General features: G+C 43.1%; 48 protein-coding genes and 5 tRNA genes (2 of these 53 only partly in view). 37 read left to right on the top strand and 16 right to left on the bottom strand.

Features of this window, described 5'->3' with window-relative positions; translation table 11 throughout:
* The 11 genes from MJO53_RS02050 to MJO53_RS02000 all read right to left on the bottom strand — a co-directional run.
* A protein-coding gene (locus MJO53_RS02050) for a M20/M25/M40 family metallo-hydrolase (RefSeq protein ID WP_252080284.1) crosses the window boundary here: on the bottom strand, positions 1 to 35 show its beginning. Its footprint begins 1462 nt before the window's first position; the window shows 35 of its 1497 coding nt (coding positions 1-35); its start codon is at positions 33 to 35; its stop codon lies beyond the left edge, outside the window.
* 32 nt (positions 36 to 67) lie between these two features.
* Positions 68 to 829, bottom strand: a complete 762-nt coding sequence (trpA, locus tag MJO53_RS02045; RefSeq protein WP_252080283.1) for a tryptophan synthase subunit alpha — start codon at positions 827 to 829, stop codon at positions 68 to 70.
* Positions 830 to 895: 66 nt separating this feature from the next.
* Entirely contained in the window at positions 896 to 2080 is a 1185-nt protein-coding gene (gene trpB, locus MJO53_RS02040) for a tryptophan synthase subunit beta (protein ID WP_252080282.1), read from the bottom strand.
* Between the two features lie 11 nt (positions 2081 to 2091).
* Complete coding sequence (locus MJO53_RS02035; RefSeq protein WP_252080281.1) at positions 2092 to 2742, bottom strand: phosphoribosylanthranilate isomerase; 651 nt, start codon at positions 2740 to 2742, stop codon at positions 2092 to 2094.
* Positions 2739 to 3524 carry an indole-3-glycerol phosphate synthase TrpC gene (gene trpC, locus MJO53_RS02030; RefSeq protein WP_252080280.1) on the bottom strand — a complete coding sequence of 262 codons (786 nt, stop codon included), beginning with the start codon at positions 3522 to 3524 and terminating at the stop codon, positions 2739 to 2741. The genes MJO53_RS02035 and trpC overlap by 4 nt, the downstream gene beginning before the upstream one ends.
* Before the next feature lie 96 nt (positions 3525 to 3620).
* Positions 3621 to 4616 (bottom strand): anthranilate phosphoribosyltransferase, encoded by a 996-nt coding sequence (trpD, locus tag MJO53_RS02025; RefSeq protein ID WP_252080278.1) that lies wholly within the window; start codon positions 4614 to 4616, stop codon positions 3621 to 3623.
* A gap of 130 nt (positions 4617 to 4746) precedes the next feature.
* On the bottom strand, positions 4747 to 5316 hold the full coding sequence (locus tag MJO53_RS02020) for an anthranilate synthase component II (RefSeq protein WP_252080277.1): 570 nt from the start codon (positions 5314 to 5316) through the stop codon (positions 4747 to 4749).
* Positions 5317 to 5318: 2 nt separating this feature from the next.
* Complete coding sequence (locus MJO53_RS02015; protein ID WP_252080276.1) at positions 5319 to 6716, bottom strand: anthranilate synthase component I family protein; 1398 nt, start codon at positions 6714 to 6716, stop codon at positions 5319 to 5321.
* Between the two features lie 242 nt (positions 6717 to 6958).
* Positions 6959 to 7531: a YceI family protein gene (locus MJO53_RS02010; RefSeq protein WP_224837675.1), complete on the bottom strand. Its 573-nt coding sequence runs from the start codon at positions 7529 to 7531 to the stop codon at positions 6959 to 6961.
* A 34-nt stretch (positions 7532 to 7565) separates the two neighbouring features.
* Positions 7566 to 8198, bottom strand: coding sequence for an NAD(P)H-dependent oxidoreductase (locus tag MJO53_RS02005; RefSeq protein ID WP_252080275.1), 633 nt, complete (start codon positions 8196 to 8198; stop codon positions 7566 to 7568).
* Positions 8199 to 8203: 5 nt separating this feature from the next.
* Positions 8204 to 8650, bottom strand: coding sequence for a MarR family winged helix-turn-helix transcriptional regulator (locus MJO53_RS02000; protein WP_224837677.1), 447 nt, complete (start codon positions 8648 to 8650; stop codon positions 8204 to 8206).
* 134 nt (positions 8651 to 8784) lie between these two features.
* On the opposite strand from MJO53_RS02000, the gene MJO53_RS01995 reads away from it, so the two are divergent.
* From MJO53_RS01995 to MJO53_RS01865, 27 genes are all read left to right on the top strand, one after another.
* The gene (locus MJO53_RS01995; protein ID WP_252080274.1) at positions 8785 to 9339 is read left to right on the top strand and encodes a TlpA family protein disulfide reductase; all 555 of its coding nucleotides are present in this window, start codon (positions 8785 to 8787) and stop codon (positions 9337 to 9339) included.
* A gap of 6 nt (positions 9340 to 9345) precedes the next feature.
* Entirely contained in the window at positions 9346 to 9978 is a 633-nt protein-coding gene (locus MJO53_RS01990; protein WP_252080273.1) for a thioredoxin family protein, read from the top strand.
* A 78-nt stretch (positions 9979 to 10056) separates the two neighbouring features.
* Positions 10057 to 10368, top strand: a complete 312-nt coding sequence (locus MJO53_RS01985) for a rhodanese-like domain-containing protein (protein ID WP_224837680.1) — start codon at positions 10057 to 10059, stop codon at positions 10366 to 10368.
* Positions 10369 to 10389: 21 nt separating this feature from the next.
* On the top strand, positions 10390 to 11670 hold the full coding sequence (locus MJO53_RS01980) for a DUF2851 family protein (protein ID WP_252080272.1): 1281 nt from the start codon (positions 10390 to 10392) through the stop codon (positions 11668 to 11670).
* A gap of 8 nt (positions 11671 to 11678) precedes the next feature.
* The gene (locus MJO53_RS01975) at positions 11679 to 11906 is read left to right on the top strand and encodes a PspC domain-containing protein (RefSeq protein ID WP_014033469.1); all 228 of its coding nucleotides are present in this window, start codon (positions 11679 to 11681) and stop codon (positions 11904 to 11906) included.
* Positions 11907 to 11908: 2 nt separating this feature from the next.
* Positions 11909 to 12916 carry a potassium channel family protein gene (locus tag MJO53_RS01970; RefSeq protein WP_224837682.1) on the top strand — a complete coding sequence of 336 codons (1008 nt, stop codon included), beginning with the start codon at positions 11909 to 11911 and terminating at the stop codon, positions 12914 to 12916.
* 85 nt (positions 12917 to 13001) lie between these two features.
* The gene (locus tag MJO53_RS01965) at positions 13002 to 15068 is read left to right on the top strand and encodes an amino acid carrier protein (RefSeq protein ID WP_252080271.1); all 2067 of its coding nucleotides are present in this window, start codon (positions 13002 to 13004) and stop codon (positions 15066 to 15068) included.
* Positions 15069 to 15081: 13 nt separating this feature from the next.
* Positions 15082 to 15939, top strand: a complete 858-nt coding sequence (locus MJO53_RS01960; protein ID WP_252080269.1) for a ComEA family DNA-binding protein — start codon at positions 15082 to 15084, stop codon at positions 15937 to 15939.
* A 10-nt stretch (positions 15940 to 15949) separates the two neighbouring features.
* Entirely contained in the window at positions 15950 to 17119 is a 1170-nt protein-coding gene (locus MJO53_RS01955) for an acyl-CoA dehydrogenase family protein (protein ID WP_252080267.1), read from the top strand.
* A gap of 92 nt (positions 17120 to 17211) precedes the next feature.
* Positions 17212 to 17406 (top strand): 30S ribosomal protein S21, encoded by a 195-nt coding sequence (gene rpsU, locus MJO53_RS01950; RefSeq protein WP_224837686.1) that lies wholly within the window; start codon positions 17212 to 17214, stop codon positions 17404 to 17406.
* Between the two features lie 97 nt (positions 17407 to 17503).
* Positions 17504 to 18394 carry a tyrosine-type recombinase/integrase gene (locus MJO53_RS01945; protein WP_252080266.1) on the top strand — a complete coding sequence of 297 codons (891 nt, stop codon included), beginning with the start codon at positions 17504 to 17506 and terminating at the stop codon, positions 18392 to 18394.
* Positions 18395 to 18449: 55 nt separating this feature from the next.
* A complete protein-coding gene (gene hpf / locus MJO53_RS01940) occupies positions 18450 to 18752 on the top strand; it encodes a ribosome hibernation-promoting factor, HPF/YfiA family (RefSeq protein ID WP_224837688.1) in 303 nt (100 codons plus the stop codon).
* A 101-nt stretch (positions 18753 to 18853) separates the two neighbouring features.
* Positions 18854 to 18927, top strand: a tRNA-Thr gene (locus MJO53_RS01935).
* Positions 18928 to 18950: 23 nt separating this feature from the next.
* A tRNA-Tyr gene (locus tag MJO53_RS01930) sits at positions 18951 to 19033 on the top strand.
* Between the two features lie 80 nt (positions 19034 to 19113).
* A tRNA-Gly gene (locus MJO53_RS01925) sits at positions 19114 to 19186 on the top strand.
* 90 nt (positions 19187 to 19276) lie between these two features.
* Positions 19277 to 19348 (top strand) — tRNA-Thr (locus tag MJO53_RS01920).
* A 48-nt stretch (positions 19349 to 19396) separates the two neighbouring features.
* A complete protein-coding gene (gene tuf / locus MJO53_RS01915) occupies positions 19397 to 20584 on the top strand; it encodes an elongation factor Tu (protein ID WP_224837689.1) in 1188 nt (395 codons plus the stop codon).
* 68 nt (positions 20585 to 20652) lie between these two features.
* Positions 20653 to 20725 (top strand) — tRNA-Trp (locus MJO53_RS01910).
* A 21-nt stretch (positions 20726 to 20746) separates the two neighbouring features.
* A complete protein-coding gene (gene secE / locus MJO53_RS01905; RefSeq protein WP_224837690.1) occupies positions 20747 to 20935 on the top strand; it encodes a preprotein translocase subunit SecE in 189 nt (62 codons plus the stop codon).
* A gap of 12 nt (positions 20936 to 20947) precedes the next feature.
* On the top strand, positions 20948 to 21502 hold the full coding sequence (gene nusG / locus MJO53_RS01900; RefSeq protein ID WP_224837691.1) for a transcription termination/antitermination protein NusG: 555 nt from the start codon (positions 20948 to 20950) through the stop codon (positions 21500 to 21502).
* Positions 21503 to 21649: 147 nt separating this feature from the next.
* Positions 21650 to 22087, top strand: a complete 438-nt coding sequence (rplK, locus tag MJO53_RS01895) for a 50S ribosomal protein L11 (RefSeq protein WP_224837692.1) — start codon at positions 21650 to 21652, stop codon at positions 22085 to 22087.
* 20 nt (positions 22088 to 22107) lie between these two features.
* On the top strand, positions 22108 to 22800 hold the full coding sequence (rplA, locus tag MJO53_RS01890; RefSeq protein WP_224837693.1) for a 50S ribosomal protein L1: 693 nt from the start codon (positions 22108 to 22110) through the stop codon (positions 22798 to 22800).
* A gap of 23 nt (positions 22801 to 22823) precedes the next feature.
* Positions 22824 to 23342 carry a 50S ribosomal protein L10 gene (gene rplJ / locus MJO53_RS01885; RefSeq protein WP_252080265.1) on the top strand — a complete coding sequence of 173 codons (519 nt, stop codon included), beginning with the start codon at positions 22824 to 22826 and terminating at the stop codon, positions 23340 to 23342.
* Between the two features lie 55 nt (positions 23343 to 23397).
* A complete protein-coding gene (gene rplL, locus MJO53_RS01880) occupies positions 23398 to 23778 on the top strand; it encodes a 50S ribosomal protein L7/L12 (RefSeq protein WP_119606415.1) in 381 nt (126 codons plus the stop codon).
* Between the two features lie 127 nt (positions 23779 to 23905).
* A complete protein-coding gene (rpoB, locus tag MJO53_RS01875; RefSeq protein WP_252080264.1) occupies positions 23906 to 27715 on the top strand; it encodes a DNA-directed RNA polymerase subunit beta in 3810 nt (1269 codons plus the stop codon).
* A gap of 39 nt (positions 27716 to 27754) precedes the next feature.
* Positions 27755 to 32053 carry a DNA-directed RNA polymerase subunit beta' gene (rpoC, locus tag MJO53_RS01870; RefSeq protein ID WP_252080262.1) on the top strand — a complete coding sequence of 1433 codons (4299 nt, stop codon included), beginning with the start codon at positions 27755 to 27757 and terminating at the stop codon, positions 32051 to 32053.
* 56 nt (positions 32054 to 32109) lie between these two features.
* Complete coding sequence (locus MJO53_RS01865; protein ID WP_224837697.1) at positions 32110 to 32421, top strand: DUF3467 domain-containing protein; 312 nt, start codon at positions 32110 to 32112, stop codon at positions 32419 to 32421.
* Between the two features lie 38 nt (positions 32422 to 32459).
* Here MJO53_RS01865 and MJO53_RS01860 read toward each other — a convergent pair whose 3' ends face one another.
* Both MJO53_RS01860 and MJO53_RS01855 read right to left on the bottom strand, forming a co-directional pair.
* Positions 32460 to 32891 carry a hypothetical protein gene (locus MJO53_RS01860; RefSeq protein ID WP_252080261.1) on the bottom strand — a complete coding sequence of 144 codons (432 nt, stop codon included), beginning with the start codon at positions 32889 to 32891 and terminating at the stop codon, positions 32460 to 32462.
* Positions 32892 to 32997: 106 nt separating this feature from the next.
* Entirely contained in the window at positions 32998 to 34587 is a 1590-nt protein-coding gene (locus MJO53_RS01855) for a peptide chain release factor 3 (protein ID WP_224837699.1), read from the bottom strand.
* Between the two features lie 395 nt (positions 34588 to 34982).
* Here MJO53_RS01855 and MJO53_RS01850 point away from each other — a divergent pair, with 395 nt between their 5' ends.
* The 10 genes from MJO53_RS01850 (at position 34983) to MJO53_RS01805 (ending at position 53776) form a co-directional block, all read left to right on the top strand.
* A complete protein-coding gene (locus MJO53_RS01850) occupies positions 34983 to 38615 on the top strand; it encodes a gliding motility-associated C-terminal domain-containing protein (RefSeq protein WP_252080260.1) in 3633 nt (1210 codons plus the stop codon).
* Between the two features lie 13 nt (positions 38616 to 38628).
* A complete protein-coding gene (locus tag MJO53_RS01845; RefSeq protein WP_224837701.1) occupies positions 38629 to 39576 on the top strand; it encodes a type IX secretion system membrane protein PorP/SprF in 948 nt (315 codons plus the stop codon).
* 11 nt (positions 39577 to 39587) lie between these two features.
* Positions 39588 to 41537 carry an OmpA family protein gene (locus MJO53_RS01840; RefSeq protein ID WP_252080258.1) on the top strand — a complete coding sequence of 650 codons (1950 nt, stop codon included), beginning with the start codon at positions 39588 to 39590 and terminating at the stop codon, positions 41535 to 41537.
* A 406-nt stretch (positions 41538 to 41943) separates the two neighbouring features.
* Positions 41944 to 48504 carry a hypothetical protein gene (locus tag MJO53_RS01835; protein ID WP_252080256.1) on the top strand — a complete coding sequence of 2187 codons (6561 nt, stop codon included), beginning with the start codon at positions 41944 to 41946 and terminating at the stop codon, positions 48502 to 48504.
* 83 nt (positions 48505 to 48587) lie between these two features.
* Entirely contained in the window at positions 48588 to 50555 is a 1968-nt protein-coding gene (locus MJO53_RS01830; RefSeq protein WP_420485536.1) for a gliding motility-associated C-terminal domain-containing protein, read from the top strand.
* A gap of 1 nt (position 50556) precedes the next feature.
* Entirely contained in the window at positions 50557 to 51510 is a 954-nt protein-coding gene (locus MJO53_RS01825; protein ID WP_224837803.1) for a type IX secretion system membrane protein PorP/SprF, read from the top strand.
* Positions 51511 to 51567: 57 nt separating this feature from the next.
* Entirely contained in the window at positions 51568 to 52101 is a 534-nt protein-coding gene (gene idi / locus MJO53_RS01820) for an isopentenyl-diphosphate Delta-isomerase (protein WP_252080253.1), read from the top strand.
* On the top strand, positions 52098 to 52505 hold the full coding sequence (locus tag MJO53_RS01815) for a 6-pyruvoyl trahydropterin synthase family protein (protein WP_252080252.1): 408 nt from the start codon (positions 52098 to 52100) through the stop codon (positions 52503 to 52505). Before idi ends, MJO53_RS01815 begins: the two co-directional genes overlap by 4 nt.
* A gap of 2 nt (positions 52506 to 52507) precedes the next feature.
* A complete protein-coding gene (locus MJO53_RS01810; protein ID WP_252080250.1) occupies positions 52508 to 53476 on the top strand; it encodes a type I phosphomannose isomerase catalytic subunit in 969 nt (322 codons plus the stop codon).
* A 27-nt stretch (positions 53477 to 53503) separates the two neighbouring features.
* Entirely contained in the window at positions 53504 to 53776 is a 273-nt protein-coding gene (locus MJO53_RS01805; RefSeq protein WP_252080249.1) for a hypothetical protein, read from the top strand.
* Here MJO53_RS01805 and MJO53_RS01800 read toward each other — a convergent pair.
* The 3 genes from MJO53_RS01800 to MJO53_RS01790 form a co-directional block, all read right to left on the bottom strand.
* A complete protein-coding gene (locus tag MJO53_RS01800) occupies positions 53773 to 54471 on the bottom strand; it encodes a DUF4369 domain-containing protein (protein ID WP_252080247.1) in 699 nt (232 codons plus the stop codon). The genes MJO53_RS01805 and MJO53_RS01800 overlap by 4 nt on opposite strands.
* Positions 54472 to 54513: 42 nt before the next feature.
* Complete coding sequence (locus MJO53_RS01795; protein ID WP_224837797.1) at positions 54514 to 55776, bottom strand: DUF819 domain-containing protein; 1263 nt, start codon at positions 55774 to 55776, stop codon at positions 54514 to 54516.
* Between the two features lie 111 nt (positions 55777 to 55887).
* Positions 55888 to 57671, bottom strand: the 3' portion of a protein-coding gene (locus MJO53_RS01790) for a S9 family peptidase (RefSeq protein ID WP_252080246.1). It continues 247 nt past the right edge of the window; the window shows 1784 of its 2031 coding nt (coding positions 248-2031); the start codon falls outside the window, past its right edge; the stop codon is at positions 55888 to 55890.

Raw genomic sequence — 57671 nt, 5'->3', positions numbered from 1 at the left:
AGGCATAAGGTTACTATGGGCAGTATTTTTTTCATGACAAATCAATGTTGATCTTTAAAGTGGAAAATTAACGAATTTGCTTTACAAAGTGATCAATCTTGTCCACTCCATTTTTTGTTAGGTGTTTTATAAAGGCCGAACCAATGATCGCACCTTTTGCGTGTTGGGTAGCTTGCCCAAATGTCTCGGCATTGCTGATACCAAAGCCAACGATCTGCGGATTTTTAAGGTCCATTTGTGCTATGCGATTAAAATAGTTGGTCTGATCGGGACCAAAACCTTGCTTTGTTCCTGTGGTACTTGCCGAGCTCACCATATAAATAAAACCTTCGGATGCATCGTCGATCGCTTTTATGCGCTCGTTGCTGGTTTGTGGTGTAATAAGAAAAACGTTGATCAATCCATGTTTTTTAAAGATGATTTCATATTCTTCTTTGTACACATCCAACGGTAGATCGGGAAGAATAAGCCCATCGACCCCAATTTCCTCACATTTTGCACAAAACGCTTCCACTCCATATTGGAGGACTGGATTAAAATATCCCATTAAAATCAACGGTATGGACACCGATTTGCGGATGTCTTTCAATTGCTCAAAAAGCAGGTCAGTGTTCATTCCATTTTTTAGGGCAGCCGTGGAACTTTCTTGTATGGTAGGTCCATCGGCCAAAGGGTCGCTAAAGGGAAGCCCGATTTCAATGAGGTCGACACCGTTCTTTTCCAAATCTTGGATAATCTTTACGGTATCGTTCAAATTGGGGTAACCAGCTGAAAAATATATGGAAAGGATTTTTTTGTCCTCCTGTAGTTTTTGTTTGATTCTGTTCATAGTATTTAGGTGTTAGATGTCAGACATAAGATGCACGAAATATTTCTAATTTCTTATTTCTGATCTCTAGAGTCTGAAATAATCAATATAATTCTGTAAATCCTTATCTCCTCGCCCGGATAGGTTGACCACCACCACGTCATCTGGATTGAATTTCCTTTCTTCGAAAATGGCCAAGGCATGTGAAGTTTCTATGGCTGGGATTATACCTTCCAGTTTACAAAGTTCCAATCCGGCCTTCATGGCATCATCATCGGTAATGGAAATGAACTCTCCACGGCCCGATGCGTACAAATGGGCGTGCATAGGGCCTACACCAGGGTAATCCAATCCTGCGGAAATGGAGTAGGGTTCGGTAATCTGTCCATCTTGCGTTTGCATCAATAAGGTTTTACTGCCGTGTATAATGCCCACTTTTCCCAAAGCGGAAGTAGCGGCACTCTCACCGGAATCAATTCCCTTACCAGCGGCCTCAACTGTAATAATGCCCACCTCTGGGGTGTCCAAGTAATGATAAAAAGCACCGGCTGCATTACTTCCCCCACCGACACAGGCCACAACGTAGTCAGGATTTTCCCGACTTTCTTTTTCTTGTAACTGTTTTTTAATCTCTTCCGAAATTACCGATTGGAAACGCGCCACCATGTCGGGGTAGGGATGGGGACCTACGACCGATCCAATAATGTAATGGGTGTCCACGGGGTTGTTTATCCAATCGCGAATGGCTTCGTTGGTGGCGTCCTTTAATGTTTTACTGCCCGATGTGGCAGGTCTTACCTCGGCTCCCAACATTTTCATTCTAGCTACATTGGGTGCTTGGCGGGCAATATCGATTTCCCCCATATACACCACACATTTGATCCCCATTAATGCACAAACCGTAGCTGTGGCCACTCCATGTTGACCCGCACCTGTTTCTGCAATGATCCGGTTTTTGCCCAATTTTTTTGCCATTAATATCTGGCCAATGGTATTGTTTACCTTATGGGCACCGGTATGGCAAAGGTCTTCGCGTTTTAGATAGATTTTGGTATTGTATTTTTGGGATAGACGTTTGGCAAAATACAGTGGTGTGGGCCGACCCACATAATCCCGTAACAATTGTTGGAACTCTTCTTTAAAAGAAGGCTCCTCCATTATGCGGAGGTAGTTTTGCCGAAGCTCCTCACAGTTGGGGTATAGCATTTCGGGAATAAATGCTCCCCCAAACTCACCGTAGTATCCCTTTTCATCTGCATGATAACTTTTCATAGACATTTTTTTTAGTTCATATCACTTTCCAGTGATGCTCTGAAAGTTTTTAGTTCTTCAATATTTTTTTGTCCCGGGGCTAACTCAAATTTACTGTTCACATCGATGGCATAACACATGGTAGATGCAGGACTTTTTAAAAATCCTTTTAATTTATCTAAAGAATCCAGACCTATGCCACCGCTTAAAAAATAAGGTTTTTGAGATGGGTATTTTTCCAAGACCGACCAATCGAAGGTGTAACCGTTGCCCCCGGGCAATTTTCCTTTAGTGTCAAAAAGGAAATAGTCACAGACGTCTTCGTAATCTTTAAGGATGCCAAAATCAAAATCATCTTTAATGGAAAATACTTTGATGACTTCTAAATTTCTCGACTGCGCTCGAATTGACAGAATTCTTTCTTTTAGTTCCTGGCAGTAATCTGGGGCTTCCTTTCCGTGCAGTTGTACCGCATCCAATTGATATTTTTCTACTTTTTCCAGAATTTCCTCCAATGGCGCATCAACAAATACCCCTGTTCTTTTGATGGAATGTGGCAAGTCTGGCATTTCTCCCGAAAAATAACGGGAGGAGGGTTCCCAGAAAATAAATCCCAGATAGTCGGGTTGCAAAGTCGCTACCGCTTCGGGATTATGGTTCATGCCGCAGACCTTTAGTTTCACGCTTCTAATTTTTTAATGAATCCGGAAGCACTTACTCCCGGATTGTCCGTTTTCATAAAATTTTCGCCGATCAAAAAGCCTTGAAAATCAAATTCTTTTAATTCTCTGATGGCCTCCACGGAACTGATTCCACTTTCCGATACCTTTACAAAGTCATCCGGAATATTGGCGGATAGTGTCTTACTGGTTTCCAAGCTCACCTCGAAAGTTTTTAGATTTCGGTTGTTCACTCCCAGCATATCCAAACTGGGCATTAGGGATTTTTCCAGCTCTACTTCATTATGGACCTCCAATAGTACATCCAATCCAAGTTTTTTGGCCAATTCCGATAAGGTTTTTATCTCTTCCCTGGACAAAATGGCGGCAATTAATAATATTATATCGGCACCATAGGCTTTGGCTTCCACAATCTGGTATTCATCTATGATGAATTCTTTTCGTAAAATTGGAATGTTCGTAGCTGCTCGAGCAAGGATCAAGTCATCCAAGGAGCCGCCAAAATATTTGCCATCGGTGAGCACAGACATACCGCAGGCACCAGCATCGGCATAGCCCTTGGCGACATCCTGTATACTTAGTCCTTGGTTAATGACCGATTTTGAAGGGGAACGACGTTTATGTTCCGCAATAATGCCGGAATTGCTTTGGCGTAATGCTTCAGCCAACGAAATAGAGGTTCGTTCCATCAATATCGAAGTTTCCAATTGGGATATGGTAATCAATGATTTTTTTAAATCGACTTCTTTACGCTTGTCGGCTACTATTTTGTCTAGTATGTTCATCCTATATTTTTGTCAATCCGCAAATGGGACGGTATTTTTTTTAAAATTGGTTTTGTTTGGATTCTTGCTTTCGCAGGAATGACTAGTAATCTATATTTAGTTTTTACTCAATTCTTGTAATTTTTTTAAGGCAACCAATCCATGGCCGCTCAATAAGGATTCTTTGGCTTCTTCAAAACCTTCTTTTGGTGCAATGCCCTTTACGGTGGCTATGGCGACGCCGGCATTGGCACAAACAACATTGTTCTGAGCATCTGTGCCCTTGCCTTGTAAAATATCCATGAATATTTGGGCGGAATCCGCAACGTCTTCACCGCCAACTATTTCTTTTTGAGAAACTTTGTTAACCCCAAAATCTGCAGGACTCAGCATACCCTCGGAATGGTTGGAAATGGTTTTTGTGTCTCCGGTCAACGATATTTCATCATAACCGTCCAAGGCATTCAAGACCGTAAATTTTTTATCGGTGTTCTGATATAGATACCCATACATCCTGGCCAATTCCAAATTAAATACTCCTACCATCTGATTTTTTGGGAATGCAGGATTCACCATGGGCCCCAACATATTGAAAAAGGTCTTCACGGCAAGTTCCCTGCGGATTGGGGCTACATTTTTCATGGCTGGGTGAAACAAGGGGGCGTGCAGTACACAAATTCCTGCCTCTTCGATAGTTCTCTTTAGAAAATCGGCATCATTGCTAAATTTGATTCCCAAAAATTCCATTACGTTACTACTCCCACATTTAGAGGAAACGCCATAATTACCATGTTTAGTTACATGGATTCCCGCTCCAGCGGTAACAAATGAAGCCAAGGTGGAAATGTTAAAGGTGTCCTTGCCATCGCCTCCCGTTCCACATAGGTCGATGGGGTTGTATTCCGATAGATCTACGGCCAAACATAGCTCTAAAAGTGCATCACGGAATCCTTCGAGTTCTTCTATGGTGATGCTCCTCATCATGTAAACGGTTAAGAAGGCCGCAATTTGGGAGGTGTTGTAATCGCCTTTGGCAATATTTACCAATATCTGTTTGGCTTCCTCTTTGGGCAGTATTTCGTGATTGATAAGTTTATTTAAGGTCTCTTTCATTTTCTTTATTTGTGATTCCGAACGGATGCTGAGCGGAGTCGAAGCATGATGCGGAAAATTTATTCAATTGGGTTTATTTGGATTCCTGCTTTCCCTTCGACTTCGCTCAGGGTACTTCAGGAATTGCATATTATTTGCTTTCCAGCCAATTTTTCAACATTTTTTTGCCTTGGGGTGTCAGCACCGATTCGGGATGAAACTGTACCGCGGTCACGTCATATTTTTTATGCCGTAGGGACATTATCTGCCCATTTTCGTCCACTGCGGTGATTTCCAGATCATCTGGTACATTTGGGTCCACCACCCAAGAATGGTATCGGCCTACCTGAAGCGTTTTCGGCATATTATTGTATATGGGGTCGTCCTTGGTCACAGTTATGGTAGTGTCCACTCCGTGATATACCTGGTCTAAATTGATCAAGTGGCCCCCGAACACTTCACCAATGGCCTGTAGCCCCAGACACACTCCAAAAATGTGCTTGGTGGGTGCGTACGTTTTGATGATTTCTTTTAAGAGTCCCGCCTCCTCCGGTATTCCTGGTCCAGGGGAGAGAACAATATGGTCAAATGGCTCCACTTCCTCCAAAGTGAGTTGGTCGTTCCGTTTTACGGTGACCTCACAATCCAAATCTTCCAGATAGTGTACCAAGTTGTAGGTGAAACTATCGTAGTTGTCTATCATTAAAATATTTCTTCCCATGCTTAGATTGTTTCGGCGATTTCCAGTGCTTTGGTCAATGCACCCAATTTATTATAGGTCTCTTGGAGTTCGTCATCAGGATTGGAGGCTGCTACCAGACCTGCTCCCGCTTGGTAATACAATTCGTGGTTTTTGCTCAAAAATGTGCGGATCATAATGGCGTGGTTAAAGTTGCCTTCAAAATCCATAAAACCTATGGCACCTCCATAATAGGAACGGCTTGTTTTTTCATATTTCTCGATAAGTTGCATGGCCATGTGTTTGGGAGCACCGCTCAACGTTCCTGCCGGGAAAGTATCGGCCACCACTTTCATGGTTGTACTGTCTTTTTTCTTAAGGCCAGTTACTTTGGATACCAAATGAATGACATGGGAGAAGTACTGTACTTCTCGATAGGTTTCCACGTTTACGGTATTTCCGTTACGGCTCAAATCGTTTCGGGCAAGATCTACCAGCATTACGTGTTCGCTGTTTTCTTTTTCGTCCTGGGCCAATTTTTTTGCCAGTTCGGCATCTTTTTCATCGTTTCCGGTACGTTTATAGGTTCCGGCAATGGGATGAATCTCTGCCTTGCCATCTTTTACGATCAATTGGGCCTCTGGCGAGCTTCCGAATATTTTAAAGTTGCCATAATCAAAATAAAAAAGGTAGGGGGAGGGGTTAATAGATCTTAGTGCTCTATATACATTGAACTCATCTCCCTTAAATTTTTGTTGGAACCTTCGGGAGAGCACCAGTTGGAACACATCGCCACGTTGACAATGTTTTTTTGCCAATTCGACCTGCTCTTTATAATCTTCATCCTTTAGATTGGATTTTGGGTCGCCTTCCTTGTTAAAATTATACGATGAAAAAGTACGTACGTTAAAGAGTTGTTCTATTTCTTCAACATTGCTTTCGGTCTGATAGCAGTGGGCAAAAAGGTAGGCTTCGTTTTTAAAATGATTGATAGCGATTATGTTCTGGTACACGGCATAATAGATATCGGGGATATTTACCGAGCCATCTTTTTTATTCAATTGGATATCCTCAAAGTAACGAACGGCATCGTAGGCCATATAACCGAAGAGGCCATTGTAGATAAATTTAAACCCGTTCTGCGTGGTATTAAATTGCTTGCTAAAGTTGTGGATTACTTTAGTGATGTCGGTGTCGGAGGCAATTTTGGTTACCTCCTTTTTGCCATCGGGAAAGCTTTGTACAATGGTTTCGTCCTCTACCTTGATGAATGCTATCGGGTTACAGCAGATGTACGAAAAACTGTTGTCGTTGGCATGGTAGTCACTACTTTCCAAAAGTATGCTGTTGGGGAATTTGTCCCTGATCTTTAGGTAAACGCTCACGGGGGTAATGGTGTCCGCGAGGATTTTTTTGTAATGGGTTTTAAGCGTGTAACTCATTGGGTACTTATATAAATTAAAAAAGGCTTGTCGTGATGACAAGCCTCTTGTATGGTTATAATGGGGACTTAGCTCACGACGTTTGACGTAAGTTTATCCACCACCAGTTATTTGCTATTCTGTTAATCATTGAGTCAAAGATAGGAAGGAATTTTTTATGGTACAACAAAGTTATGTTTAAATTAAAAAATCCCGCTCAAGGAATTCTTGAACGGGATTTTCACACACTAAACTGTAGTTGCTTACATCTGTAGGTCAACTACCAAATCAAATTCGTCGTAGATCAATTTGTCCTTGGCAGTGCCAATAATGCCAGAACCGTATTTTACGTCGTATTTTGTCCTGTCAACTTTCAATGTAGCAGTAGCTTTATCGCCATACACAGAGACTACAAAAGATACAGGTTCTGTATTGCCTTTTATGGTAAGGTCTCCGGTTACATCATAAGAGTTTTTTCCAGTAGATTTTACTTTGGTGAAAACCAATTTGGCCGTTGGGTGATTGGCAGTTCCAAAAAAGTCGTCGGACTTTAAGTGACCGTCCAATTTGTTTTTATAATCACCTTCTAGGTCAGTGGCGTTTATGGTGCCCATGTCCACTACAAATTCTCCACCTACCAATTTTTCTCCGTCAAATTCCAATACCCCGGATTTTAGATCGATGGTTCCTGTGTGCGATCCACCTACTTTGTAGCCTTTCCAAACTACGCTACTTTCGGAAGTATTTACTTTTTTGGTTTCTTTTTTAATGGGGTTGGCGATGGCCGAAGCTCCAAAAAGGGTAATCAATGCTAAACTTAAAATTGTCTTTTTCATGATTGTTTAATTTCTGTTGTTAATTGTTAAGGTGTTATATATGTGTAAATAATTCTTTGTTCGATTTTCTAACTTTGGCCAAGTGCTGGGTTTCGTCTTTTTCTGAACGGTAGCCCACTGCTAGAACAACGGCTGCATTCAAGTTTTTTTCCGAAAGGCCGAGGATTTCATTGTACTTGTCGGATTCAAAACCTTCGATGGGGCAAGTGTCTATTTTTAATTCGGCCGCGGCCTGCATCAAATTGCCAAAAGCGATATAAGCTTGTCTGGCGGTCCAATGGTTTTTTATTTCTTTCGGTAAACCGATCAGTTTCGATTTCATAAAATCGGAATACCCCTTTAAGCCTTCGGCAGGAATATCTCTTGTTTTGCTAACGTTTTCCAAATAGTCGTCCACCAACTCATCGCCAAAATCCGTAGCATTCGCAAAGACGAATATGTGCGAGGCATCGGTAATCTGTGTTTGGCCCCAGGAAACAGGTTTTAGTTGTTCTTTTAGTTTGGAATCGGTGATCACAAAAATGTGATAGGGTTGCAAACCGTAGGAGGAAGCGCTCAAACGAGTCGCTTCCAAAAGGGTTTCCAAATCCTTGTCCGATACTTTTTTTGCAGCATCAAATTTTTTAGTGGCGTAGCGCCATGTTCTATGTTCAATAACGGTGTTCATTAATTCTAAAATTTATCCAATAGATCGTTTAAATGTTCCAGGTCTTTTTTGGTAAAGTTTTCAAAGATTGTTTTGTGTGCTTTTCCGAGGGAGATATCGATTTTTTCCAAAGTATCAAGTCCGGAATCCGTAATTAATATCTCTATCTTTCGCCGGTTGGACGGACATACGCTCCTATGTACAAACCCTTTGGCTAAAAGTTTGTCCACCAAACGTGTGGTATTGCTCATTTTGGTTACCATGCGTTCGTTCAAAGTAGATAGGTTGGCCGGCTTGCCTTTCTGACCTCTTAAAATGCGCAATACATTAAATTGTTGAAGGGAGACCTCAAATGGTTTTAAAGCGGCGTTCATAGATTCATTGATTTTGTTGTGTACCAATTGCAAATGAATCAACGTCCTTGGTTCCAAAGGAATTTTTTTTGATGTTTTTATGGTTTCCTCAACATTCATGTACAAACAATATTTGTATATACAAATGTATGTTGATCATGTAGGTTAATCCAAATATTGGATAGATAAATTTTTGTTAAACCTTATGTTTTGGACTGTACCTTACGTATTTTTAATGGTATAAAAATCAGATAATGAAGAGGTTATTGTTTTTAGGTTCCATGCTTGTTGTTTTATGGGGATGTGCGGAAAAGAAAGATCAAAATAATGAGGATGTTGAATCCACTGAGAACGAAATGGTTGAATTGGAAGCTGAAAAAAACAAGGAGGTCAAGTTTCCTGTATACGACTTTGCAGCTTTTGAACCTTTGCTCAATAAAGATGATGGTAAAACGTACGTTGTAAACTTTTGGGCAACCTGGTGTCAGCCCTGCATCGAAGAAATGCCCCATTTCGAAAAAGTAAACTTAGAACGTTCGGACAACAATGTGGAGGTAATTTTGGTAAATCTGGACATGCCAAATATGTGGAAGACCAGATTGGAGCCCTTCGTGGAAAAAAAGAAGATACAATCCCGGGTTGTTATCTTGGACGACCCTAAACAGAACGACTGGATACCAAAAGTTTCCCAGGATTGGGGCGGGGGAATTCCGGCAACCTTAATATATAATAAGGATAAGCGAGCATTTTACGAACGCGGTTTTACTTACGAAGAACTGAACGAGGAATTGAACAAATTTATAAATTAAGCAATCATGAAAAATTTAAGGATTTTACGTTGGGCTCTGCCCTTGCTGTTGTTTGTCGCAGCTTTTGCAGTTGGGTTTAAAGCGGCAACGGAACATAATTTGGATAATGGGTATCAAATTGGCGACATGGCCACCGATTTTTCCCTTAAAAATGTAAACGGGCAAATGGTGTCCTTGTCCGACTATGAAAATGCCAAAGGCTTTTTGGTGATATTTACCTGTAATACCTGCCCTTATGCTCAAGCTTATGAAGATAGGATTATTGCGTTGGATGCCAAATACAAAACACAAGGCGTTCCGGTAGTGGCCATTATGCCCAATGATCCAAATGTCAAGCCAGGGGATAGCTTTGCAAAAATGAAAGAGCGTGCTGAGGAAAAAGGATTTACGTTTCCTTATTTATTGGATGAAGGGCAAAAAGTTTATCCAGCCTACGGAGCAACAAGAACACCTCATGTTTTTCTGCTGGAGAAAAAACTTTCGGGGAATGAGGTCGTGTATATCGGAGCCATAGACGATAATTATCAAGATGCGACCCAGGTAGAAGAACGATTTGTGGAAAATGCAATCGACGCCATGCTTTCCGGCAAAGAAATAAATCCGAAAACAACCAAGGCCATTGGGTGCGGAATAAAGTAAGCTATTTGAAAATAAAACGATTGGAAATCCGGAGTAATGCTCCGGATTTTTATTTTTGCAGAACCTAAATTATTAAAAATGGCAGATTTATCACAAGAAGAATGGGCGGAGCAACTACAAAACGATGACAACGCCTTTGTTTTGGATGTACGAACCCCTGAAGAGTTCGAAGAGGGGTATATTCCGGGCGCGACCAATATCGATATATATCTTGGGCAGGAATTTTTGGACAAAGTGGAGGAATTGGACAAGTCCAAAAACTTTTACGTTTATTGCCGATCCGGTAACCGAAGTGCGCAAGCCTGTGCTATTATGAACAGTGTTGGAATTGAAAATGCATATAACCTGGAAGGTGGCTTTATGGAGTGGGATGGCGACGTAGCAGAGTAGACCTCCCCTAGTCCCAAATCTATGCGAGAAGACCTACTGTATTTTATTTGGAAGCATAACAAGCTTTCGGCAAAACCATTGTATACCGGTAACAACGAAACGGTTTCGATCAAGTCCACAGGGTTCCAGAATATGTTGGCAGGGCCCGATTTTTTCAATGCTCAAGTGGAAATTGACGGACAGTTGTGGGCCGGTAATGTGGAGATGCACTCCAAATCATCGGATTGGTACGTGCACCATCACGAAACAAATGAAAATTACAACAATGTCATCCTTCATGTAGTATGGGAGGATGACATTGCTGTTTTTAGAAAGGACGGTTCCAGAATCCCAACGTTAGAAGTAAAGCGGTATGTGCCCACCGAGCTATTGGGCCGATATCGGAACTTGATCGAGAATTCCCGTCCCACCTTTGTTAATTGTGAAAAGGACCTTAAGGATGTAGATGCCTTTATTCTGGAAAATTGGCTGCAACGATTGTTTATTGAACGACTGGAGAATAAGTCCAAATTGATCTTGCAGTTGTTGGAAACATCCAAAAACGATTGGGAGGCTGTTCTTTTTATGGTATTGGCCAAAAGTTTTGGCTCCAAGGTAAATGGAACATATTTCCTGGATCGGGCAAAGCAATTGGATTTTTCTGTCGTTCGAAAAACCACCAATGAACCATTGCAGTTGGAAGCTTTGCTTTTTGGCCATTTTGGACTTTTACATGCGGATGATTGCACGGATTCGTACTATAGAGAACTCAACAAAGAGTATGGGTATCTTAAGCAAAAATTTGATTTGGAAGATACGTTTACAAAGCCGGAGTTTTATGGATTACGACCATTAAATTTTCCCACAATACGTGTTTCGCAGTTGACCAGTTTGTACAGTGGGAACCATAACCTTTTTTCAAACCTGATAAATTTCACAACCCTAGAGGATATTTATCAAACTTTGGAGGTTTCTACAGGACGGTATTGGGAAGAGCACTACACCTTTGGAAAACCATCCAACAAAAGAGATAAAAAGCTATCTAGGAATTTCATAGATTTGATCATCATAAATGCATTGGTGCCGCTTAAATTTTGCTATTCAAAATATGTGGGAAGACAATGGGACGAGGAGCTGATCGGATTGATGTCCCATGTAGCTGCCGAGAAAAATTCCGTTATTCAAAACTTTGGCAAAATTGGGTCAAAGGCGACCAATGCTATGGAAACGCAAGCACAATTGGAGCTGTACAATAATTATTGTACCAAAAATAAATGTATGCAATGCGCCATTGGCGCACAATTATTGAATAGAAATCTCTAATTTTAACCATGTCTTTGTTTTATAATACCCTTTACTACTTTCAAAAGCGAGGCTTCGAGGTCTGTAGGCGAATTGCGGAAAGACTTGGTATCCGTGCCCGAGTGGTGCGTACCAGTTTTATCTATCTAACATTTGTTACCTTGGGCTTTGGGTTCGCCCTTTATCTTTTTATTGCCTTTTGGTTAAGGATCAAAGACCTCATTTATACAAAAAGAACTTCTGTATTTGACCTTTAAGAATGATTAGACTGCTCCGCTCCAAAATACTTGTAGCCCTCACCTTAATGGTGGTGGTGCTTGTTTTTGGGGTGATAGGGTATAAAATGCTGTCCGATTTTACGTGGATAGAGGCCATTTATATGACGATTATTACCGTGACCACGGTAGGTTTTTCGGAAGTAAGGCCTTTGGATGCCAATGCTAAGATTTTTACCGTATTTTTAATTGTAACCAGTGTTTTTATATTTGGATTTGCCATTTCAGTGGTGTCCGAATATATTTTGGGAAGAAATTCGTTGGAACTACTAAAAAAGAAGAGAGTGAAAAAGCAAATAGATAGTCTTTCCGGTCATGTTGTGATCTGTGGATTTGGTAGGAATGGTATGCAGGCCGCAGAAAAATTGACCGCTTATAGAAAACCATTTGTGGTGATCGAAAGGGATAGGGAGATCATAGAACGGCATGAAGAAGATATTTTGTTTGTGGAAGGCGATGCCAATGAGGACGAAGTTTTGCTCGAAGCCGGAATAGATCGTGCCCAATATCTTATAACCGCCGTGCCGGATGATTCGGCAAACCTGTTCATTGTGCTTTCGGCCAGGCAATTAAACTCAGATTTATTCATAATAAGTAGGGCGTCACAGATAACTTCGGTTAAAAAATTGGAGTTTGGTGGAGCAAATAAAGTAATAATGCCCGACAAAATCGGAGGGGATCACATGGCCTCCTTGGTGGTAATGCCCAACTTGATCACTTTTTTAGATCAACTATCCATTGAGGGCGAGCATACCACAAATTTAGAAGAAGTCAGTATAGAGGATTTTACCGACCAAATGGAATGTAACTCCTTGCGCGATCTTGATCTTCGCAGAAAAACAGGATGTACCATAATCGGGTACGTGGACCCACAAGGAAAGTACGTTATAAACCCGGAAGCCGATATGGTTTTGCAGCCCAAGAGCAAGGTAATTGTTTTGGGCAGACCTGAACAGATAAGGAAATTAAATCAAATGTTTCAGATCGGATAGTTAAAAAAACATAAAATTTGATAGCGTTGATTTTTTTTTGGATATTGCTGACTTTACCATACCAAAAACTAACTAATCTCAATATATGAAGTATTTTCTTTTTCTATTGTCTTTTTTTGCGCTAACCACTGGTTTTTCACAGGAATTGACCGTAGTTGGCAAAACCTACAATGTCTCCGACAACATTAATGATGGTGTTATAGAGCTAACAGTGGATGGGGGAGTGGAGCCCTACACCTACAAATGGAGCAATCAGGAAACGCCGCTCAAGTCCAAATCGGCACAACGTCTGGTAGAAGGTATACCGTATAGTGTTACAGTGACCGACGCGGCAGGTAATTCGATTACCAAAGAATTTAAAGTAGAGACAGAATCGATCACAGAAGTATTCAATGGAACCATGACCCCGGCAGTAAGTGCATTGGGGTCTGTTCTTTTCTGGGACCCCTTCGCAGCGATCGGAATATACGATCCAGTGGCCTATGCCGACGTAAAATTGATCGGTATTCCCGATTGGAGCAACGAGACCCAGGATAAATTCGTTTTAAAACAGTGGCTGAAGGATGATAAGGCCAGTGTGGCCAAAGGTGAAGATATTGCCGTGATCACCAGTGATAAAAGAGGAGATATCGTTATAAAATCCGAAGCTAAAGGAAAGCTTTTGCAGAGAGTAAAGCAGGGCAACGTAATCTACAATTCGGACAACCAAGAACATGTTATTGAACAAGGAGCACATTACTTTGCCGAAATCAAGTACGATGAGCCCATTGCCATGACCCATCCTAACGGAGATCCGATCATAAAAGGTATTCCCTTTATCGTAATTTGGTTGGTCCTCGGAGCGTTGTTCTTTACAATTCGAATGGGCTTCATTAACATTCGTGGGTTCAGACATTCCATTGATCTTGCCAAAGGAAAATACGATGACCCGGATGCTCCAGGGCAAGTAACCCACTTCCAGGCATTGGCCACAGCAGTTTCCGGTACCGTTGGTCTTGGTAATATAGCTGGTGTTGCCGTAGCGGTATCCTTGGGTGGTGCAGGAGCTACTTTTTGGATGATTGTTTGTGGACTCTTGGGTATGTCCTCCAAATTTGTGGAGTGTACCCTTGGTGTCAAATACAGGGATATATTGCCTGATGGCCGTGTATTCGGCGGTCCAATGAACTACCTGCGCTATGGTCTGGAAAAGCGCAATATGAAAGGTTTTGGTAAAGTATTGGCGGGAGTGTTCGCCATGCTTGCAGTGGGAGCTTCCTTTGGTGGGGGCAATATGTTCCAGGCAAACCAGTCTTTTGAGCAATTGGCCGGGCAGTTTCCTGCCTTGGCCGGCAATGGCTTTTGGTTCGGAGTGGTCACGGCTATTCTGGTAGGTGTAGTTATCATTGGTGGAATTAGCAGTATTGCCAAAGTAACAGGTAAAGTAGTGCCGATCATGGCAACCATATATATAGTTGCGGCATTGGCGGTAATTATAATGAATATCCAAAATATTGGACCGGCATTCTCTGCAATTGTGGATGGAGCGTTTAACCCTTCGGCCCTAAAAGGAGGAATTTTGGGGGTATTGGTCATTGGGTTTCAAAGAGCGGCCTTCTCCAATGAGGCAGGTGTAGGTTCTGCGGCCATTGCCCACAGTGCGGCAAAGACCAACCATCCACCGTCCGAAGGTTTTGTTGCCTTACTAGAGCCATTTATCGATACCGTTGTGGTTTGTACTCTAACAGCTTTGGTGTTGATTTTTACAGGAATGCACGAAGTAGAAGGAATGGCAGGTGCACAGTTGACATCCGATGCTTTTGGTAGCCAAATTTCTTGGTTCCCTTATGTATTGGCATTGGCGGTATTCCTTTTTGCATTCTCAACCATGATTTCTTGGTCTTACTACGGAATGAGGGCCTGGACTTATCTTTTCGGGAAGAGCAAGCGTTCCGAGATGATCTACAAGATGTTGTTTTTGGTGTTTGTTGTGGTAGGTGCTTCGGTAAGTTTAGGGGCTGTATTGGATTTTTCGGATATGATGATACTTGCCATGTCCTTCCCGAATATCATTGGACTCTACATAATGTCCGGCGAAGTGCGCAAGGACCTGGATGGTTATTTACAGAAATTAAAAGCTGGACAGCTTTTCAAAAAATTGAAGAGTCAATAATATACCTTAAAATATGAGAAAGCAATCCCACTTCAGGTTCAATAAGCAAGAACGGAGTGGGATTTTCTTTTTTTTGTTGGTGGTTCTTGTACTGCAATTGGTTTCTTTCTGGTTAAGAGCAAATCCCTCTCGTCCAAAAAGTAGTTTGGCCCTCAATCTTGAGGAACAAAAAACCATGGATAGTCTTATTGTGGAAAAACAGCGTAGAGGCGCCACTAAAATGTATCCTTTTAACCCCAATTACATTTCGGACCATAAAGGCTACATTTTGGGACTGTCAATTGAAGAATTGGATAGGTTGTCAGCTTTTAGGAAGAAAGGAAAGTTTGTGAATTCTTCAGAAGAATTTCAGGTCGTTACCCAAGTTTCGGATTCTTTATTGGGGATTTTGTCGCCATATTTTCAATTCCCCGATTGGAAGAAACATAATCAATTTCAAAAGAAAGCCTTGTCCAAACCTAAAAACAGGGTTCAAGTCAAAGATTTGAATGCTGCTTCGGCAATGGACTTGATGTCGGTTTACGGAATCGGAGAAACATTGTCCAATCGAATTATAAAGTTCAGGGATAGGCTTGGTGGTTTTTTGGCGAACGAACAATTGTACGATGTTTATGGATTAAAACCAGAAGTTGTAGAAGAAACATTGCGGGCTTTTCAAGTGCTAGAGGTTCCTGAGGTCAAAAAAATCAATCTAAATACTGCTTCGGCAAAAGAATTGTCCCAACTTATATATATAAGGAGTGGACTGGCAGCACAAATTGTTGCGTATAGGGAGAAAAACGGCTTGTTCAAAACATTTGAAGAATTGACTTATGTTGATGGATTTCCAACAGAAAAACTAGATAGAATAGCCTTATATTTGTCTTTATAAATTAGGTGGTATGATTGATATGTACTTCACGGAAGAACATAATTTATTCCGGGAGAGTCTAAAGGATTTTTTGCAAAAAGAGGTTGTTCCCCATATAGAAAAATGGGAGGAATCGGGGAGAATAGATGGGGATATCTGGAACAAGTTCGGGGAAATGGGATATTTTGGTTTGATGACCCCAGAAGATTACTCCGGTCTCAACTTGGACCTTTTCTATACGGTTATCTTTCTTGAAGAGCTGCAAAAGATAAATTCAGGTGGTTTTGCCGCTGCTATGTGGGCGCACCAATATTTGGCAATGACATACTTGAACAAGTTGGCCACGCATGAGCAGAAAAAAGCGTATTTAGAGCCCAGTGTACTTGGGAATAAAATTGGCTGTTTGGGAGTATCCGAGCCTTTTGGGGGCAGTGATGTTGCCGCTATGCGCACCACTGCCGAGAAAAAAGGTGATGTGTACATAGTGAACGGTTCCAAAACTTTTATAACCAACGGTGTTTATGGCGACTACATTATTCTTGCTGCAAAGACCGATATACATGCGGCCCACAAGGGCATAAGCATGTTTGTTGTGGACAGGAATGCCAAAGGGGTGTCCGCAAATAAGTTGAATAAATTAGGATGGAGGGCTTCGGATACTGCAGAACTGGCCTTTGATAATGTTGAGGTGCCGGCTTTCAATTTGCTCGGAAATTTAAATGAAGGTTTCTCGTATATCATGGAGGCCTTTGCATTGGAACGTTTGGTAATGGGGGTGAATGCCCATGCAAGGGCGGAGTATGCTCTCGATTATGCGTTGCAGTATATGTCCGAGCGTGAGGCTTTTGGTAAAAGCATAAATCAATTTCAGGCGTTAAGACATAGGTTGGTTGATCTATATTCCGATATGTTGCTGTGCAAGCAATTCAATTATGCGACGATCGCGCAAATGGAAAAAGGAACCTATGTGGTAAAAGAAGCTACAATTTCCAAACTTAAATCTACCAAAATGGCCGATGAGGTTATTTATCATTGTCTTCAGTTCTTAGGTGGGTACGGTTATATTGAAGACTATCCAATGGCAAGGTTGAGCCGGGACAGTAGGCTTGGGCCAATTGGCGGGGGTACCTCCGAAATCTTACGCGAAATTTTGGCCAAAATTATCGTGGATAAAAAAGAGTACAAGAAACCAAAGGTGTAGAAAATATCAAAAAAGTAAAATATTTCTTTAACCGTTAAATATCATTCGTATATTTGCACTCCAAAAATCTAAAAGAAAGGAGGTTGTAGCCCATGTTAATTATACCAGTAAAAGAAGGAGAAAACATCGATAGAGCTTTAAAACGTTTCAAACGTAAGTTCGACAGAACAGGTACCATGCGTCAGTTAAGAACAAGACAGCAGTTTACTAAACCTTCTGTAAAACGTAGAGCGCAGATACAAAAAGCACAATACATTCAGGGTCTTAGAGATCAAGAAGAAGTATAGTCTTTAAAAGTTCTTATAAAATATAGTGATCCCGTTCCTTAATTGGAGCGGGATTTTCTTTTTATAGGTTTCGGGATTCTATTGCTACCTTTGGAATATGTCCTTGTCAGCTTTTATTTCTTATTTGGAGTTGGAGAAGAATTACTCCAAAAATACCATTTTGGCGTATCAAAAGGATATTGAGTCCTTTGCTGGTTTTTGTAAAGAGCATCATGATGCGGTGAATTTGGAGAATGTATCCTATCCGTTGATCAGGAGCTGGATCGTTGATCTCTCCGATCAAGGTGTGTCCAACAGGACCATTAACCGGAAAATATCTTCTTTGCAGGCTTACTATAAGTTTTTGTTGAAAATAGGGGAGATAACCGTCTCGCCTTTGGTGAAACATAGGGCACTCAAAACCGAAAAGAAGATAGAGGTCCCATTTTCTGAAAAGGAAATGGAATCTGTTTTGTCCGAAATTCCTTTTGAGGATGATTTTGAAGGAGAAAGGGATAAGTTGATCATTGAGCTATTGTATGCCACGGGTATGCGAAGAACGGAGTTGGTGAACTTAAAAATACAGGATTTGGATTTGGCCGGACACCAATTAAAAGTATTGGGCAAAAGAAACAAAGAGCGTATTATACCTTTGCTTCACTCCACGGTACGACAGATCTATACATATTTGGACAAACGTTCTGAGCTGCAATCCAGATCGGATTCATCCTATCTGCTATTAACAAAAGATGGTCTTAAAATTTACGAAACACTTGTTTATCGAACCATAAATAAGTATTTTAGTTTGGTGTCCCCCAAGGTAAAAAAGAGTCCTCATATACTTAGGCACACTTTTGCAACACACTTGCTCAATAGGGGGGCTGATCTAAATTCCGTGAAGGAATTGTTGGGGCATTCAAGTTTGGCATCTACGCAAGTTTATACACATAATAGTATAGCCGAACTTAAAAAAGTACATCGGAAGGCCCACCCAAGGAACAAGAAATAGTGAATTCTTGTAATGTTTAACTTCACTGTCTAGGACAGTACTAAAACTACATCTTATGAAAGTAAATGCACAATCGGTAAATTTTTCGGCTGATGGTAAATTGATAGACTTTATCCAAAAGCGAATGGACAAATTGGAATTATTTTATGACAAGGTCATAGAATCGGATGTATATTTGAAAGTGGAAAACACCAGTGCAAAAGAGAATAAGATAGTGGAAATCATGGTGTTCGTGCCCGGGGATAAATTTATGGTAAAAAAACAATGTAAGTCTTTTGAGGAAGCAGTTGATTCGGCCTGTAGTTCCTTGGAAAGACAGTTGGTGAAAAAGAAAGAAAAGCAGAGGGCGAAAGCTTGATGAAAATTTTTCAAAATTTGTTTTGATTAAAAAAATAAATATATACATTTGCAGTCCGTTAGAAATAGCGGGCTTTTTTAATGATGAAAAAGCGGTGAAATGCCGATATAGCTCAGCTGGCTAGAGCAGCTGATTTGTAATCAGCAGGTCGTGGGTTCGAGTCCCTCTATCGGCTCGTAAGTTATTGAAAATTAAGGCGGGGGGATACTCAAGCGGCCAACGAGGACAGACTGTAAATCTGTTGGTTTTTACCTTCGCAGGTTCGAATCCTGCTCCCCCCACAAAAGTTGTTCGTCGGAACAACCGGGAAAAAGGTTTTATTGAAATTTTGGATTGCTTGGACGGTTGTCCAGGAAAAAATGCGGGAGTAGCTCAGTTGGTAGAGCGTCAGCCTTCCAAGCTGAATGTCGCCGGTTCGAACCCGGTCTCCCGCTCTAAACTTGAAATATTGGATTTCGAGTAAAAGGTTGAAGTTTTGGCGAGCTTGACTTGTAACTTTAAACTCTAAACCTGATAACCCATAGGCCGGTGTAGCTCAGGGGTAGAGCGTTTCCTTGGTAAGGAAGAGGTCACGGGTTCAAATCCCGTCATTGGCTCAAAACGATTTGTACACTAATATAAACTAAGATTAAAATTATTTTAAAATGGCAAAGGAAACTTTTGATCGTTCCAAACCACACTTAAATATTGGTACCATTGGACACGTGGATCACGGTAAAACAACATTGACTGCTGCTATTACCACTGTATTGGCGAACGCTGGTTTGTCTGAGCTAAGAAGCTTTGACTCCATCGATAACGCGCCAGAAGAAAAAGAAAGAGGTATTACTATCAACACTTCGCACGTTGAGTACCAAACAGCTAACCGTCACTACGCTCACGTTGACTGTCCTGGTCACGCGGATTACGTAAAGAACATGGTTACTGGTGCTGCCCAAATGGACGGTGCTATTTTGGTTGTGGCTGCTACCGATGGTCCTATGCCGCAAACTCGTGAGCACATCCTTCTAGGTCGTCAGGTTGGTATTCCTCGTATCGTTGTTTTCTTGAACAAAGTTGATATGGTGGATGATGAGGAGCTTTTGGAGCTTGTTGAGATGGAAGTAAGAGAATTGCTTTCTTTCTATGAGTACGATGGAGATAATGGGCCTGTTGTTGCTGGTTCGGCACTTGGTGCTTTGAACGGTGAGCAAAAATGGGTTGATACCGTAATGGAGTTGATGGAAGCTGTTGATAGCTGGATCGAAGAGCCAGAGCGTGAGGTTGACAAAGACTTCTTGATGCCTATCGAAGATGTATTTACAATTACAGGTCGTGGTACTGTTGCTACTGGTCGTATCGAAACTGGTGTGGCCAACACAGGGGACCCTGTAGATATTATCGGTATGGGTGCTGAGAAATTGTCTTCTACCATTACTGGTGTTGAGATGTTCCGTAAGATTTTGGATAGAGGTGAGGCCGGTGATAACGTAGGTCTTCTTTTGAGAGGTATCGAAAAATCAGATATCAAAAGAGGTATGGTAATCTGTAAGCCAGGTTCTGTTAAGCCACACGCCAAATTCAAAGCTGAGGTTTATATCCTTAAAAAAGAAGAAGGTGGTCGTCACACGCCATTCCACAACAACTACCGTCCACAGTTCTACGTTCGTACAACTGACGTGACCGGTAACATCAACCTTCCTGATGGAGTTGAAATGGTAATGCCAGGTGATAACTTGACGATTACTGTTGATTTGATTCAGCCGATCGCATTGAGCGTTGGTCTACGTTTTGCAATCCGTGAAGGAGGTAGAACAGTAGGTGCTGGTCAGGTTACTGAGATTTTAGATTAATCATTTTACAATAAATAGTGCACTAAAGGGTGTCCCGGTTTTCTCGGGATACCTTTCAGTGTAATTAAACGGGTGTAGCTCAGTTGGTAGAGCACTGGTCTCCAAAACCAGGTGTCGGGAGTTCGAGTCTCTCCTCCCGTGCAAGCAAAATACTCAAAAATTATGATCACTTACATAAAGGAATCATTAGAAGAACTTAAAAACAATGTTACTTGGTTGGAGCGTAGTAAGGCGTCTAATTTAATGGTTGTTGTGGCTGTTTTCTCCATATTGTTCGCTTTGGCGACTTGGGGTGTGGATTCTTTGTTCAGTAACTTGATCACATTGTATTTTGAAAAATTAATAGGATAAAGGTCGATCGATATGTCTGAGGTTCTGGAGAAAAAATGGTATGTGGTAAGAGCGGTCAGTGGTCAAGAAAACAAGATCAAAGGCTATATTGAAAGCGAGGTTGAAAGAGCCGGTTTTGGTGATTACCTCGAGGAAGTTCTTGTGCCTACCGAGAAAGTAGTTCAGATAAGAAACGGAAAGAAAATCAACAAAGAAAGAGTTTACTTTCCTGGGTATATCATGATCAAGGCCAATCTTGGCGGAGAAATGGTTCACATCATTCGCTCCATAACCAATGTAATCGGTTTCTTGGGCGAAGTAAAAGGTGGGGATCCTGTTCCTTTGAGAAAATCCGAAGTAAACCGTATGCTTGGTAAAGTGGATGAGTTGGCCGTAAATACGGACAACGTTTCGATTCCATTTGTGTTGGGCGAAACGGTTAAGGTGATTGATGGACCTTTTAATGGTTTTAACGGAACTGTTGAAAAAATCAATGAAGAAAAGCGTAAGCTAGAGGTAATGGTAAAGATTTTCGGAAGAAAAACGCCATTGGAACTCAGCTACATGCAAGTTGAAAAAGTTGGATAGAAATAGAATAATAGATGTTGGATTTTGGGTTGCTTAAATGTATTGCTCGAAATTAACCTCTAAAATTCAAACGCTATAATAAAGAGCTGTTACATATATAAAGCTGTGTTGCTTCCAATTGACACACTTTAAATTTAATTAGAAACAATGGCAAAAGAAGTAGATAAGGTAGTTAAATTACAAGTTAGGGGAGGTGCTGCGAACCCATCGCCACCGGTTGGACCCGCCTTAGGTGCTGCTGGTGTTAACATCATGGAGTTCTGTAAGCAGTTTAATGCTCGTACACAGGACAAACAAGGTAAGGTTTTACCTGTTGTTATCACCGTTTACAAAGACAAATCTTTCGAGTTTGTTGTAAAAACACCACCTGCGGCAGTTCAATTGATGGAAGCAGCGAAGATTAAAAAAGGATCAGGTGAACCTAACAGGGTTAAAAACGGTTCAGTGACTTGGGATCAAGTAAAGGCGATCGCCGAAGACAAAATGGTCGATCTTAACGCTTTTACCGTGGAATCTGCAATGAGTATGGTTGCGGGTACCGCTAGATCTATGGGTCTGAAAATAGCCGGACAAAGACCTTTTTAAAATCTTAAAAGCATTATTAAATGGCAAAGTTGACTAAAAAGCAAAAAGAAGCCCAATCCAAAATTGACAAGAATAAATTGTATTCTTTGGAAGAGGCATCCGCTTTAGTAAAAGAAATAACCAATGTAAAATTTGATGCTTCCATAGATTTGGCGGTTCGTTTGGGCGTTGACCCAAGAAAAGCCAATCAAATGGTACGTGGCGTTGTTACCCTTCCTCATGGAACTGGTAAGGATGTGAAAGTTTTGGCATTGGTGACACCGGACAAAGAAGCAGAAGCAACAGAAGCAGGAGCTGATTTTGTTGGGTTGGACGAATATTTGGATAAAATAAAAGGCGGTTGGACAGACGTTGATGTTATCATCACCATGCCGAGCGTTATGGGTAAATTGGGACCATTAGGTAGAATTTTAGGACCTAGAGGTTTAATGCCCAATCCAAAAACCGGAACAGTTACCATGGATGTAGCGAAAGCCGTATCCGATGTTAAGGCCGGTAAAATAGACTTTAAAGTGGACAAAACCGGTATTGTGCACGCAGCAATCGGAAAAGCTTCATTCTCCGCGGACAAAATCGCAGGAAACGCTAAGGAATTGATAGATACCTTGGTAAAATTGAAGCCTTCGGCAGCTAAAGGTGTGTACATGAAGAGTATATACATGTCCAGTACAATGAGCCCTAGTGTTCAACTAGATCCAAAAGCAGTTCAATAACTGGTAGTTCAATTTTTATAACTATGACAAGAGAAGAAAAAGCAACAGTAATAAAAGACTTGACTGCACAGTTGGCCGATAACGCCAATATTTACTTGGCCGATATTTCGGGATTGAACGCTGTGGACACCTCTAACTTGAGAAGAGCGTGTTTTAAGGCAAACATTAAGCTTGCGGTCGTAAAGAACACCTTGCTTGCAAAAGCAATGGAAGCTTCTGATAAGGAATTTGGTGAACTTCCCGAGGTATTGAAAGGTAACACATCTTTGATGTTTTCCGAAACCGGGAACGCACCTGCGAAACTTATCAAGAACTTTAGAAAAAAATCAGAAAAGCCCGTATTAAAAGGAGCCTTTATCGAAGAGGCGGTATATATTGGGGATAACAATCTTGATGCACTTGTGAACATCAAGTCCAAAGAGGAAGTTATCGGGGATATCATCGGATTGTTGCAATCACCGGCCAAGAATGTTATTTCTGGACTTAAGTCCGGAGGCGGTAAATTGGCAGGTATCCTTAAAACCCTTTCTGAGAAAGAATAATTCGCGCACAATAAACTAAGTATATTTTTAAAAATTTTTATTAAACGATAGAAAAATGGCAGATTTAAAAGATTTTGCAGAACAGTTGGTAAACCTTACAGTAAAAGAGGTAAATGAGTTGGCCGACATTTTAAAAGAAGAATATGGTATTGAGCCTGCTGCTGCTGCAGTAGCTGTTGCTGGTGGTGCTGCCGGTGGCGGTGAAGCTGAAGCTGCTGAGGAAAAATCAGAATTTGATGTAATCCTTACAGCTGCTGGTGGTTCTAAATTGGCGGTCGTAAAATTGGTTAAGGAATTGACCGGTCTTGGACTAAAAGATGCTAAAGAAATCGTTGACAGCGCACCAAAAGCTGTTAAGGAAGGTGTTGCCAAAGATGAGGCAGAAGGTATCAAAAAATCATTGGAAGAAGCAGGAGCAGAAGTTGAGCTTAAATAATCGCTTTTCCCATTAGAACTTGGTTAAGGTCTTTCCATTTTTGGTTAGACCTTAGCCTATTTATATAAGGAGTGTATAAAGCCGTACACCAACCCACTTAGTAATCACGATCAAAATTTGTCCATAGATGTTCACAAACACTATTGAAAGAGTTAATTTCGCATCCGCTAAGAACATACCGGAATACCCGGATTTCTTGGACATTCAGATAAAATCGTTCCAAGACTTTTTCCAGCTTGAGACTAAATCTGACGAAAGAGGAAACGAAGGTCTCTACAACACCTTCATGGAGAATTTTCCAATCACAGATACCAGAAACCAGTTTGTACTTGAGTTTTTGGATTACTTCATAGATCCACCAAGATATTCCATCCAAGAATGTATCGAGCGTGGACTTACCTATAGCGTACCGTTAAAGGCACGTTTAAAATTATATTGTACCGATCCAGAGCACGAAGATTTCGAAACTATCGTTCAGGATGTGTATTTGGGTACTATCCCTTACATGACTCCTAGTGGAACCTTTGTGATCAACGGCGCAGAAAGAGTTGTAGTTTCCCAGTTGCACAGATCTCCAGGGGTTTTCTTTGGACAATCTTTCCACGCAAATGGAACAAAATTGTATTCCGCCAGGGTAATTCCTTTCAAAGGATCTTGGATTGAATTCGCCACCGATATCAACTCGGTGATGTATGCCTACATCGATAGGAAGAAAAAATTACCGGTAACCACTCTGTTCCGTGCCATCGGCTTTGAAAGGGACAAGGACATTTTGGAAATCTTCGACCTTTCGGAAGAAGTAAAGGTTTCCAAATCCGGGCTTAAAAAAGTATTGGGCCGTAAATTGGCCGCTAGAGTGTTGAACACATGGCATGAGGATTTCGTGGACGAGGATACTGGAGAAGTGGTATCTATCGAAAGAAACGAAATCGTACTCGATCGTGATACCATTTTGGAAAAAGAGCATATCGATGAGATCATTGATGCCGACGTGAAGACCATTTTGCTTCACAAGGAGAACAATGCACAGTCTGATTATGCCATTATCCACAACACTTTGCAAAAAGACCCTACCAACTCTGAAAAAGAAGCGGTAGAGCATATTTATAGACAATTGCGTAATGCCGAACCGCCAGATGAAGAAACGGCTCGTGGTATCATCGATAAATTGTTCTTCTCCGACCAACGTTACAATCTTGGAGAAGTAGGTCGTTACAGAATGAACAAGAAGTTGGGCTTGGATATCGGAATGGATAAACAAGTGTTGACCAAGGAAGATATCATCACCATCATCAAATATTTGATCGAGTTGATCAACTCCAAAGCGGAGATCGATGATATCGATCACTTGTCCAACCGTCGTGTAAGAACCGTTGGGGAACAATTGTCCCAGCAGTTCGGCGTAGGTTTGGCACGTATGGCGCGTACCATCCGTGAGCGTATGAACGTTCGTGACAACGAAGTGTTTACCCCGATTGATTTGATCAACGCGAAGACATTGTCATCCGTAATCAACTCATTCTTTGGAACCAACCAGTTGTCCCAGTTCATGGACCAGACCAACCCGTTGGCAGAGATTACGCACAAAAGAAGATTATCCGCATTAGGGCCAGGTGGTCTTTCCAGAGAAAGAGCAGGTTTCGAGGTGCGAGACGTTCACTATACACACTACGGAAGATTGTGTCCGATCGAGACACCTGAAGGACCGAATATTGGTTTGATCTCTTCATTGTCCGTATTTGCCAAGGTGAACAATATGGGCTTCTTGGAAACTCCTTACCGTAAAGTAGAGGATGGTAAAGTGGATACTGAAAACCACATTTACCTCAGTGCAGAGGAAGAGGAAGGAATGAAGATTGCCCAAGCCAATATTCCATTGGCAGAAGATGGTACTATTGAAAGAGAAAAGGTGATTGCCCGTGAAGAAGGTGATTTCCCGGTAGTGGACCCAACAGAGGTAAAATATACCGACGTTGCACCTAACCAGATCGCATCCATTTCCGCATCCTTGATTCCTTTCTTGGAGCACGATGATGCGAACCGTGCCTTGATGGGATCTAACATGATGCGCCAGGCAGTTCCATTGTTGAGACCGGATTCTCCGATCGTAGGTACAGGTTTGGAAAGACAAGTAGCTACCGATTCCCGGGTATTGATCAATGCAGAAGGAGATGGGGTTGTTGAGTATGTGGATGCACAGAAAATTACCATTAAGTACGATAGGACCGATGAAGAGCGATTGGTAAGCTTTGACGAAGATTCTAAAACGTACCAATTGGTGAAGTTTAGAAAAACAAACCAAGGAACCAGTATTAACTTGAAGCCAATCGTAAGAAAAGGCGACAAGGTGAAAAAAGGTCAGGTACTTTGTGAAGGCTACGCTACCGAAAAAGGGGAATTGGCCTTGGGTAGAAACATGAAGGTTGCCTTTATGCCTTGGAAAGGATACAACTTTGAGGATGCGATCGTGATTTCCGAAAAAGTGGTTCGTGAGGATATATTTACCTCTATCCATGTTGATGAATATTCCTTGGAGGTAAGAGATACCAAATTGGGTGCGGAGGAATTGACCAACGATATTCCAAACGTATCCGAAGAAGCAACAAAAGACTTGGACGAGTACGGTATGATCCGTATCGGTGCCGAAGTGAAGCCAGGAGATATATTGATCGGTAAGATTACTCCAAAGGGAGAATCGGACCCAACTCCGGAAGAAAAACTGTTGCGTGCCATCTTTGGTGACAAAGCAGGTGATGTAAAGGATGCTTCATTAAAAGCTTCTCCATCATTAAGAGGTGTAGTAATCGATAAGAAATTGTTCTCCCGTTCCATCAAGGACAAGAGAAAACGTTCCGAAGATAAAGAAGCCATCGCTAGACTGGAGATGGACTACGAAGTGAAGTTTCAACAGCTGAAAGATGAATTGATCGAGAAATTGTTCAGTTTGATCAGTGGAAAAACATCGCAAGGTGTAATCAACGATTTGGGTGAAGAAGTACTTCCAAAAGGAAAGAAATACACCATTAAAATGTTGAACGCCGTTGATGACTTTGCCCACTTGGTCGGTGGTAGCTGGACAACGGACGACGCGACCAATGCTTTGGTGGCAGACTTGTTGCACAACTACAAAATAAAATTGAACGATATTCAAGGTAACCTTAGAAGGGACAAGTTTACCATCTCCGTAGGGGATGAGCTTCCTGCAGGTATCATGAAATTGGCCAAAGTCTACATCGCCAAAAAGCGTAAGCTTAAAGTTGGTGATAAAATGGCGGGTCGTCACGGTAACAAAGGTATTGTGGCACGTATCGTTCGTCAAGAGGATATGCCGTTCTTGGAAGACGGAACCCCAGTGGACATTGTATTGAACCCACTTGGTGTACCATCGAGGATGAACATTGGTCAGATCTACGAAACCGTATTAGGTTGGGCCGGATTAAAGTTGGGTCAAAAATATGCCACTCCAATTTTTGATGGTGCCTCGTTGGATGAGATCAATAAGATTACCGATGAAGCAGGAGTGCCAAGATTTGGACATACTTATCTATACGATGGTGGAACCGGTCAGCGTTTTGATCAACGAGCTACCGTTGGAGTTATCTACATGTTGAAACTAGGTCACATGGTAGACGACAAAATGCACGCAAGATCTATTGGACCGTACTCATTGATCACACAGCAACCATTGGGTGGTAAAGCTCAGTTTGGTGGTCAGCGTTTTGGTGAGATGGAAGTGTGGGCATTGGAAGCCTACGGAGCATCATCTACCCTTAGGGAAATATTGACCGTTAAGTCGGATGATGTTATCGGAAGGGCCAAGACCTATGAGACCATTGTAAAGGGTGAGACCATGCCAGAGCCTGGGTTGCCAGAATCTTTCAATGTATTGATGCACGAACTTAAAGGTTTGGGCTTGGATATTAGATTGGAAGAATAGAACACTATATTACATTAACTATATCATCACCATATTGTTATGGCTAGAATAAAAGATAATAACGCACAAAAAAGGTTCAACAAAATTTCCATCGGATTGGCCTCTCCAGAGTCAATCTTGGCAGAGTCCCGTGGAGAGGTGTTGAAGCCCGAAACCATTAACTATAGAACGCACAAACCAGAGCGTGATGGATTGTTCTGCGAGCGTATTTTTGGTCCCGTTAAGGATTATGAATGTGCCTGTGGTAAGTACAAAAGAATCCGTTACCGTGGAATCGTTTGTGACCGTTGTGGTGTTGAAGTAACGGAGAAAAAAGTACGTAGAGATCGTGTGGGGCACATCAACCTTGTGGTTCCCGTAGCGCATATCTGGTACTTCCGTTCACTGCCAAACAAAATAGGATACCTTTTGGGATTGCCTTCCAAAAAGTTGGATATGATCATATACTACGAAAGGTATGTGGTTATCCAGCCTGGTATTGCCAAAGGTCCAGAAGGTGAGGAAATCCACAAAATGGATTTCTTGACCGAAGAGGAATATTTGAACATTTTGGAATCCATTCCTACCGAGAACCAATACTTGGAGGATACCGATCCCAATAAGTTCATCGCCAAAATGGGTGCCGAATGTTTGATTGACATTTTGTCCAGAATAGATTTGGAGCAATTGTCGTACGAACTACGTCACAAGGCGAACACCGAAACATCAAAACAACGTAAGACCGAAGCATTGAAACGTCTTCAGGTAGTCGAGGCATTACGTGAATCACAAAACAACAGGGAGAACAACCCTGAATGGATGATCATGAAGGTGATTCCTGTGATTCCGCCGGAATTGCGTCCGTTGGTACCGTTGGATGGTGGTCGTTTTGCCACATCAGATTTGAACGATTTGTACCGTAGGGTAATTATCCGAAACAACCGATTGAAGCGTTTGATGGAGATCAAGGCGCCAGAAGTGATCTTGAGGAACGAAAAGCGTATGCTTCAAGAAGCGGTGGATTCCCTTTTCGATAACACAAGAAAAGCATCTGCGGTAAAAACAGAATCAAATAGACCATTGAAATCCCTTTCCGATTCATTGAAAGGTAAACAAGGTCGTTTCCGTCAAAACCTTTTGGGTAAACGTGTGGATTACTCTGCTCGTTCCGTAATCGTTGTTGGACCGGAATTGAAATTGTACGAATGTGGTCTTCCTAAAGATATGGCTGCCGAACTTTACAAGCCGTTCATCATCCGTAAGTTGATAGAAAGAGGTATCGTAAAGACGGTTAAATCAGCTAAAAAGATTATAGACAAGAAAGAGCCCGTAGTTTGGGACATTCTTGAAAACGTCCTTAAAGGGCACCCAGTATTGTTGAACCGTGCCCCCACATTGCACCGTTTGGGTATCCAAGCGTTCCAGCCTAAACTTATCGAAGGTAAGGCGATTCGTTTGCACCCATTGGCATGTACCGCATTCAACGCGGATTTTGATGGGGATCAAATGGCAGTTCACTTGCCATTGGGGCCAGAGGCCATTTTGGAAGCTCAATTATTGATGTTGGCTTCACAGAACATCCTTAACCCAGCAAACGGTTCCCCGATTACCGTACCATCTCAGGATATGGTCTTGGGATTGTATTATATGACCAAGCATAAAAAATCCACACCAGAAGAGCCTGTGTTGGGTGAAGGTTTGACCTTCTATTCTTCTGAAGAAGTGGAGATTGCCTTCAACGAGAAAAAAGTATCACTTAACGCCGGAATCAAGGTTAGGGCAAAGGACTTTAACGAAGAAGGTGAGTTGGTCTATCAAATTATAGAAACCACGGTAGGTCGTGTATTATTCAACACGGAAGTGCCGGAACAAGCAGGATTCATCAACCAGGTATTGAACAAGAAAGCCCTTAGAAACATTATCGGGGACATTCTTGCAGTGACCGATGTGCCTACTACTGCGGATTTCTTGGATAAAATTAAGGCCATGGGATACGATTTCGCCTTTAAAGGTGGTCTATCCTTCAGTTTGGGAGATATTATCATCCCGGCCGAGAAATTGGATATGATCGAAGAGGCCAATGGACAAGTTGATGGTATTATGATGAACTATAACATGGGTCTTATTACCAACAACGAACGTTACAACCAGGTAATTGATGTTTGGACCTCTACCAACGCCATGTTGACCGAGTTGGCCATGAAGCGAATTCGAGAGGACAAACAAGGATTCAACTCTGTGTATATGATGTTGGATTCTGGTGCGAGGGGTTCCAAAGAACAGATTCGTCAGTTGACCGGTATGCGTGGATTGATGGCCAAGCCTAAAAAATCTACAGCAGGAGGTGGAGAGATTATCGAAAACCCGATTCTTTCCAACTTTAAGGAAGGATTATCGATTTTGGAATACTTTATCTCTACCCACGGTGCACGTAAAGGTCTTGCGGATACCGCTTTGAAAACTGCGGATGCTGGATACTTGACCCGTCGTTTGGTGGATGTTTCACAGGATGTTATCGTTAATAGCGAAGATTGTGGAACCTTGAGAGGTATCGAAGTGGAAGCTTTGAAGAAAAATGAGGAAGTTGTTGAAACTTTGGGTGAGAGAATCCTAGGTAGGGTATCCTTACACGATGTTTACAACCCATTGACCGAAGAGCTTGTCCTAAGAGCAGGTCAAGAGATCAATGAAGCCGATGTTAAAAGGGTAGAAGCAGCTCCGATCGAGAAGATAGAAGTAAGATCACCATTAACGTGCGAGGCGCCACAAGGTATATGTGCCAAATGTTATGGACGTAACCTTGCTACCAATAAAATGGTACAAAGGGGTGAGGCCGTAGGTGTTGTTGCCGCTCAGTCCATCGGTGAGCCTGGTACACAGTTAACGTTGCGTACCTTCCACGTGGGTGGTATTGCAGGTAACATCTCCGAGGACAACAAATTGGAGTCTAAATTTGATGGTGTTGCCGAAATCGAGGACCTAAGGTTGGTAGAAGGAGAAAATAGTGAAGGTGGAAAAACCAATATTGTTATCTCCAGAACATCCGAAGTTAAGATTGTTGACCCAAAAACAGGAATTACCTTAAGTACAAACAACATCCCTTATGGTTCTCAGCTGTACATTAAAAATGGCGAGAAAATAGCAAAGGGAACTGTTATTTGCGAGTGGGATCCATATAACGGTGTTATTGTTTCCGAATTCTCTGGAGAGATAGCCTACGAAAACATTGAGCAAGGGGTTACTTACCAAGTAGAAATCGATGAACAGACCGGTTTCCAAGAAAAAGTAATCTCCGAAAGTAGGAACAAAAAACTTATTCCAACCTTGTTGATCAAGGATGGTAAAGGAGAAACATTGCGTTCGTACAACTTGCCGGTTGGTTCACACCTTATGATCGATGATGGCGAAAAGGTGAAGGAAGGTAAGATTTTGGTGAAAATCCCACGTAAATCTGCTAAGGCAGGGGATATTACCGGAGGTCTTCCGAGGGTGACCGAGCTTTTCGAGGCCCGTAACCCATCCAATCCTGCCGTTGTATCCGAGATTGATGGTGTTGTTTCCTTTGGTAAGATCAAGCGTGGTAACCGCGAAATCATTATTGAATCTAAGACAGGTGATATCAAAAAGTACTTGGTTAAATTGTCCAACCAGATTTTGGTCCAGGAGAACGACTACGTACGTGCCGGTATGCCATTGTCCGATGGTTCAATTACCCCAGAGGATATCTTGGCCATTAAAGGACCATCTGCAGTACAGCAATACTTGGTGAACGAGGTGCAGGAAGTATATCGTTTACAGGGTGTAAAGATTAACGATAAGCACTTTGAGGTTGTTGTTAGGCAAATGATGCGTAAAGTTAAGATTCAAGATCCAGGTGATACCATTTTCTTGGAGAATCAATTGGCACACAAAGATGACTTTATCAACGAGAACGATGAGATTTTCGGTAAAAAAGTTGTTGAGGATGCTGGTGATTCCGAAAGGTTGAAACCAGGACAGATAGTAACAATACGTGAGCTAAGGGATGAGAACTCTATTCTTAGAAGAGAGGACAAGACCTTGGTGGTTGCAAGGGATGCAGTTGCTGCAACGGCAACACCTATCTTGCAAGGTATTACAAGAGCATCATTGCAGACCAAATCCTTTATATCTGCGGCATCGTTCCAGGAAACTACAAAAGTATTGAACGAAGCTGCTGTTAGCGGTAAAGTTGATACCTTGGAAGGTCTGAAAGAGAATGTAATCGTAGGACATAAGATTCCGGCCGGTACAGGTATGAGGGATTATGACAGTATCATTGTAGGTTCCAAAGAGGAGTACGATGAAATCATGGCTCGAAAAGAGGAATTCAAATTCTAAATAAAAACAAACCCTGGCCTTTAGGTCGGGGTTTTTCTTTTTAAGATAAATACAATATGGCTGAAGAAAAGAAGAATCAGAAACAGATCAATATAGAGTTGGATGAGAAAACAGCGGAAGGAACATATTCCAATTTGGCTATAATCAACCACTCGGTATCAGAGTTTGTGGTGGACTTTATTAGTTTGATGCCGGGCGCTCCCAAGGCAAAGGTGAAAAGCAGAATAATCCTAACGCCACAACATGCCAAAAAACTGCTCAAGGCATTAAATGAAAATGTAAATAGGTTCGAAAGTGCCCATGGAACAATTCAGGACTATGAGCAACCTCCGATTCCATTGAATTTTGGCCCTACTGGAGAAGCATAAAAAAAGCCCCTTTTTAAAAGGGGCTTTTTTTATTGATTTTATGTTAACCAACCTTTCTCAATTCCCTTTTTAGAGAATAAAATCAGGTAAATCCCAATTATTATCACAATTACGGGCATGGCATATGTAGAAGGTCCAAAAGCTTCCACGGCATTGGAGATAAACAACCAATGGATGAATTGAACCACTGCGGCCAATAGCGAAAGAATAAATAGTGGCCGGGCCCATTTTTTACGCAACAGTAGTCCAATACAGGCCAAAGTTCCGGAGAATACAGCAAGGGCAAATGCTGCCGTGGCCCATTCCGGTATGCCTTCGAAAGCTTCACGTTGTGCTTGGTCTAAAGTTTCTAAGATAGCCTGTTGGTTAAAAGCTTGATTGAGATAGTTGAAAACACCCATTAAATTCCATAAAAGTGCGATAATGCTTACCACCCAGAACCAAGTAGGCGGTTTTACTGTAGTTGTCATAGTTTGCTTAATTAATTGGTTATACCAATCAATGTACAAAAAAAAGAAATATGAACTTATATAATCAATTCGTTTTCAACCTTGTATGCGTTGGTTAAAAAAAGGATTATTCAAACTCTGAAGTATAGTGCAGTTTTACGGAAGGGTACTTTTGTTGGGTCATCTGTAACGAAAATGGGGAATCTGCCAAAAACACCAATTGCCCTCTTTTGTCGGTAGCCAAAAACTTTTGCTTTACCCTTTTGAATTCTTGGAACTCTTCATTGTTTTCATCTTCAGCCTCTACCCAGCATGCTTTATGGACCGGAAAATTTTCATAGGTACACTTGGCCCCGTACTCGTGCTCCAATCGATATTGGATAACTTCATATTGCAGAGCACCAACGGTTCCAATAACTTTCCTTCCGTTCATTTCCAGGGTGAACAATTGGGCGACACCTTCATCCATTAATTGATCAATTCCCTTGTACAGTTGCTTGGCCTTCATTGGGTCTGCGTTGTTGATATATCTAAAATGCTCGGGAGAAAAGCTCGGAATGCCTTTGTAGTGCAGTTCTTCACCGCTGGTCAAAGTGTCCCCTATCTTAAAGTTGCCCGTATCATGAAGCCCCACAATATCCCCTGGATAAGAGATGTCCACAATCTCTTTTTTCTCTGCAAAGAATGCGTTTGGGCTGGAGAACTTTAGCTTTTTTCCTTGTCTTACGTGTAGATAGGGAGTGTTGCGTTCAAAAGTACCTGAAACAATCTTAACAAAAGCCAATCTGTCCCGGTGCTTGGGGTCCATGTTGGCATGTATTTTAAATACAAATCCGGAGAAATCCTTTTCGTCTGCCTTGACCAAACGTTCCTCGGCCTTTTTTGGTCTGGGAGAGGGAGCGATATCCACAAAACAATCCAAAAGTTCACGTACACCAAAATTATTCAGTGCAGAACCAAAAAAAACAGGTTGCAACTCACCTTTAAGATAGGCTTCTTTGTCAAAATCCGGGTAAACACCATCTACCAGTTCCAAGTTGCCGCGTAACTCTTCGGCTGCGTTGGCCCCGATAATTTCTTCAAGCTCTGGATTGTCGAGGTTATCAAAAGCAATGGTCTCCTCGATGTTTTTTTTGCTATTGCCGCTAAACAGATTAATGTTTTTTTCGTAGATGTTGTAGATTCCCTTGAAATCGTATCCCATGCCTATCGGAAAGCTTAAAGGGGTAACGGACAAACCTAATTTTTGTTCTACTTCGTCCAAGAGATCAAAAGCGTCTTTTCCCTCACGATCCAATTTGTTGATGAAAACGATCATTGGAATATTTCGCATACGACAGACCTCGACGAGTTTTTCCGTCTGCTCCTCCACACCTTTTGCCACATCAATAACAACAATAACGCTGTCCACCGCGGTGAGGGTCCGGAATGTGTCCTCGGCGAAATCTTTGTGCCCTGGGGTATCCAGGATATTTATCTTTTTGTCTTTATAAATAAACGCTAAAACCGAAGTAGCGACCGAAATACCCCTTTGTCTTTCGATTTCCATAAAGTCACTCGTAGCGGACTTTTTTATTTTGTTGCTTTTTACGGCTCCCGCTTCTTGGATCGCACCACCGAACAAAAGTAATTTTTCGGTCAAAGTAGTTTTACCGGCATCCGGGTGGGAAATGATACCAAAGGTTCTTCGTTTCGCTATTTCCTTTTGAAATTCCATCAACAAAAATTTCGGCAAAAATAGTGGATTTATCTGTTATGCCCCGAATTTTGGCAATGAATCACGATTGTTAATATTATTGGAAAAAAATTACCGAAATAAACCGGTCAAAACGAAAAAGTGAAGTATTTTTCGGCCGTTTTAATAGCACTGACCATTAAAGTGTGGGTTATATACCATTGGTGAATCGACAATCCAGTCAATAATATTGATGAACATGCCTTTTATCGATTAAAATAGGAGGTGATAGTCAAATAGTTTAACTATGTGACGTAATTGTGTCGAGATGTGTCAAATGGACCAGTGACATTAAAACAAACAAGAAAACCCCAATTTTCTTACAATTACGAGAACCACTTTTTGCCATGGTGATAGTTGACCAAAACTTATCATTTATGGACAAAATTACTTTTGTGAGACTAAATAACCCGCTACACAAACAGTTCGTGTTTACGATGTTCTTTGTGGTATTTGGCTTTGCATCGCATTTTAGTGCAGCCAATACTTTTGATTTTACAACTCCCTTAGGTCTCGATCTAGAAAATAGCTATAACTCTCAATCCCTTACATTTGGTTTTCAGCGAACTTCGTTATGGGATCCTTTGTCGTTTTGTTACGGAAGCGACGATTGTGATGGCGATGGGGTTACCACAGATCAAGAAAATATAGATGGTACAGACCCAAATGACCCATGCGATTTTGTTTTGGCTCACCAGAACTGTGCACCGTCCGACAAATGGAAAAAAATGGATTGTGATGGGGATGGGGTTACTAATGGCAGGGAAAAGCATGACGGTACCGATCCCTTAGATCCTTGTGATTTTGTTTTGGCACACCAGAACTGTTCGCCGTCTTACAAATGGAAAAAAATGGATTGTGATGGGGATGGGGTTACTAATGGCAGGGAAAAGCATGACGGTACCAATCCACTAGATCCTTGCGATTTTGTTTTGGAGCACCAGGATTGTGCACCGTCCCAGGAATGGAAGAAGTTGGATTGTGATGGAGATGGGGTAAGTAATGGCCAGGAAAAAGAAGACGGTACCGATCCACTAGATCCTTGCGATTTTGTTTTGGAGCACCAGGATTGCGCACCGTCCCAGGAATGGAAGAAGTTGGATTGTGATGGAGATGGGGTAAGTAATGGCCAGGAAAAAGAAGACGGTACGGATCCACTAGATCCTTGCGATTTTGTTTTGGAGCACCAGGATTGTGCACCGTCCCAGGAATGGAAGAACTTGGATTGTGATGGAGATGGGGTCACTAACGGCGATGAGAAGGAAGATGGCACAGACCCATTGGATTCATGCGAATATAACCCAGATAGTGTAACCCTACCACAAAGTGGGGACTATCTGGATGCTGATTGTGATGGCGACGGGGTTACCAACGGCGACGAGATAGAAGATGGAACCGATCCTTTGGATTCCTGTGATTTTAAACTGGAAAGTCAAACCGTCACCCCCGATTCTACTTGGATAGACGCCGATTGTGATGGTGATGGGGTGACCAACGGCGATGAGAAGGAAGATGGTACGGATCCTTTAGATCCGTGCGATTATAATCCAGAAAGCGTTACCCTGCCGCAATCTGCAAATTGGGAATCCCTTGATTGTGATGGCGACGGAAACCCGAATGATACGGACCCTGACCCTTTGACGGTAAATGCCAATGACGATTTTGGTTCGACACCCGCAACTATTGAGGTTGCAATAGACATTTTGGAGAATGATGATTTTCTTCCCAACAATGCACCTAACAATGTCGGTGTTACCAATATTGAAAGAATTGGAGGCAGCGCTGTTGGAGTAGTTGTTTTTAATAATGATACTGGTTTTGTAAACTATATACCGGAAACATCTGAATCAAATTCCACCGTTTCCATAGTGTATCAGGTGTGCAACATACTGCCCGACCCAAGTGTGTGCGCAACTGCCACGATTTATATAGAAATCGGAGCGAATGCTCTGGATGCCGTAGATGATACATTTACGGCGGAAACAGGAGATGGGGGAACCATTCCGAACAGCAATGTGCTAACCAACGATACGTACAATGGAGAACCTGTTTCCTTGGAAGATGTGGTGCTGACCTCCACACCAACGGACCAGTTGACCATCAATGCGGACGGGACCATCAGCGTAGTCCCCGGAACCGAAGCGGGAACCTATACCATTGAATACACGATATGCGAGGTAGCCGATTCCGGCAATTGCGATACCGCTACTGTTACCGTTGAGGTGCTCCAAGGACCGGGCAATGTACTGGATGCCGTAGATGATACATTTACGGCGGAAACGGGAGATGGGGGAACCATTCCGAACAGCAATGTGCTAACCAACGATACGTACAATGGAGAACCTGTTTCCTTGGAAGATGTGGTGCTGACCTCCACGCCAACGGACCAGTTGACCATCAATGCGGACGGGACCATCAGCGTAGTCCCCGGAACCGAAGGGGGAACCTATACCATTGAATACACGATATGCGATGTAGCCGATTCCGCCAATTGCGATACCGCTACTGTTACCGTTGAGGTGCTCCAAGGACCGGGCAATGTACTGGATGCCGTAGATGATGCCTTTACGGCGGAAACGGGAGATGGGGGAACCATTCCGAACAGCAATGTGCTATCCAACGATACGTACAATGGAGAACCTGTTTCCTTGGAAGATGTTGTGTTGACCTCCACGCCAACGGACCAGTTGACCATCAATGCGGACGGTACGATCAACGTAGTCCCCGGAACCGAAGCGGGAACCTATACCATTGAATACACGATATGCGATGTAGCCGATTCCGCCAATTGCGATACCGCTACTGTTACCGTTGAGGTGCTCCAAGGACCGGGCAATGTGCTGGATGCCGTAGATGATGCCTTTACGGCGGAAACGGGAGATGGGGGAACCATTCCGAACAGCAATGTGCTATCCAACGATACGTACAATGGAGAACCTGTTTCCTTGGCAGATGTTGTGTTGACCTCCACCCCAACGAATCAGTTGACCATCAATGCGGACGGGACCATCAACGTAGTCCCCGGAACCGAAGCGGGAACCTATACCATTGAATACACGATTTGCGATGTGATGGATGTCAATAATTGTGATACAGCAACGGTGACCGTTGAAGTTTCAGAAGGTATGGGTAACACTATTGATGCCGCAGATGATACCTTTGTGGCGGAAACGGGAGATGGGGGAACCATTCCGAACAGCAATGTGCTATCCAACGATACATATAATGGAGAACCTGTTTCCTTGGCAGATGTGGTGTTGACCTCCACACCAACGGACCAGTTGACCATCAATGCGGACGGGACCATCAGCGTAGTCCCCGGAACCGAGGCGGGAACCTATACCATTGAATACACGATTTGCGATGTGATGGATGTCAATAATTGTGATACAGCAACAGTGGCCGTTGAGATTATAGAAGGGATGGAAAATGTAATTGATGCAGTGGACGATACCTATAATGCTGGAATCGGCGGGGGACCAATAGAAAATAGTAATGTTCTGGACAACGATACCCTCAATGACAATCCCGTTTCAATTACTGATGTTATACTCACATCGACACCTACGAACGAATTGTCTGTCGAAGAAGATGGCAGTATAAGGGTGTTCCCGGGTACACCGGTAGGAACATATACCATAGAATATACCATTTGCGAAGCTGCAAACGGAAATAATTGCGACACTGCTATAGTTACGGTGATTGTAGAAGAAATCGAAGTAAATCAAATGTTGACCCCTAATGGAGACCTTAAGAACGATTTCCTATTTATTCGAGGGGTCGAGTACATAAAGTCGAGCACATTGAAAATATTCAACCGTTGGGGAACCCAAGTTTTCGAAAGTGCCAATTACGATAACGTGAACAATGTTTTTGATGGACGGGTTCGAGGTAGATCGGCTATTAGCGTTAATGATTACCTACCGGCCGGGGTTTATTTTTATATTTTTAACTATGAAACGGCCCAAGGAAGTTTCACGGATTCCGAATACATTTATATAAGCAGGTAACTATTTTGATAGAATGATAAAGAAGCATTTTTTTATAGCATTGTTGTTTGTTGGCGCGATCATTACAGGCGCAAAGGCCCAACAAGATGCACAGTACACCCAATACATGTACAATACTTTGAGTGTTAACCCTGCCTACGCCGGTTCCAGAGGACAATTAAGTTTTGCCGGTTTGTACCGTTCGCAATGGGTTGGTCTAGATGGAGCACCGGAAACCTTTACCTTGAACTTGCATTCTCCCATACGAAACAGTAGGTTGGGATATGGGATTTCCATTGTGAACGACAATATTGGCGACGGGGTGGTCCAAGAAACCTATTTGGATGCTGTGGTCTCCTATACGATCGATGTCTCCATGGATGCAAAATTATCCTTTGGGTTAAAGGCAGGGGGAAACATGTTGAGCCTCGACTTTAATGGGTTGCGGAATTTTGACCAAGAAGTGGTCAACCAGAACAATATAGATAATAGGTTTACTCCAAACTTTGGATTGGGAATCTACTATCATACCGATAAGTTTTATGCTGGTGTCTCTGCCCCTAACGTGTTGGAATCCGAATATTTTGATAACGATAATTCGGACGATGGTATCAACTTTCTCTCAGCAGAACGAATGAATATTTATTTGATAACCGGATATGTGTTCGATTTGGGTGCCGACCTGCAGTTTAAGCCTGCTTTGCTTACCAAAGCTGTGGGAGGTGCGCCTTTGCAAGTAGATCTTTCCGCCAGTTTCCTATTTGCCAACAAGTTCAGTTTTGGAGCGGCTTATCGCTGGGATGCTGCAGTAAGTGGCCTGGTAGGATTTCAGGTTACCGACCAGATTATGCTAGGGTTGGCCTATGATCGCGAGACCACAGAATTGGGCGGAACGCAGTTTAACGATGGTTCATTTGAAGTTTTCTTAAGGTTGGAATTGTTAAAATCGTTCCAAAGGACCATATCACCAAGATTCTTTTAATTTAGACCGGAATGCTGAAAAGATTACTCACATTATTGATTATCGTTTGCGGAGGTATTGTTAAAGTGTCGGCCCAGCAAGATAGTATCCCCGACAAACAACTGGTTCGGATAATGGAAAAGGCGGACGAACGCTACAATCAATATTCCTTTAGTCCCGCCATAGATATCTATAAAAAAGTGCTGGATAAAGGTTATACCTCCGCAGATTTATTAAAGAAACTGGGGAATTCTTATTACTTCAACGCTAAATACCAAGAAGCGGCCGAAATCTACAAAAAATTGGAGGCAACATACCCTGATCAGATGTCGGTGGAAGATGTATTCCGATATGCACAAAGCTTAAAGTCGGTAGGCGAATATGACGATGCAGCAAAAATTATGGCCAGTTTCAAGGAAATGACATCGTCCATGGTAGACTATGACGAAGATTACATGGCCAAAATTGAAAAGAATTCAGGAAGGTATTCTGTCAAACAGTTTCCTTATAACAGTAAGTATTCCGATTTCGCAGCAGCGTATTACGAAGAAGGACTCATATTTGCCTCTGACCGCGACACAGGTAATTTTGCGCGATACCGCCATACTTGGAACGCCAGGGACTTTTTGGATCTCTACAAAGTGAATGCCGACAGTATATCCAACAATAAAGTGGTAAAGTTGGGGGGAGAGGTAAATACCAGACTGCACGAATCTACTTCGGTAGTTTCCAAAGATGGATCTACGATGTATTTTACACGAAATAATTTTTTCGATGGAAGAAAGAAAAAGGATGAAGAAGGAATTATAAGGCTAAAGATCTATAGTGCCGAGAATATTGATGGTATATGGACGAATATTGTGGAACTTCCATTTAATAGTGATTCATATTCCGTGGCCCATCCGATGTTAAGCCCCGACGGCAAGAAACTTTATTTTGTTTCCGACATGCCGGGAAGTCTGGGAGAATCGGATATTTTCGTTACCGAGATTATAGGTGATGGCACCTATGGCCCGATCAAGAACCTGGGGAGTAACATCAATACCATGGCAAGGGAAACATTTCCTTTTATTTCTACTGATGGCGTGCTCTATTTTTCTTCGGATGGACATCAGGGATTAGGTGGGTTGGATGTGTTCGCGACCAAGATCGCATACAACGATTACACACAACCGGTGGTCAATGTGGGAAGACCCATTAACACCCCCAAGGACGATTTTTCATACATATACGACCCGGGCGACCAAACTGGTTATTTCTCTTCCAACCGTGATGGGGGAATGGGAGACGATGATATTTATGAGTTTGTGGAGAACGAACCTCTAATGTTGGATTGTATTCAGGAAATTACCGGGACCGTACGAGATAGAATTTCCAACGAAGTGTTGGCAGGGGCAACGGTAAAAATAATTGATGAGGAAAATAATGAGGTTTCCTCTACCATAACGGATTCCAACGGAAATTATATTTTGGAATTGGATTGTTCCAAAGGCAATTTTGTGCGGGCTTCTCGGGACGGATATGTTCCGGCCGAAGAGTATTTACCCATATCCGATGGAAAACCGAAAATTGTCGATTTTTATCTGGAACGCGATTTGGTTACCGGAGGTTTTGGGGATGATTTGGCAAAGCTACTTCAATTGAGCACGATTTACTTTGATCTTAACAAATATAACATTAGGCCGGACGCAGAAATAGAAATACAAAAGGTAATCGTGGCTATGGAAAAATACCCGAGCTTAAAAATAAAGGTCAACTCGCACACCGATAGTAGAGGAGTGGACGCATATAACCTTTGGTTGTCGCAAAAAAGAGCACAATCAACAGTTGATTATATGATGTCCAAAGGAATATCTTCAGAAAGATTGAAAGGAGAAGGATTCGGGGAAACCCGATTGGTGAACAATTGTGCCAACGGCGTACAATGTTCAGAGGAACAACATCAGCTCAATAGAAGGTCGGAGTTCATAATTTATGAGTAGACGTTGATTCAAAACAAATTAAAACGGCCCTTTTTTATTAAAAAGGGCCGTTTTTTTTATAGGGTATTATGCTCGGTTTCTATAAAGGGCCCGTTTTTCCGGCCAAAGCACATTCGTAACAGAATCTCATTGAAATTCACTTTTGGCATTGGTCGATATAATTGGGCTTATCGGCGAACTGTCTTAAAAAAATGATAAAAAAGAAAAAAGGTTAACCTCAATTATTAGGGCTTAGACCGTAGGATTTAATGCGTTCACAACAATTATTTTCTACCCCTATATGTCTGGGTAATTTTGTTGGGTGATTAAAATTAGGTGTGTTCCATTTATAGGTAAATCATCCTTTTTTTAATGTTTTCGAACAACAAAAACACAGCATATTAAATTCTCAACTAATAGTAGCCTCATGAAAAAGAGCATTCTAGCCCTAACGTTCCTCCTTTTTACAGGAATTGCCTTTTCTCAAACTACCGTTACCCTTCAGGACCAATGTAATTGTGAGGTTCTCAAGGGTACTGATGTTTCCACATCGGGAGCGGTTACCCCGACAGGAGCGGATTTGGGAGATATTTATGTGAACACCAATACAGGGACCATTTATTTTTGGGATGGGGATTCATGGGAACTTACCGCTACAGATGACCAACAATTGACCGGATTCAATTTTGATGGTGTAACAAATACGTTATCATTAACATTGGAAAATGGGGGCACCGTAAACGTTGATTTGAGCAGTTTGAGCGATGTTTTTACGGATACAAATACAACCATAGCATCATTTGGTATAGATGGTACAAACACAAACCTTGTAATCACTGATTCCGAAGCAAATACCTTTGCTGTGGCGTTGGTGGACTTGGCAGCGTTGATCAATACGGATAATCAAACGCTTACCGAGGTTTTATCGCAAGGTAACGACGCTGGCGGAGCTACAATAACCAACTTGGCTGTTCCAGTTAATCCGCAAGATGCCGCCACAAAGGCCTATGTGGACAGTGTGGCCGACGACGATATTACGGGAGTGAGCTTCGATGGTGGGACCAACGAGGTAACGGTAAGCGAGGGCGGCACGAGCTTTTCTGCGGACCTGTCCTCTTTGGACGATAGCGCCGGAGTAGCAGCCAATGCCGCGGACATCGCCAACAACACTACTGCGATCGGTAACAATGCCACGGATATTTCGAACAACGCTACCAATATCTCTAACAATACTACGGCTATTGGTAACAATGCTTCGAACATCACAGCGAACGCTTCGGACATCGCCAATAACACTACGAACATTTCGAACAATGCGAGTGCAATAGCGACGAACGCTTCGGACATTGCCAACAACACTACGAACATTTCGAACAATGCGAGTGCGATAGCGACGAACACTTCGGACATCGCCAACAATACTACGGCTATTGGTAACAATGCTGCAAACATCACAACGAACGCTACCGATATAGCCACTAATGCCACGAACCTTGCCAACCATATCTCAGCCGACGGAGATCTATCGGATACGAACGAGATCCAGAACATCGAGGAAGTGCTGACTGACGGGAACGATGCGAACGGTCTAGTGCTGACGGGCCTTGGAGCCCCGACCGCTGGTAGCGATGCCGCCACAAAGGCCTATGTGGACAGCGTGGCCGACGACGATATTACTGGGGTGAGCTTCGATGGCGGGACCAACGAGGTAACGGTAAGCGAGGGCGGTACAAGTTTTTCTGCGGACCTGTCCTCTTTGGACGATAGCGCCGGAGTAGCGGCCAATGCCGCGGACATTGCCAACAACACTACGGCGATCGGTAACAATGCTTCGAACATCTCAACCAACACTACGAACATTTCGAACAATGCGAGTGCGATAGCGACGAACACTTCGGACATTGCCAACAACACTACGGCGATAGGTAACAATGCCACGGATATTGCGAATCATATAGCGGCCGATGCCGATACGAACATTGGTAACGAGTATAACACGGGAAGTTCCATAACGGACGGAGTTATCGGAATTACCGATGGGGGCGGGACTGAATCTATCGATTTGATCAGTTCGGACCTGAACAACAATATAACCTTTGGTTCAGATGGGGCGCTATATTTGAATGTTGCCTCGGTATCCATTGCAGAGACCAATACCTCCTTGTCCTATAACGATGCAACTGGAGAATTGACATACTCCAATGAATTGGGCAATAATCCGGTTGTTGACATTTCAGGTTTGGACGATAGCGCTGGAGTAGCTGCCAATGCCGCGGACATTGCCAACAACACTACGGCGATCGGTAACAATGCCTCTGATATATCGAACAACGCTACCAATATCTCCAACAATACTACGACTATTGGTAACAATGCTACTAACATCACAGCGAACGCTACCGATATAGCCACCAATGCCACGAACCTTGCCAACCATATTTCGGCCGACGGAGATCTATCGGATACGAACGAGATCCAGAACATCGAGGAAGTGCTGACTGACGGGAACGATGCGAACGGTCTAGTGCTGACGGGCCTTGGTGCCCCGACCGCTGCGAGCGATGCGGCTACAAAGGCCTATGTGGACAGTGTGGCCGATGACGATATTACTGGGGTGAGCTTCGATGGCGGGACCAACGAGGTAACGGTCAGTGAGGGCGGTACAAGTTTTTCCGCGGACCTGTCCTCTTTGGACGATAGCGCTGGAGTAGCAGCCAATGCCGCAGACATTGCCAACAACACTACGGCGATCGGGAACAATGCTGCGAACATCACAACGAACGCTACCAATATCTCCAACAACACTACGAACATTTCGAACAATGCGAGTGCAATAGCGACGAACACTTCGGACATCTCCAACAATACCACGGCTATTGGTAACAATGCAACGAATATCACAACGAACGCTTCGGACATTGCCAACAACACAACGAACATTTCGAACAATGCGAGTGCGATAGCAACGAACACTACCGATATAGCCACTAATGCCACGAACCTGGCCAACCATATCTCGGCCGACGGAGATCTATCGGATACGAACGAGATCCAGAACATCGAGGAAGTGCTGACTGACGGGAACGATGCGAACGGTCTAGTGCTGACGGGCCTTGGAGCCCCGACCGCTGGTAGCGATGCCGCTACAAAGGCCTATGTGGACAGTGTGGCCGACGACGATATTACGGGAGTGAGCTTCGATGGCGGGACCAACGAGGTAACGGTAAGCGAGGGCGGTACAAGTTTTTCCGCGGACCTATCCTCTTTGGACGATAGCGCCGGAGTAGCTGCCAATGCCGCGGACATTGCCAACAATACTACGGCTATTGGTAACAATGCCACGGATATTTCGAACAACGCTACCAATATCTCCAACAATACTACGGCTATTGGTAACAATGCTGCGAACATCACAACGAACGCTTCGGACATCGCCAACAATACTACGGCTATTGGTAACAATGCTGCAAACATCACAACGAACGCTACCGATATAGCCACCAATGCCACGAACCTGGCCAACCATATCTCAGCCGACGGAGATCTATCGGATACGAACGAGATCCAGAACATCGAGGAAGTGCTGACTGACGGGAACGATGCGAACGGTCTAGTGCTGACGGGCCTTGGAGCCCCGACCGTTGGTAGCGATGCCGCCACAAAGGCCTATGTGGACAGCGTGGCCGACGACGATATTACTGGGGTGAGCTTCGATGGCGGGACCAACGAGGTAACGGTAAGCGAGGGCGGCACGAGCTTTTCTGCGGACCTATCCTCTTTGGACGATAGCGCCGGAGTAGCGGCCAATGCCGCGGACATCGCCAACAATACCACGGCGATCGGGAACAATGCTGCGAACATCACAACGAACACTTCGGACATCGCCAACAATACTACGGCGATAGCTAACAATGCTGCAAACATCACAACGAACGCTTCAGACATCGCCAACAACACTACGGCTATAGGTAACAATGCCACGGATATTGCGAATCATATAGCGGCCGATGCCGATACGAACATTGGTAACGAGTATAACACGGGAAGTTCCATAACGGACGGAGTTATCGGAATTACCGATGGGGGCGGGACTGAATCTATCGATTTGATCAGTTCGGACCTGAACAACAATATAACCTTTGGTTCAGATGGGGCGCTATATTTGAATGTTGCCTCGGTATCCATTGCAGAGACCAATACCTCCTTGTCCTATAACGATGCAACTGGAGAATTGACATACTCCAATGAATTGGGCAATAATCCGGTTGTTGACATTTCAGGTTTGGACGATAGCGCCGGAGTAGCGGCCAATGCCGCGGACATCGCCAACAACACTACGGCGATCGGGAACAATTCCGCAGACATTGCCAACAACACAACGAACATTTCGAACAATGCGAGTGCGATAGCAACGAACGCTACCGATATAGCCACCAATGCCACGAACCTGGCCAACCATATTTCGGCCGACGGAGATCTATCGGATACGAACGAGATCCAGAACATCGAGGAAGTGCTGACTGACGGGAACGATGCGAACGGTCTAGTGCTGACGGGCCTTGGTGCCCCGACCGCTGCGAGCGATGCCGCCACAAAGGCCTATGTGGACAGCGTGGCCGACGACGATATTACGGGAGTGAGCTTCGATGGCGGGACCAACGAGGTAACGGTCAGTGAGGGCGGTACAAGTTTTTCTGCGGACCTATCCTCTTTGGACGATAGCGCTGGAGTAGCAGCCAATGCTGCGGACATTGCCAACAACACTACTGCGATCGGTAACAATGCCACGGATATTTCGAACAACGCTACCAATATCTCCAACAACACAACGAACATTTCGAACAATGCTTCGAACATCTCAACCAACACTACGAACATTTCGAACAATACGAGTGCGATAGCAACGAACACTACCGATATAGCTGCCAATGCCACGAACCTGGCCAACCATATCTCAGCCGATGGAGATCTATCGGATACGAACGAGATCCAGAACATCGAGGAAGTACTGACCGACGGGAACGATGCGAACGGTCTAGTGCTGACGGGCCTTGGTGCCCCGACCGCTGCGAGCGATGCTGCCACAAAGGCCTATGTGGACAGCGTGGCCGATGACGATATTACGGGAGTGAGCTTCGATGGCGGGACCAACGAGGTAACGGTAAGCGAGGGCGGTACAAGTTTTTCCGCTGACCTATCCTCTTTGGACGATAGCGCTGGAGTAGCTGCCAATGCCGCGGACATTGCCAACAACACTACGGCGATCGGTAACAATGCCTCTGATATATCGAACAACGCTACCAATATCTCCAACAATACTACGGCTATTGGTAACAATGCTACTAACATCACAGCGAACGCTACCGATATAGCCACCAATGCCACGAACCTTGCCAACCATATTTCGGCCGACGGAGATCTATCGGATACGAACGAGATCCAGAACATCGAGGAAGTGCTGACTGACGGGAACGATGCGAACGGTCTAGTGCTGACGGGCCTTGGTGCCCCGACCGCTGCGAGCGATGCCGCTACAAAGGCCTATGTGGACAGTGTGGCCGATGACGATATTACTGGGGTGAGCTTCGATGGCGGGACCAACGAGGTAACGGTAAGCGAGGGCGGCACGAGCTTTTCCGCGGACCTATCCTCTTTGGACGATAGCGCAGGAGTAGCTGCCAATGCCGCGGACATCGCCAACAACACTACAGCGATCGGTAACAATGCTTCGAACATCACAACGAACGCTTCGGACATTGCTAACAACACTACGAACATTTCGAACAATGCGAGTGCGATAGCGACGAACACTTCGGACATCGCCAACAATACCACGGCTATTGGTAACAATGCTTTGAACATCACAACGAACGCTTCGGACATTGCCAACAACACAACGGCGATCGGGAACAATGCGAGTGCGATAGCAACGAACACTACCGATATAGCCACCAATGCCACGAACCTGGCCAACCATATCTCGGCCGATGGAGACCTATCGGATACGAACGAGATCCAGAACATTGAGGAAGTGCTGACTGACGGGAACGATGCGAACGGTTTAGTGCTGACGGGCCTTGGAGCCCCGACCGTTGGTAGCGATGCCGCCACAAAGGCCTATGTGGACAGTGTGGCCGATGACGATATTACGGGAGTGAGCTTCGATGGCGGGACCAACGAGGTAACGGTAAGCGAGGGCGGTACAAGTTTTTCTGCGGACCTATCCTCTTTGGACGATAGCGCCGGAGTAGCGGCCAATGCCGCGGACATCGCCAACAATACCACGGCGATTGGTAACAATGCCACGGATATTTCGAACAACGCTACCAATATCTCCAACAATACTACGGCTATTGGTAACAACACTACGAACATTTCGAACAATGCGGGTGCGATAGCAACGAACACTACCGATATAGCTGCCAATGCCACGAATCTGGCCAACCATATTTCGGCCGACGGAGATCTATCGGATACGAACGAAATAAACACTCGTTTTGAGGTTAACGGTGCTAACCTTGAAATTGAGGATAGTAACGGTACATTACAAGTTCCTCTAGCAGATATAAATAATCAAGATGCATCAGAAGTGAACTCTGATTCTCCAGTAGATGTAGATGGTGATGGGAATACCGAATCAACTGTTGAAGATGTTATACAGGATATTGCGCGAATCACATCCAAAGCAGCGAGAATATTTTACCCACCGTCCATCGCAATAGATGCATCGACCAATGGTACGGGGAGAACAATCAATTTATATTCTCAATATTTGGCACAATATGGGTCTCCGACTGTGAGAAGTGCGGGTGCTCCAGCAGCAATTCCAACCTATGGTGCAACCGAATTATATTACTATGTGACCTATGCGGACCCAACAGTGTTTGCTAATATGACTATAGATGCCAACGGTGTTCTAACTTATGATATCATAGGACAGCCGGCAGATTATAATGCATTGATCAATGTGGTATTTGTGGTAAAATAATAATGTATAAAGACGGATAGATTTTGAAATCAAACACCTCATATAAGTCTTTATTCATAGGGCTAATCCTTCTCTTTGTAGGAGTGAACTTTACAAATGCACAGTTCTTACTACAAGCACCAAATACCGGAGATGAAAACAATTATCGGTGGTACGAAGCATCAGATACATCAACTGTTTTGGGAACCAATTCATTTTATGAGGCGACCCAGCCAGGTGTTTATTTTGCCACTTATGATGGCACCTTATGTGGTTCAAACGCTACTGGCTACTTCATATTGACGGATTGTGAGGCACCGAACAATGAGGTGGTCCTCGATATTTCAGCCAGTGTTCCATCGGGAGCAACGGTCAGTTGGAACCCAGCTCTTACGGGAGATCAATCCAGACCCATGGTAACCAGTACGCAAACCGTAATGCGGTATGTGGCAACGATTACCAAAGTGGGCAACAGCACCGAATTACCGCGATTTACTGTTGTATGTATGAGTCAAGCGGCCAATCTAATGGATGATTTGATTGCCCTAGATGAAGATACATCGATAGCAGTGCCAATATTTGACAACGATTCGGATTTGCCATCAGCAGGAGTATTAACGTTTACGGATCCTACAAATGGGGTGGTGAATGTTAACGACAATGGTACGGCCAATGACCCAACGGACGATATAATTACTTATACTCCCAATCCTGATTATAACGGAAACGATAGTTTTGATTATACCCTATGTAACAACTTTGGGGATTGCAGTACGGCAACCGTTACGGTAGATGTACTGCCAATTGTGGACACTAACGATGATTCGGTATCTACCGATATAGGTGTGGATGCCATAGTTTCTTGGAGGGCCAACGATAATGATATTCCCACTATAGGCTCTATTTCAGCAACCGATCCATCAAATGGAACAGTTGTCTTGAACGATAATGGGACCGCAAACAATCCATCTGATGATGATATTACCTATATCCCAGATTCAGGATTCTCTGGAACGGATACTTTCGATTACACCGTTTGTGATACCAATGGCAATTGCGATACAGCAACGATAACGGTAATCGTAAGTCCTTCAGGAATTGATTTGGATAGCGACAATGATGGTATTGCCGATAGTTTTGAAGACCTAAATGCCGACAATGACAATGACCCATCTACGAACCCAACTGATACAGATGGTGATGGTATCCCGGATTATTTGGATATAGATAGCGATAATGACGGTATTCCCGACAATGTTGAGGCGCAATTTGCCTTGGATTACATTGCACCGAGTATGGTGGATAATAATGGCAATGGAATCGATGATGCCTACGAAAATGACGGAAATCTAGGCTTAATACCTGTTGATTCTGATAATGACGGTATACCTGATTATGTAGATGAAGACAGCGACGACGACAATGTGCCCGATGCCATAGAAGGCCATGATCATGATCAAGACGGAATTGCCGATGTAGTACTTATTGGTTCCGATAAGGACAACGATGGTCTGGATGATGCTTTCGAAGGTGAGACCGTCATAGATACCGATGTAAATGATGAAATAAACAGCCCAAGTTCAGATCTACCTGATACAGATGGTGATGGAATACCGGACTTTAGGGACTCTGATGATGACGATGACGGTATCGAAACCATAGACGAAGACTTTAATGGAGACGGGAATTACGCAAACGATGATTCCAATGAAAACGGGATTCCGAATTATTTGGATCCAGATTTAGGTGAATCGACCGTTGGTGAAGAGGAAGTAGATGTGGTGAACGTAATTACACCTAATGGAGATGGTGTTCACGATACGCTGGAAATCCGAGGACTGGAAAATTATCCCAACAATACCGTTAGAATATACAATAGGTGGGGAGTAATGGTCTACCAGACCAAAGCATACAACACCAGTGGAAATGTATTCGATGGTACTTCTCAAGGTAGGGTAACCGTAGATCAGGACAATAAATTACCGGTAGGTACGTATTTCTATGTGATAGACTACCAAGATAATGGCGGTAACATGAAACAGCTGACAGGTTATATATATATAAATAGATAAAATGGTAACTGTGGAGAATAAGATGTATAAGGTGAAAATCCAATGGATACTGGCCCTCTTTGTAATGGGGTTGGCAAACATACATGCACAACAAGATGCACAGTATACCCAGTATATGTACAATACGGTCAGTGTAAACCCGGCATACGCAGGATCTAGAGGTCATTTAAGTATAGCCGCACTTTATAGGAACCAATGGTTGGGGCTCGATGGAGCACCCGAAACACAAACCCTCAATGTGCACACACCGGTAGGCTATCGTGGTGTGGGTCTTGGGCTGTCCATTGTCAATGACAAGATCGGGCCAACATCCGAAACCTATTTTGATGTTGATTTCTCCTATACCATACAAACCTCTTGGGAGGGTCGTCTAAGTTTTGGATTAAAGGCAAGTGCCCATATGTTGGACATACGTTATTCCGAATTGGACGAATTCGAGATAGACCCCCAATTACAATCACAGCAGGATATCCAGAATAAGTTTTCGCCAAACATAGGTGCCGGAGTGTACTACCATACGGATAGATTTTACGCAGGTCTTTCTGCACCAAGGATCCTGGAGACCACACATTTTGATACCTCTTCCATATCAACCGCAAAAGAACAGATCAACCTGTACCTGATTACGGGATATGTCTGGGACCTTAACCCTTTTTTAAAATTTAAACCCACGCTGTTGACAAAAGCAGTTCAAGGAGCACCTTTACAAGTGGACCTCTCTGCCAACTTTATGTTCAACGAAAAGTTTATTGGAGGAGTAGCTTACCGTTGGGATGCTGCCTTTAGTGGACTGTTCGGTTTTATGCTGTCCGATCAGTTAATGTTGGGATTGGCCTATGATCGCGAAACTACAGAACTCGGTGCCGCCACTTTTAACGATGGTTCCTTTGAGATAATTCTGAGGTATGACTTCATCAGAAATATTGGAAACTTAAAATCCCCACGTTTCTTTTAGCAAGAAATTAAACATTGATATCCCCATAAATTACACCAAAGGTCATATTTTTACCATATGAGAGAGGAAAATGTGATACTGGTAAACGAAAAGGACGAACCAATTGGACTAATGCCAAAAATGGAAGCCCACGAAAAAGCCCTTTTGCACAGGGCATTCTCTGTTTTTGTGATGAATAATAAAGGGCAAACCATGCTCCAACAACGGGCCAAGGACAAATACCACTCCCCATTGTTATGGACCAATACGTGCTGTAGCCACCAACGGGAGGGCGAAAGCAATATCGATGCGGGTAAACGAAGACTCATGGAAGAGATGGGCTTTACCACCGAACTGAAAGAGCTTTTTAGCTTTGTATACAAAGCCCCTTTCGATAATGGACTTACCGAACATGAGTTTGATCACGTAATGGTGGGTTATTTTGAAGATGAACCCAAGATCAATCCTGAAGAAGTGGCCGATTGGAAATGGATGTATCCAGAGGATATCAAAAAAGATATATCGCTTAATCCAGATGATTACACCGCATGGTTCAAGATAATATTTGAACGCTTTTACGATCATCTCATGGAAAATTCAGCCGTAAGATGAAAGTAAAAGTAAGCAGAAAGGCAAGTTTTAATGCCGCACACAGATTATATAGACCAGATTGGGACAACCAAAAGAACAACGAGGTTTTTGGCAAATGCAATAATCCAAGATACCATGGTCACAATTACGACCTTATTGTTAGCGTAACTGGCGAAATAGACCGGGAAACTGGATTTGTAATGGACCTTAAGGTGCTTAAGGATCTGATCAAAAAGCATGTGGAGGACCAACTGGACCACAAAAACCTAAATCTCGATGTTCCAGAGTTTAAGGAGTTGAACCCTACGGCCGAGAATATTGCCGTAGTAATCTGGAACAAGCTAAGACCCCATATAAATAAATCTAAAGAGTTGGAGATCGTACTCTACGAAACACCAAGGAACTTTGTAACCTATACAGGATAAAAATGAATCTTTACCCATTAAAATTCAAACCGATACTAAAAGAACGACTTTGGGGCGGTACCAAACTAAAAGAAGTCTTGAACAAACCTATAGATAGCGATATTACCGGCGAAAGTTGGGAACTTTCGGGAGTGGCCGGCGATATATCCGAGATTTCCAACGGAAACTTGGAAGGTACATCGCTTCAGGAATTGATGGATTCCCAAGGAGAAGCACTTTTGGGCAAAAGTGTGGTAGAGCGATTCGGCAAGGAGTTTCCTATACTCATCAAATTTATAGATGCTAAACAAGACCTATCCATACAGCTCCATCCAAATGATGAATTGGCCAAAAAACGCCATAATTCCTTTGGAAAAACCGAAATGTGGTACATTATGGATGCCGACCCGGGAGCAAAACTCATTGTAGGGTTCAATAAAGATGTGGAAAAGCAGGAATATGTAAAAAGTATAGAGGATGGTACCTTAACGGATTTAATGAACTATGAAGAAGTAAGCGAAGGTGATACATTTTTTATAAATACTGGAAAAATCCATGCCATTGGGGCAGGCGTACTTTTGGCAGAAATTCAACAGACATCCGATATAACTTATCGTGTTTTCGATTTTAACCGAAAGGATAAGGACGGAAACCTGCGAGAGCTGCACACAGGTTTGGCTGTAGACGCCATCGATTACAAAAAGAAGGATGACTTTAAAGTGGACTACCCTAAGAACAAGGGTGAAACGAACCCAATGGTAGATTGCCCCTATTTTAAAACAAATTTTTTGGAATTGATACAGCCTTTAAAGCAGAATCTATCCGAACGTGACTCGTTTACCATTTATATGTGTGTAGGCGGAGGAGCCACTATCACCAACGATTGGGGAAGCACGGAGATAAGAAAAGGAGAAACGGTTCTAGTGCCTGCATCGAGCACTTATGTGGACATCAGTGCCCAAAAAGCTAAACTTTTAGAAGTTACCATTTAATGGTATCTTTAATCAAAACATTATGTTATGCCAAGTATTCGCGATTTAAAGAAAGATGTCAATTTTGTCCTCGGAGATATAATTGAAGCTGTCTACATTTGGGAAGCAGGTTCTGGCAACAAGGAATCTGAAGAAGGTACGGTCATTATCGACGAAGCCATTGAGGTATATGACGACCTTATGGATAAAATTCATCAAAAAAACGTAGAGGACGCTAAATCCCACTTTAATTCCATAAGAAAGGAACTGGAAGAAAAGGCTACCAAACTTATAGACAAGCTCAATAGCCTGGAGTCTTAGTTATTGTCCAAAAAATCTTTGAATTTTTTACCGTATTTGGATGCCGCTACCTCGGGGCTCAGCCCTTTGTAGATAGAATCCAAGTATTTTGGATTGGCTTCGCGCGCCTCGGTCAACATAATATATGGTGTGGCATAAGAATCTCCATTGTTGAGCCCAAAATTAAGGGCATATCGATATCTGCTAACCGTGTTTTTATTGATCAAGCTTTGAATGGAATCCAAGGCCACGCTATCTTCCTGATACTCGGGTAGAACGGCTTGTTGTGCCAGGGCAAGTTCCCGAATATTGAATTTGGATACCATATCATAAAATTCCAATAACTTTTCGTGAGATTTGGAACCCGAAATTTTTACATCCGTATCAAATGTGTTCCAAGCTGTATTGATCACAATAGTACCAGATTCGCCAAAAAAGTTGATACGATCGTTAATGTCGTTGTTGTCTTCCTTTTTTAGGTAGAGATAAAACACTTCCGGGTCGCCGACCTCTGTGCTAAAACTGAATTTTCCGTCACCCTTGATCTCCAACGAATCTACATTGGCAATGGTGGAATCTTGAAGTTTTTGTAAATAAAGGGTTCCTTTTTTTAATCCTTTAATGTTCCCATTAACGATCATGGTGTTCTCCGTGCTTTTTTCGCAGGCAACCAGGGTAATTCCAAATAGCAATACAAACAATATCCGCTTCATCATATAATTTTAGATGGGCAAATATGCATAATCTTCTGAAAATATTTAAACATTCGACGCGACTTCCATCAACAAAGCGCATAAATATGCTCCGGCTGTACCCACTACGTATCCAAAAACAGCCAAAAGAATGCCTACAGAGGTCAACGATGGATGAAATTCTGCAGCAACAATCGGGGCAGAAGCCGCACCTCCGACATTGGCCTGGCTGCCCACGGCGAGAAAAAAGAAAGGGGCTTTTATAATTTTTGCCATTAGGATAAGTAAACCCGCATGGATACTGATCCATACCAATCCGATAGCGATAAGGCCCGGGTTTTCCATTACTTTGCCCAAATCCATTTTCATACCAATGGTTGCTACCAAAATGTATATAAATAGACCTCCAATTTTGCTGGCCCCTGCGCCTTCATAATTTTTTGCTTTGGTAAAAGAAAGACCAATTCCAATGGCCGTGGCAAAAACTACCATCCAAAGAAACTGTGAACCCAGGGAGGATAAAATTTTCTCCGGATTTCTTACAATTTCAAAATTGTTCTGTAAAAAAGCCGAAAAGTGATGTCCTGCAAAATGTGCAATACCAACACCGGCAAAGGCAAAGAAGGACAGCATTATATAATCGTTCAAGGTCGTTACCCTTGTTATTTTTTCGGTATAGGTGGAAACTTTTTCCTTGAGTTTTTCAATGGAGGAAGTGTCCGCTTTGAGCCAACGGTCTATTTTTTCTGTTTTGCCAACGCCCAACAGGATTATGGCCATCCAAAGATTGGCCACCACAATATCAATGAGGACCATACCGCCATAACTTTCCTGATTGTACTGGAAAACCTCGAGCATGGCAGCTTGATTGGCACCACCGCCGATCCAACTTCCGGCAATTGTGGCAAGGCCTCTCCAAACTGCGTCGGGGCCGATACCTCCAACAGTTTCTGGTGAAAAAATGGATACGATCAATATAGCGATGGGGCCTCCGATAACAATGCCCACGGTGCCGGTCAAGAACATGACCAAAGCTTTGGAGCCTAAATTTAGGATAGCTTTAAGGTCTATGCTCAGCGTCATTAAAATTAGAGCAGCAGGCAAAAGATATCTGCTTGCCACATAATAGGTGTTGGACGATGCTTCGTCAATGATGCCAAAACTGGCCAAAATGGCCGGTAACAAATAGCACATTAACAGGGTAGGGACCAAGCGATAAAACTTTGCCCAAAATCCAGTTTTTATGGATGATGTATAAAAAACAAAACCTAAACAAAGGCAAAGCAAGCCAAATATCACGGTGTCGTTGGTAAACGGTAATTGGTCCATAGATCTTTATAGCTAAAAATCCCAAATATAGGAAAATCGTTCAGGCCTTAGGTTATGGCCGACTATGTTTTCGTGCTGTTTACAGTTGGAAAAAAGGACGAGGTACTTGAATTAGTTTTCTGCCTTATGTTTATCAAACCATGCCAAAACACTTGCTATTTTGGCAATTAAGTTACTGGGTTTGTTGGCTATACCATGAGATGCACCCGGAATTCGGACCATCGCGGTCTCCACATTTTCTAATTTTAGAGCGGCATAAAACTGTTCCGATTCGGCAATTGGCGTCCGATAATCTTCTTCGCCGGTCAATAACATGGTTGGAGTACTTACATTGGCCACATAATTTAACGGAGAACGTCTAAAATAGTTTTCTGGATCCTCCCATGGTTTTTTTCCAAACCAGTATTTGGAGAAAAACTGTACCCCATCGGCATATAGGACAAAGCTGGCCCAATTGATAACGGGCTTTGCAACAACTGCAGCTTTAAACCGGTCTGTTTTGCCCACGATCCAAGCGGTAAGCACTCCTCCACCGGATCCCCCGGTCACAAATAAATTATTGTCGTCTACATAGCCTTTTTTCAAAAGGGCATCCACGCCGGACATTAAATCGTCGTAGTCGTGATTGGGATAGTCATGATGAATTAGGTTGCCAAACTCTTCTCCATAGCTGGTGCTGCCTCTTGGGTTCGTATATAAAACTACATAGCCTGCTGCAGCGTATGCCTGAATTTCTGCGGAATACACGGCGCCGTAACTCGTAAAGGGCCCTCCATGGATTTCCAGGATCATAGGGTATTTTTTGTCGGGGTCAAAATCGGGAGGTGTAACCACCCAACCTTGTATCTTTCGCTGATCATATGAGGATTCCCACCACATCTCTTCTACTTTGCCCAACTTTTTAAAGGAGAACAAGTCGTTGTTCAAAGCGGTTAATCGTTTATGGCTTCGGGTATCGGCAACTCCAAGATCGGACGGATGGTCTGTGTTTCCTAAAGTGTAGGCAAACTTATTGTTGGCCGAAGCGGAGAAACTGGCAGCATTGTAGGGTCTGCCCAAGGAAAGACCGCCCAAGCCATCGGTGATATCCCCCACTTTACCAGAAAGATCAATGGATGCCAATTTTCCCATACCTTGGTCAGTGTATATAAAATAGAAGCCGTTGCCTTTGCTGTTCCACGCCATATCTTCGATATCTCTATCAAAATTTTGAGAGATTACTCTAGCATCTGAACCGTCCGAGTTTATCACATATAGTCGGGTTACATGGTATCCCTGTAAACGATCATCGTATCCGAGATAGGCGATTTTTGTACCATCGGGAGATAACACTGGATTGCCATCTGGTCCGTAACGATCGGTTAATGGGGTTATCTCACCATTATCGATTTTTATCGAATAGATCTCGCTATTCGCAGGTTCCATTTCTTCATCTTTATGGAAGTTGGCACTAAAATATAACTTGGAGTTGTCTTTGGACCAGATAGGGCTGCCATGGTCGAACTCGGAAAACGTAAGTTGTTTTGGCGTTCCACCGGAAATGGGCAAAGTAAATAGTTGGGAGTTGCCTCCTTTGTAATAGCCCGCACCATCTCCGCGATAGTTCATTTTATCAATATACTTAGGGGGAGCGTTCCATTTGGCTCCCTCTGGTTTTGCCGGCATTTTAATAATGGATTGGTTGGCTTCGGGAACAAACATGTTAAATGCCACATACGAATCATCATAGGACCACGATACCTGTCCAGGCGACTGGGGAGTATTGGTCAAAGCCATGGTTTCTTTGGTATCCAACCACATCAGATATAGTTTCATTTTGTCATCTGCCATATTGGATTTGAAAACGATCTTTTTGCCATCGTGCGACCAATTTGGGGCAAAATCGTTATGGTTGC

Source organism: Flagellimonas marinaquae (assembly GCF_023716465.1).
Lineage (GTDB): Bacteria > Bacteroidota > Bacteroidia > Flavobacteriales > Flavobacteriaceae > Flagellimonas > Flagellimonas alginolytica.
Note: the sequence above shows the minus strand (reverse complement) of the source record. Positions and strands in the feature narration are given on the sequence as shown.

Coding starts and splice junctions, on each gene's coding strand:
- trpA (WP_252080283.1), bottom strand. CDS start 829: ATGAACAGAATCAAACAAAAACTACAGGAGGACAAAAAAATCCTTTCC.
- trpB (WP_252080282.1), bottom strand. CDS start 2,080: ATGAAAAGTTATCATGCAGATGAAAAGGGATACTACGGTGAGTTTGGG.
- trpC (WP_252080280.1), bottom strand. CDS start 3,524: ATGAACATACTAGACAAAATAGTAGCCGACAAGCGTAAAGAAGTCGAT.
- trpD (WP_252080278.1), bottom strand. CDS start 4,616: ATGAAAGAGACCTTAAATAAACTTATCAATCACGAAATACTGCCCAAA.
- MJO53_RS02020 (WP_252080277.1), bottom strand. CDS start 5,316: ATGGGAAGAAATATTTTAATGATAGACAACTACGATAGTTTCACCTAC.
- MJO53_RS02015 (WP_252080276.1), bottom strand. CDS start 6,716: ATGAGTTACACGCTTAAAACCCATTACAAAAAAATCCTCGCGGACACC.
- MJO53_RS02010 (WP_224837675.1), bottom strand. CDS start 7,531: ATGAAAAAGACAATTTTAAGTTTAGCATTGATTACCCTTTTTGGAGCT.
- MJO53_RS02005 (WP_252080275.1), bottom strand. CDS start 8,198: ATGAACACCGTTATTGAACATAGAACATGGCGCTACGCCACTAAAAAA.
- MJO53_RS02000 (WP_224837677.1), bottom strand. CDS start 8,650: ATGAATGTTGAGGAAACCATAAAAACATCAAAAAAAATTCCTTTGGAA.
- MJO53_RS01995 (WP_252080274.1), top strand. CDS start 8,785: ATGAAGAGGTTATTGTTTTTAGGTTCCATGCTTGTTGTTTTATGGGGA.
- MJO53_RS01990 (WP_252080273.1), top strand. CDS start 9,346: ATGAAAAATTTAAGGATTTTACGTTGGGCTCTGCCCTTGCTGTTGTTT.
- MJO53_RS01985 (WP_224837680.1), top strand. CDS start 10,057: ATGGCAGATTTATCACAAGAAGAATGGGCGGAGCAACTACAAAACGAT.
- MJO53_RS01980 (WP_252080272.1), top strand. CDS start 10,390: ATGCGAGAAGACCTACTGTATTTTATTTGGAAGCATAACAAGCTTTCG.
- MJO53_RS01975 (WP_014033469.1), top strand. CDS start 11,679: ATGTCTTTGTTTTATAATACCCTTTACTACTTTCAAAAGCGAGGCTTC.
- MJO53_RS01970 (WP_224837682.1), top strand. CDS start 11,909: ATGATTAGACTGCTCCGCTCCAAAATACTTGTAGCCCTCACCTTAATG.
- MJO53_RS01965 (WP_252080271.1), top strand. CDS start 13,002: ATGAAGTATTTTCTTTTTCTATTGTCTTTTTTTGCGCTAACCACTGGT.
- MJO53_RS01960 (WP_252080269.1), top strand. CDS start 15,082: ATGAGAAAGCAATCCCACTTCAGGTTCAATAAGCAAGAACGGAGTGGG.
- MJO53_RS01955 (WP_252080267.1), top strand. CDS start 15,950: ATGATTGATATGTACTTCACGGAAGAACATAATTTATTCCGGGAGAGT.
- rpsU (WP_224837686.1), top strand. CDS start 17,212: ATGTTAATTATACCAGTAAAAGAAGGAGAAAACATCGATAGAGCTTTA.
- MJO53_RS01945 (WP_252080266.1), top strand. CDS start 17,504: ATGTCCTTGTCAGCTTTTATTTCTTATTTGGAGTTGGAGAAGAATTAC.
- hpf (WP_224837688.1), top strand. CDS start 18,450: ATGAAAGTAAATGCACAATCGGTAAATTTTTCGGCTGATGGTAAATTG.
- tuf (WP_224837689.1), top strand. CDS start 19,397: ATGGCAAAGGAAACTTTTGATCGTTCCAAACCACACTTAAATATTGGT.
- secE (WP_224837690.1), top strand. CDS start 20,747: ATGATCACTTACATAAAGGAATCATTAGAAGAACTTAAAAACAATGTT.
- nusG (WP_224837691.1), top strand. CDS start 20,948: ATGTCTGAGGTTCTGGAGAAAAAATGGTATGTGGTAAGAGCGGTCAGT.
- rplK (WP_224837692.1), top strand. CDS start 21,650: ATGGCAAAAGAAGTAGATAAGGTAGTTAAATTACAAGTTAGGGGAGGT.
- rplA (WP_224837693.1), top strand. CDS start 22,108: ATGGCAAAGTTGACTAAAAAGCAAAAAGAAGCCCAATCCAAAATTGAC.
- rplJ (WP_252080265.1), top strand. CDS start 22,824: ATGACAAGAGAAGAAAAAGCAACAGTAATAAAAGACTTGACTGCACAG.
- rplL (WP_119606415.1), top strand. CDS start 23,398: ATGGCAGATTTAAAAGATTTTGCAGAACAGTTGGTAAACCTTACAGTA.
- rpoB (WP_252080264.1), top strand. CDS start 23,906: ATGTTCACAAACACTATTGAAAGAGTTAATTTCGCATCCGCTAAGAAC.
- rpoC (WP_252080262.1), top strand. CDS start 27,755: ATGGCTAGAATAAAAGATAATAACGCACAAAAAAGGTTCAACAAAATT.
- MJO53_RS01865 (WP_224837697.1), top strand. CDS start 32,110: ATGGCTGAAGAAAAGAAGAATCAGAAACAGATCAATATAGAGTTGGAT.
- MJO53_RS01860 (WP_252080261.1), bottom strand. CDS start 32,891: ATGACAACTACAGTAAAACCGCCTACTTGGTTCTGGGTGGTAAGCATT.
- MJO53_RS01855 (WP_224837699.1), bottom strand. CDS start 34,587: ATGGAATTTCAAAAGGAAATAGCGAAACGAAGAACCTTTGGTATCATT.
- MJO53_RS01850 (WP_252080260.1), top strand. CDS start 34,983: ATGGACAAAATTACTTTTGTGAGACTAAATAACCCGCTACACAAACAG.
- MJO53_RS01845 (WP_224837701.1), top strand. CDS start 38,629: ATGATAAAGAAGCATTTTTTTATAGCATTGTTGTTTGTTGGCGCGATC.
- MJO53_RS01840 (WP_252080258.1), top strand. CDS start 39,588: ATGCTGAAAAGATTACTCACATTATTGATTATCGTTTGCGGAGGTATT.
- MJO53_RS01835 (WP_252080256.1), top strand. CDS start 41,944: ATGAAAAAGAGCATTCTAGCCCTAACGTTCCTCCTTTTTACAGGAATT.
- MJO53_RS01825 (WP_224837803.1), top strand. CDS start 50,557: ATGGTAACTGTGGAGAATAAGATGTATAAGGTGAAAATCCAATGGATA.
- idi (WP_252080253.1), top strand. CDS start 51,568: ATGAGAGAGGAAAATGTGATACTGGTAAACGAAAAGGACGAACCAATT.
- MJO53_RS01815 (WP_252080252.1), top strand. CDS start 52,098: ATGAAAGTAAAAGTAAGCAGAAAGGCAAGTTTTAATGCCGCACACAGA.
- MJO53_RS01810 (WP_252080250.1), top strand. CDS start 52,508: ATGAATCTTTACCCATTAAAATTCAAACCGATACTAAAAGAACGACTT.
- MJO53_RS01805 (WP_252080249.1), top strand. CDS start 53,504: ATGCCAAGTATTCGCGATTTAAAGAAAGATGTCAATTTTGTCCTCGGA.
- MJO53_RS01800 (WP_252080247.1), bottom strand. CDS start 54,471: ATGATGAAGCGGATATTGTTTGTATTGCTATTTGGAATTACCCTGGTT.
- MJO53_RS01795 (WP_224837797.1), bottom strand. CDS start 55,776: ATGGACCAATTACCGTTTACCAACGACACCGTGATATTTGGCTTGCTT.